This is a genomic window from Sporosarcina sp. FSL K6-6792, from assembly GCF_038004885.1.
GTDB classification, from domain to species: Bacteria; Bacillota; Bacilli; order Bacillales_A; family Planococcaceae; genus Sporosarcina; species Sporosarcina psychrophila.
The window spans coordinates 980,415-1,038,085 of sequence record NZ_JBBOSA010000001.1 but is presented as its reverse complement, the minus strand read 5'-3'; the positions used below and the strand labels follow the sequence as shown (position 1 = coordinate 1,038,085).

The window sequence follows — 57,671 nt, the reverse complement described above, 5'->3', positions numbered from 1 at the left end:
CTTATGGAACGAGGGGTAATCGAAATTGCGCCGCTCGCTTATATGAGGGGACGGACACTCGATGATGCATTCATTATTCTAGACGAAGCACAGAATACGACAAAAGCACAAATGAAAATGTTTTTAACACGTCTCGGTTTTGGGTCGAAAATGGTTATCAACGGCGACAAAACACAAATTGATTTACCACGAAACACTGAGTCCGGTTTAATCGTTGCAGAATCAATCCTTAAAAAAGTTGGAGATATTCACTTTCAGTACTTAGAGCAAGGTGATGTTGTTCGTCACCCACTTGTTGCGAAAATAATTGAAGCATACGAACAGGAGCAGTCATAGAAAGTGACTGCTTTTTCTTTAGAATCATCGCTACTCTGATTATATCTATAGAGAAGCAGGGGGAGAGATTCCAATGTTCCAACCAATTAGAAAGTTATTTAAATCACTTAAATTCAATTATTTATCCTTGTTTTTAATCGGCCTATCCACCGTACTCCTTTTTTCTTTCATGTATGGCAGTGTGAAAAAAGAAACGTATGAATTGAAAGCTTTTCAAATTGCACCAGATACTATCCGTTCCTTAAAAACGGTTGAGGACGCAGTAAAAACCGAACAGGACAGAGAACGTGCCGCTAATGAAGTAGGACCTTCCTATGTATTTTCAGAAGATGTTGTAAAAAATAGACAAGCAATCGCTACGTCTTTATTCGATTTTCTAATCGAAGTAAAAAACCAAGATGAGCCTGATCAAACTACATCAGAGATAGCTACTAAGCCCTCTAAAGAATTAGTAGCGGAAATGCGCACTAAACTTTCCAGTTTGGAAAAGGAAGAACCTAGTCTGCGACTTAGTGATGACGCCATAGTTAATCTTTTATCCCAGAGTACAGATGCTTTACTGAACGCGCAAAGCGTATTAGTAGGTGTACTAGGTGAGGAATTATCGAAGCCGGTACGAACTGCAGATCTGTCGACAGTCCGCTATGAGGTAGATCGGAAAATTAGGCTCACAGATTCAGTTTCATCTTCAATCTTACAGACTCTAATAACGCTTAGCCGCTCTCTGGTAGTAGAGACGGAATCGATTCATGAGGAAATGACAAAGGCTAGGGTTGAGCAGGCGCGGGAAAGCGTTGAACCTACCCGTATCTTGCAAGGACAAGTGATTGTCCGTGAAGGGCAGGTCATTGACAAAGAAATATACAGGCAATTAGAGCTTGCGGGCGTATTGTCAAATCAGTCGTCCATGAAACCGCTGGCAGGTCTCATTTTATTTGTCCTGTTTGTCGGTGCGATTATTTATATGCATTTCCTATCCTGGAGTGAAAATAGGGTTGTGAAGAAAAAGGCATTGCTCATTGTATTAGTTGTTTTTTTCCTGCTCGTCATCATAATGAAACTCATTTCCCTTATTGAAAAAGACTTTGATGTCCTATTAGCATTCTTGTTTCCGACAGCACTCGCTCCAATGCTTATTAAGCTTCTGACGAACGAGCGACTTGCACTAATGACGACAATTATCACAGCAGCTACAGCAGGAATTCTTCTTCAAGAAGGTTACGCGGCAATCATTCAGATGGAAGTCGCATTGTACATACTTTTCGGAGGTATTGTCAGTTTGTATTTACTCGGTGACAACGGCAGACGTTCGAATATTTTACGAACAAGCTTAGGGGTTTCTGTTTCAAATATGATGTTCATTGGATTTTACCTCTTAATGACACAGTCATCTTACGATTTGACGGAATTAGTGTATTATATGATAGCGGCAATTGTTTCAGGTATATTGTCAGGAGCTCTTACAATTGGGCTTATGCCATTTTTTGAATCTGCCTTTCGACTATTATCGGATATGCGACTTATCGAACTATCGAACCCGAATCACCCGCTACTGAAAAAAGTACTTACCGAAACGCCAGGCACTTATCATCATAGCGTTATGGTCGCAAATTTAGCCGATGCAGCATGTGAATCGATTGGTGCGAATGGACTTCTTGCCAGAGTGGGAAGTTATTATCATGATATTGGAAAGACGCTGAGACCGGGTTACTTCATCGAGAATCAGCATGCTGGTCAAAATCCACATGATTCATTGCCACCAGAAAAAAGTAGGGATATCATTATTGCCCACGGAGAAGACGGTGCGAAACTTCTGGAAAAGCATAAAATGCCAGTAGAAATCATTGATATCGCTCGTCAGCATCACGGAACAAGTACATTGAAGTATTTTTACTTTAAAGCTAAGGAATCTGAGGAAGATGTAAAAGAAGAGGATTTCCGTTATGCGGGACCCAAACCTCAAACAAAAGAAATTGCAATTATCTCAATAGCAGATAGTGTTGAGGCCGCTGTACGATCAATGAAAGAACCGACTTCAGAAAAAATTGCAGCTCTCGTACGATCTATCATTAATGATAAAATGAACGATGGACAATTCGATGAATGCGATCTTTCTATGAAAGAATTGAAGAAAGCGGAAAGAGTTATGTGTGAAACGTTAAATGGGATTTTCCATAACCGGATTGAATATCCGAAGTGAGTACGAAGGGAGCTAGTAGTAGATGTTGGAAATACATTTTGAGGATGAAACAGCTAGAGTCGATGACAAAATCGAGGATTTAATCCGAAAGCTGTTAAACCATACCGCTAAAGAAGAGGAACTAGCAGGCGAATTAGAGGTTTCGGTAACATTCATGACAGATGCAGATATTCAGGAAGTGAATGCAACTTATCGCGGTAAAAATGTACCGACGGATGTCATTTCATTTGCGCTCGAAGAATTAACGGAAGGTGAAGTAGCTATTATTCCCGAAGAAGGCATGCCAACCGCTTTAGGTGATATACTTATTTCAGTAGAAACAGCTGAGCGGCAAGCAGGGGAATACGGACATGATTTTAATCGTGAAATTGGATTTCTTGCGCTTCACGGCTTCCTTCACCTTCTCGGCTATGATCATTTAACTGAAGAAGAGGAAGCTGAGATGTTCGGCAGGCAAAAGGAGATCCTCGCATCATTCGGACTCGAGAGGTGATTGATCAATGCGGAAGTTCCTTCAATCTTTTGTCTACGCATGGAATGGGATTTGTTATGGCATAGGAGCGGAACGGAATACGAAAGTGCATGTGATGGCCGCAATCCTCGTCATTGTAGCGGGTTTTATGACGGGTCTTTCGCGTACAGAGTGGTTCATCGTCATTATTCTGATTTGCGGAATGCTGGCGCTTGAGCTGATGAATTCTGCAGTCGAACGTGTCGTCGATCTACTAACAACTGAACGTCATATACTCGCGAAACAAGCGAAAGACCTCGCAGCAGGCGCGGTCTTAGTGTATGCGATTGGAAGTGCAATAATCGGTTTAATGTTATTTATTCCGAAATGGTTTAACTAAATTAAAGAGGTGTCTTTATGGATGTAGAAAAATTAATTGCTGAATCGAAAAAAGCACGGGAGCAAGCGTATGTCCCGTATTCAAAATTCCCAGTTGGAGCGGCGTTGTTAGCCGAAGATGGGACTATCTATCACGGCTGTAATATTGAAAACTCCGCTTATAGCATGACCAATTGTGCAGAACGAACAGCATTTTTTAAAGCTGTTTCCGACGGCGTACGTAGCTTCAAAGCGCTTGCAGTAGTTGCAGATACAGAAGGACCTGTTTCCCCGTGTGGAGCATGCAGACAAGTAATTGCGGAGTTTTGCAATGGCTCGATGCCTGTCTACCTCACGAACCTAAAAGGGGACATTGAAGAAACAACTGTAGCAAAATTATTACCAGGCGCATTTTCAAAGGAGGATCTTTCATATGCAGCAGAACAATAAAAAGGGGTTCAAATCGGGATTCATCTCGATTATTGGACGTCCAAACGTAGGTAAATCGACATTTCTTAACCATGTAGTCGGACAAAAGATTGCGATTATGAGTGACAAACCACAGACAACTCGCAATAAAGTGCAAGGTGTTGTCACGACAGAAGAATCTCAAATCATATTCATCGATACACCGGGGATTCATAAGCCAAAACATAAACTTGGTGATTTCATGGTAAAAACGGCCCGTAACACATTGAAAGAAGTAGATGTGGTCATGTTCATGGTCAATGCAGATGAGCCGATTGGCCGTGGTGACCGTTTCATCATGGAACTTCTTGAGAATTCAAAGACACCGGTATTCCTTATCATTAATAAAATTGATCTTGTTCATCCGGATGAATTATTCAAAATCATTACTTCGTATACAGCAGAATATGACTTTGCTGAAATCGTGCCAATTTCCGCGATAAACGGAAATAATGTGGAACGCCTTCTCGAGACGATGATAAAATATTTACCAGAGGGACCAAAATACTATCCAGATGATCAAGTAACGGATCACCCGGAACGATTCATCATTTCTGAATTAGTTCGTGAAAAGGTATTGCATTTAACGAGAGAAGAGATTCCACACTCCATAGCGGTTGTAATTGAGAAGATTGAACGCGAAGAAGGACGGGAAATGGTAAATGTTATGGCGACAATTGTTGTCGACCGTGATTCCCAAAAAGGTATTGTCATCGGTAAAAGAGGTGCATTGCTAAAAGAAATTGGAACAAATGCTAGACATGACATCGAAATGCTACTTGGTTCGAAAGTATTTCTTGAGTTGTGGGTAAAAGTGCAGAAAGACTGGCGTAATAAACCCGGCCATCTGAAGGAATTCGGATTTAGGGAAGACGAGTATTAATGAATTGAACGCATCCTAAGTTCGCCGCGTCCTGCGGCAACGGATGGCATGACCCACTTCGTGTGAGCCCAAAGCGTAAGCGGACCGGCAAGATGCGACAGGCATAAGGCAGTTTGGCGGAGCGGCATACTTTGCCGCATAGCTGGAATGACTTATGACCCGTGCGACTGGGTCACTGAAGCTAGACAAAGAAAAGCGTAAGATGCCGCATAGCTCCGACAGGCACAAGGTAGTTTGAGAGGAGGCGTCTTTTAGCCTCCGCAGCAAAATGACTTGTGACCCCGAGGAGCTGGCACCTGAAGCTAGACAAAGAAAAGGCGTAAGCGGCCCGCTAAGATGCGACAGGCATAAGGCAGTCTGGCGGAGCGGCGTACTTTGCCGCATAGCTGGAATGACTTATGACCCGAGCGTCTGGGTCACTGAAGCTAGACAAAGAGGTGATTGCTTCGCTGAACAAATGGGAAGGAATCATTCTAAGAGGTATCCCGTACGGGGAGTCCAATAAAATTGTGACACTGTTTACTCGTGAAGGCGGTAAGATGACAGCAATGGCCCGTGGAGCGAAGAAACCGGCGAGCAGGCTAGCTGCTGTGACGCAGCCTTTCACACATGGTTCATTCTTGATCCGTACAGGTAGAGGGATGGGGACGCTTGAACAAGGCGAACCCATTGATTCGATGCGGCATATTCGTGAAGACTTGGAAGCAACAGCTTATGCAAGTTATGTTGTTGAATTGATTGATAAGTTAACGGAGGATAATGAGCGAATTTCTGGTATATACAGCTTGTTGTATGAAGCGCTTCACGCTATCAATGAACAATATGATCCAGAAGCAATTGCATTATTTGTTGAATGGAAAATGTTGCCGATCGCTGGTATCCATCCAATACTTCATCAGTGTGCAAATTGTGGAGCGACAGAAGGTGAATTTGCTTTTTCATTTATGCAAATCGGCTTCATTTGTCATCGATGCTTCCATGTAGATAAGCATGCGATTCGAATTTCACCCAGTCAATTAAAATTGATCCGAACCTTTTATACAGTTCCAATTAATCGGGTCGGTAATTTGACGTTAAAGAAGACGACAAAAATCTTCATGAAAAAACTCGTCCGAACAATTTACGATGAGCAAGTGGGGATTCGATTAAAATCGAGATCATTCCTTGATCAGCTCGACTCGACACCCGAACTGCTACCTAGAAAAGAGAAACCAAAAGAGAGTGGCGAATAGTCCTCTTTACAATAAACTCCGAACCTTGGATCCTATGCAAAAGGGTCTAGATTCGGGGTTTTTATATAGAAATAAATTGAAGTAAAGATTACATTCAAATATGCTTGGGCACTAGGGGAAGCCTTCTACCCTTGGCCAGACTAGTCTTACAGTTTTTTCTACCACTTATAAGGTGCCATCGCTTGGTTTATCCATCGTATTCAATACTTGAACTTATGTAAAAAATTATTTATCCATTATTTACCCGTTCAAATCCACTAAAACGAGTCCCCTGGAAAGTGAGCATTCCCACATCGCCATCAGCTAACATACCATATTGGGAACCGTTTACAGCTAATTCCATACGATCTCCGCTGTCTACTTGAAATGTAGCATAATACCAAGTACTTGCCGATGAATCGCCTGATCCGCCGGAAGTCTTGGTTCTTTTTGTCACAACTTCCGCTGGTACTGTCAGTTTAGGGGAGTTATTATTTGAATTCCACGTACCGATAGATTTCACAGCAATGAAAATTATTCCACCAAAAATGATAATTGCAACTCCGCCGATAAAGATGGGAACAAACGTAAACATAGCTTCTCCAAAAGGTGAAAACATGTACAAAACCTCCTTATGTATTTTGGATGGTAGTTATAGATAATATACGTTCTATTTTTGAAATAGTTTCATTACGTCTTTGATATTTTACTTGTATATCTTTATACTGATACGAAAGGAGGCGGGATTTATCTATGAAATACATAAAAATAGTTCTTCAAATCATAGTGTTGTACAGTTTTGTCTTGATGGGGAACTGGCTTCAAGTTTTTCTTCATTTGCCGCTTCCGGGAAGCATAATAGGACTATTAGTATTGTTAGCGGCCCTTTCATTGAAAGTATTTCGGCTTGAATGGATTGAATCAGGTTCTTTCTTTCTTTTATCTTATTTACCATTATATTTTATCCCAGCGACTGTCGGTGTGATGAATTACGGACATGTTTTTGCAGGAAAAGGATTTCTATTAATACCAATCACAATGATTAGCACGTTTTTGACGATGTGGATTTCTAGTTATATAAGTCAATTTCTTGCCAAGAAATCTGCTAACAAGGAGGGGATTTCATGCAAGTAATGATGTATTCAATCCTATTTGTTATTGTAACGATTGCAGTTTATCTTGTTATGAACTTGTTATACTTTAAATATCGTAAGGCATTTTTCATACCAATACTAACAACAACAGTTGGCATTATTTTGATCCTCATTCTTTTCAAAGTCCCATATGAAACTTATATGCTCGGTGGAAAGTGGGTTGACCTGTTGCTGGGACCCGCGATTGTATCATTGGCCATCCCTTTATATAAACAAAGGGAGTTAATCAAACAGAATATGCTTCCCATACTTGGTGGTGTATTGACGGGCGTTCTTTTTGGTATGGTAAGCGGTGTACTTTTTGCAAAAATGGCAGGATTCTCAAAAGAAATCGTTGTGTCATTATTACCTAAATCGATTACAACACCTATAGCTATACAGATTGCTTCGGCATTGGGGGGAGCAACTTCGCTAACAATCGCTTTTGTCATGATTGCAGGATTTACCGGTATCATTCTAGGACCAACATTTTTGAAATGGTTTCGTATCGATACTGCAATCGGTCGTGGCATCGGACTGGGAGCAGCAGCTCATGCTCTTGGGACATCGAAAGCAATTGAAATCGGGGAGCAGGAAGCATCCTATAGTTCCATTGCAATGACGCTCTCCGCTATTATTGGGTCTATCGTTGGTCCGCTGATAGCTTGGTTGTTTTATTGAATGGCAAAAAAATTTAAGTGGATGAACAAATAGAAATCGAGTTATTACAACAAAAAGACAAAGAGGAATTGTATATGTTAATTACACATTAGTTATGTAATCAGTAGCAGAGAATAGTACTATGCATCCTCCGCTACTGAGAAAATTCAAATTAGATGAATCGATTACTATTATGCTTGAAGTATATTCTTCAATTCTTTGACGGCATCAAGAGAAATGCCTGTACCTAATGGTCCCTGTAATAATGCTGCGACGGCAACAGCGACCGCAACAACATCAACGTTATTTGTAACAGTGATTGTTGGACTTCCTATATTTTCGAAGGTACTTGTATCAGTATCAGCTTGAGTTTGCTTTTGGTTTTGATCTTGATCTTGATACTGGAATTGTTTCTGGTATTGATTTTGATATTGGAATTGCCATTGATTTTGTTGTTGAAGTTGTATCAAAATATCATCTAATTTTGCTTCAATGTTTCTTAAATCCTTTTTCTTCTCACAACAATCGTACTTATCATAATGATTCTTTTCATTACAATGATAACAATCACACTTTTTTGAATGATTCCCCATTTTTTCTCCTCCTATTCTTTATTACAATATGAAATCAAATCCATCATGTAAGTTTTTTGTTCTTCTTTGACCCTGAAAAACTAATAATTAAAAATTAAAAGGAAACTGGGGTTTTAATAGCTAGAAGCGGAAAGAGAAGTCAGACCTTACAAAGCTATTCGTATTCACGGACGTTAGTTCAGTAATTTGTGGCAGAAAAATTTCATCATATATGATGAAATAAAGAATTCTATTAAATTCGCTAGGAGGCTACCCGTGTAAGACGCCTTCCCTCAGCTTATATAGCTATTCAATTATTCAATATATATAGGTGAAACAAATACTATTATGCTTGAAGCATATTCTTCAATTCTTTTACTGTATCAAAAGAAAGACCTGCTCCTAATGGACCTTGTAATAATGCTGCGACGGCAACAGCGACTGCAACAACATCTACGTTATTAGTAATTGTGATTGTTGGACTTCCGATATTTTCGAAGGTACTTGTATCAGTATCGACTTGAGCTTGCTTCTGGTCTTGATCTTGATACTGTAATTGATTTTGGTATTGATTTTGATTTTGATACTGTAATTGCCATTGCTTTTGTTGTTGAAGTTGTATCAAAATATCTTCTAATTTTGCTTCCATGCTTTTTGAATCCTTTTTCTTCTCACAATAGTTCTTCTCAAAATGATTATTTTCATGATATCCCATTTTTTTCACCTCCTATTCTTAATTACAGTATGAAACTAAATTCCTCGTGTAAGGGTTATTGTCTTCCCCTTGTCCTTAAAACAATTAGACAATAGGAATAAAAAGGGGAATACTTTTTGATCGTAAAAGCGGAAAGGGAAGTTAGATATTCCAAAGTTCATCGTACCAATTATTTGAGGACGCTATTTATCACTAAAAAAGTAGGATTGTTTAAGAAACATTATGTTAGGTATAAATATGTGGAATACTATCTGAATGGTTTTAAGGTGATTCAAATAAGGCTAAAGGAACGTATACGTATAATTAGCCAAATAAGTCAAGTTGACTCCGAATTTGCATTTAGGGAACAGGGATAGGCTAGTAAAAATACTTTAAACTTTGAATGTTTAGAAGTAAATTACGGAAAACAAATAGATAGTTACATAGACAAGGTTATTTTATATATTAAAGATTAAATACCTTTTCCAAAGTTGAGGAAATTTTAAAATGGAATAACTTTTTCGATAAAAGTAAGTAATGTTTAACAGGTAATTGTTAATGAGTGACTATTCATTCAAGCTTGAAAGTGATACTCTTTATTCAATGAAGTCAGATTAATTGTGGGAGCGATTGAATAATGAAGCTTAAAGTTGGGGCTATTTTCACGTGATTAAAAACGTTTAATGTGGAAGAAACACAACAGTTTTCAGAGGTAATAGGTGATAAGGGAAAATATCATATGGAATGAGATGAGATGAGAAAGGGAGCTTTATGTACAAGGTCTTTTACTGCGAGTATCGGGGATTTAGTTAATATTGCAAGAGAGATGTTAAGTGGTTACCTTCGCCCTGTCAGGGGACACGATTACTTGTGAATTCACGATAACAGAAGTTGAATTTAAGACAATAGCCATGATTACCTTTTATCATAATCAAAGCGGAAAAGAAGTTCTGATTGGAATGAGTCATGGAATTATTAGGGGTTAATTAGCCTGTAAAAAAATATTAAAGCTATACTGCTTTAATTTGAATTGCTTTTTTATTTCCATTGTATTGTTATTAAATTATTCTTAATAATGAACCTTCTTGCTCAAGAGGCGTCAAATAAATAAAAGGAAGGTGCCTTTATGAAAAGATTAGTGTATCGACTTTTCGTAATGACTGTCTTTTTATCAATGATGATAGTAAGCGTAAGTGTTTCTGCTACAAGTTGGATCGAGATGGACCCGCAAGAAGTTAGCGACGAGGCTGAAGTAGTTATAAGTGGAACTTACGACTTTTCAAGTAAGCCGATAGACAGTGAATTTATTTTTCAAGGATATACGTTTGCCGTTGAAAATGTTTATAAAGGAGAGGCTACTAAACAAATAATCGCTGGAATTGACATGTATGATGTCGGTTGGGCTGAGGGATTTCAGAACGAAGGCGGTGAGTTTCTTCTGTTTTTAGAAAAGAGTGATTCTGCGACATTTCTTACACCTGTAGGAGGGCCAAATGGTATGGTTCAAGTCCTTCACGGCATAATAAATAATGAAAATGAAGAAATCGCAACTTATTATGCTGATTTTCTAAAAACAAGTTACAAGAATCCTAGCAGTGGAAACAATGTAGCGCTTATTGACAAGGAGAACTTAGATATATTTAATCCATTATATATCAGCGTAATTGCTTTGTTTGCAATCGCAGTTCTTATTTTACTATATCGTTTCGCAAGGAAGGGGAGGCGTTGAAAAAAGTTTTATTCATTCTCATAGTTTCAATGAGTATATTTTTTAGTGCATGGCAAACAAAAGAATTGACATTCGTTGGTGAAGGCGAAAATTGGTGGGCAGAAGTGACCGTGGCCCAAACTGACGGAGATGAACAATATGAAATTCAAATTATTTATAAAGGTAATGAGTTAGAAAGTGTTAAAACCTTTGATTATTTCGTTGAAACAAGCACCGATGGAGTGCTGAATTTTGGTACAAACAATGTTTCATTGAACGAAAAAGGTAAGTTTCAACACAAAAGTTTAAGTTCTAATAGCCCTTCAACGAAACAAGAAGAGAAGCTGGTTTTGAAGGTAGTATGGAACGGGATTACCGAAAAAATCTTTTTAGAAAATTAGTAAATTAAGAACTAAATATGTCGAAACAAAGAATTCAATTAAATTCGCTAGGGGCTGTAATTGAGGCATCTCACTTTCTAAACGGAACTTCTTCTTATCGTACTTTGGTAGATTATGTAGAAGAAATGATTAAACGAAATGCCTGATCGAATTGCTTATCAGATAGGGTGGGAAGATTGAGCGTTAAAGAAGTTATTAGCAGAGCGTTGCCGAGAAAATTAATAACTGCGGCGATTACAGTTCCTATTTATGCAATATTATTAGCGTTAGTAACACCATACTTCTACGAAAGTAACGTGTATTCACTATGGCGATATTTGGGAAAGATTTTAGTTACAACGCAAGGGTATATTCTATACAGTTTTCCGGCCATTCTTCTATATGGGGTGTTTACTTCTCTAGTAAGCGACTTACTTTCATCCAAATTCACGAAAAATGAGTCAGTAAAGTTAGAGTGTTTTCTATCGTTACTTTTTCATTTGATTTTCGGATTATTATTACTTTGGATTAGTCTGCCCGCGGCTCTAATTTACTTTATGATAGATAGGTATTTAAGCAAGCGAAAAACTCTGTATAAATGGAGCGAAACTTATATAAGCTTAATGATTCCAGTTGGATTATTTCTATTGATAATATTGATTTTAGTAGTAGGAGATTTCACTGTGAACTGGAAGGACTATATTGTCTTTTGATTCACTATAACAATGATTTTATTAGTAGAAATGGGGTACCAGTTATGGAAGTTACGTTAGAAAAAGCAAACGAATTTGATGCGCAATCTCTTTTTGATATACAAGTAAATGCATTTTTACCATTACTTGAAGTTTATAAGGATTACAATACTAATCCTGCGAATGAAACGATCGAGCGAATGATAACAAGGATAAACAACACGTCAGGAGGAGTTTATAAAATAAAATCGGATACTATTCTTGTTGGCGCTATTAGTGTCTCGTGGAAGGAGAAAACTGAATTTTGGATCAGCCCAATGTTTATACAACCGACATATCAGGGGCTAGGAATTGCCCAAAAAGCAATAACACAAATAGAGGAACTTTTTCCTCAAGCCGTTAGTTGGGAGTTGGCTACTATAGCGGAAGAAAAACGTAATTGTTATTTATATGAAAAGATGGGCTTTATAAAAACAGGAGAAACCAAGAAGATAAATGACAGCACGACACTTATTTATTATAAAAAAGGTTTATGACTCTTATAAATTATTCTTGACCAACAGAAAGTGATTGAAGGGATGGAACACAGATTGCTAGAAAACTAGCACGTTTCGTGTGGAAGTCTTAGAGGAGGATAATTGTGGGATATAAGTTTGAAATTATGACACAAGAACAAGCGGAAGAGATTGCATATAATTGGCACTATAATGCGGAATATTCTTTTTACGATATGGTAGCAGATAAAGAAGATTTAGTTGAGTTCTTAGAAGCTCAAAAACGGGGTGACTCAAACTTCTTTGTTACTAAAGACAAGGAAGCTATAGGCTTCTATACTTTTAATGAAGTAGCTAACAACACCATTGATATAGGGTTAGGCATGAGACCAGATTTAACTGGTAATGGCAACGGTTTGGGATTTGTCCAAGCAGGTTTGGATTTTGCTAAATCAAAATACAGACCAGAAAAAATAACATTATCAGTAGCAACTTTCAATCAAAGAGCTATAAAAATATATAGTGAAATCGGGTTTGATGAAGTTGATACATTTATACAGGAAACAAATGGAAGTAGATTTGAATTTATGAGAATGCTTTATCGATGCTAATACAGCTTCATTATCTTTAATAGCTGGGATAACTTTTTATGTATGGCACTACCTTTATGACGGAAACAGAAGAAAGAATCTTTTATTACTTAATGTTACTTAGTGGTTTTATAATGCGGAGGTATTTACATTGAAAAATGGTCGTAATAGCGGTTTAATTTATTGGAGATTGAATTATAGAAAAAAGTTTATTAGGACTTTATGGATGATTCCACCTAGTATTATTCTGATTATAATGCTACTTATTTCTGAGATCTCTGATTCACTAAAAATAGTATTAACTTTGGCATTAATAGTTACTTTGCCTATTCAATTATTTTACACGCATTATAAGTGGAAAAGTGACATAGAATTTAAAAAATGAACTATTAAATTTTCTTGATGAGGAGAATATTGTTTATGGAAATAAAAATACTGACATTACAAACAGGTAAATTAGAAAAAATGAAAGAATTTTATACGCAATATTTAGGTTTTCCTCTTTGTGGTGAAAGTTCAAAAAGTTTTCAAATTCAAGTAGGAACAAGCATTTTAGAATTCACGAATGAAAATGTAGTAGGGGAACCATATTATCATTTTGCATTTAATATTCCACCCAATCAATTTCAAGAAGCGAAGAAATGGTTAAAAGGAAAAACAACGCTTTTATTAGAAGACGGAGAAGACGAGGCTGATTTTTCATTTTGGCCTGCACATGCTTGCTATTTTGAAGATCCAGCAGGAAATATAGTAGAACTCATAGCTCGATACTATGTAAATCCAAATAGTGAATCGACATTTGCAGTAAATAACATTTTGAATATCAGTGAAATTGGTTTAATTGTAAAAGATTCACCAAGGGTTGGCGAGCAATTCAAAGAAATAAATATTTTTGATAGTGATAATGATCCAATTACTACTTCTTCTTTAAACTTTATGCAAGAAAATAAAAATGGTGTTTTTATTATTTTAGCTAGCATAGGTAGAAGATGGCTCTTCTCGGAAAAGAAATCTGAAATTTTTCCAATGAAAATAACACTTGATAAACAATATTGCGTAGGTGTAGATGAAGAACATGAATTTTTCATTAAAACTATTTTGGAATGTAGTCATATAGGGACTTAGAATTTGTTGATGATAGTGAATCAAAAGAATACCCTATTCAATTTTGAGGAGATGGATGGCAATTACTTTTTGGTAAACTTGAAAAGGTCGATTTCTCGTATGGGAAATCGACCTTTTCAAGTTTGTATGCTATTTGCACCGATTGAAAATATAACTCCCGATTTATTTTTTCATTCGACGAGAATATCAGCTTTTCTAAGTGCTTCTTCCGCTTTTCTGATATATTCTTCGTCGTCCGCCAATACCGTATGAAGGTGAATACCACCCTCAGTTAGCTTTGATAAATAAATAGCATCTGCCTCTTTGATTCGCTTGATGAATTCTTTTACTTCATTCCGATTGGAAACCATGATTGACGCACTAAGATCACCATAGACAGGATGCTCAATTTTGACGTCCTTTACTGTAACGCCGTTATCGACAAAAATGTTCAACTCCTCCATCGTTTGGTCCGGAGTATGTTTGCAAACAATCGTCTTTTCGATTCTCCTGGGTGCCGCTTGCACATGCATATAAATATAGCCCTGACTTGTTGCGACAATAGGTTCGTTTTTTGCTTTCAGCAATGTAATATCTCCAACAATCACCTGACGGCTGACATTTGTCATTTCTCCGAGTATTCTTCCTGTAATAGGTTTATCGGACGTCTGTAACGTATCGACGATTAATTGGCGACGTTCATCCCCAAGAATTTTTTCGTTTTCATTCATTATATAACCACCTCGCATAGCTATTTTACCATATTTAACGTATAACCCTAAATGAAAGCTATATATGTTGACCAAATGAATACGGCGTCTGCGCTTTACAAAGGCTTTTGGGAGGCCACTGAAAAAGTCCCAATACTTAGAACTAATTAGAATTCCCGCCAATACCGCTTCGACGCTTTGTGGATGCCTCCCGAGATAAGCCAGAAAGCAGACCGCTTGGGAGGGATTGAACTGCATCCCTCCTTAGTCTTATCGCTCCTTCGCTGAGCGTACTACAACCCCACATCCGGAATTACAACTCTCTCCTTATTGAGCGTCACAGCAGGTTCAATGGGATTCTTTAATTCAACATATATAGCAAGTAATTTTCGAGTAGTAATTGAAGAAGAGGCTAAAGGTTCGCAGGAAAGCATAAGTATCAGAAAATACATTGTATTCCGCGAACAAGTATGTTAAGGTAATGAAATAATTGATATGAAGTCAAAACTTCATTTAGGAAAATAATGACGGAAGAACTTCAAAAAGGAAGAGTGAAGATGAAATTAAAGGACCTGATTCACGAGTATTACGACCAATTGTCAAAAAGTCAGAAAAAAGTCGCGACTTATATAATCGATAACCCAAGAAATATTGCGATGTCTACGGCACAAGAAATTGGGAAGACAATCGGTGTCAGCGAAACGACAGTCATTCGCTTTTGCTATAGCCTGCATCTCTCTGGTTATGGCGAACTACAAAAGGTCATCCGTGAACAATTGCTATTTCAAGAGAGTAGCTTCACAACATATCAGAAATCTAAACTGGAACTTGAACAGGCACCGCATTTTTTCACAAAAGTGATGGAGCGGGATCGAATAGCGATTGGAGAGACGATGAAACAAATTAAAGAAGAAGACTACGAAAAGGCAATCGAGCAGCTCTCTCAAGCAGAAACCATTTATATTCTTGGACTGCGCTCTTCGTATACTGCAGCCAATTGGCTCTCATACACGCTTGGTTTAGTGAAAGGAAATGTCAGACTGTTACGACCAGAAACGGAGGATGTAATCCAAACGCTCAGTCAAATGAACGATAAGTCCGTTGTCATCGCCATTTCGTTTCATCGGTACTTGAAAGAAACAATTCAAATTGCGGAATTGGCACATAGACAACAAGCTTTCATTATCGGAATTACTGATTCAATGATAGCCCCGATTCATACATTCAGTGATTTGTTATTTCCAATTTATTCGCCTAACAAGTCGACGCTCGATGCAACGGCTTCTCTATTTTCATTCATGAATGCGATTATTGCAGGATTGTCCGTGAAGGAGAAGGACAGTTTCGAAAAAAGACGTGAAACGTATCAATCGATACCAAGCGATTTCTTATTTGTTGAAGGAGTTGATTGAAAATGAAAGCAGTGTTACAAGAAATGAAGCCGATTGTTGATAAGGTTTTTAACCATTTACACTCACATCCTGAAATTAGTTGGCAGGAATTTGAGACGACAAATTATTTACAACAATTGTTAGAGAGTGAAGGATTTCAAGTTACGACATTCGAAGATTCAACGGGACTTGTAGTAACACTTGGGTCTGGTGATCCTTGTATTGGACTTCGAACAGATATCGATGCACTCTGGCAGGAAGTGGATGGGGTCTTTCAAGCGAACCACTCATGCGGACATGATGCGCATATGACGATTGCAATTGGCGCTTTACTCGTTTTGAAAAAGCTTAGGTATCCGAAAACTGGACGACTAAAAGTGATTTTTCAACCAGCTGAGGAAAAAGGGACGGGCGCATTATCATTTGTGGAAAAAGGGATCGTTGACGATATCGACTATTTGTATGGTGTCCATCTCCGTCCGATTCAAGAAATCGGTCATGGCTACGCATCCCCAGCCATTATGCATGGTGCTGCAAAAATGATTAAAGGAACAATCGTGGGGACGGATGCGCATGGAGCAAGACCGCATCTTGGACAAAATGCCATAGAAGTGATGGCACTTCTCGTACAGGCAATCCACTCCATCCACGTTGACCCAATGGTCCCGCATTCTGCAAAAATGACGATGTTCCAAGCGGGTGGAGGGTCAGCCAACATCATTCCCGGAAGTGCAGTATTTAGTTTGGATTTACGCGCCCAAACAAACGTGGTTATGGACAAACTGATGAATTTAGTTGATAAAGCGATTAGTTCGGTTGCAGAACTGTCTGATGTTATCATTAATTATGAAATAATCGCGGAAATTGCAGCTGCCCAAGTCGATGACACTGCTGTCGAAATGATGGCACAAGCGATAAGGGAAACAGTTGGGGAACAATTTTTGGTGCCGCCTATTGTCACACCAGGCGGAGAAGACTTCCATTACTACACATTAAAAAGACCTTCTGTTAAAGCGACAATGCTCGGTCTTGGCTGCGACTTATCGCCTGGCCTTCATCATCCCAACATGACATTCAATCATGATAGTATACTGACCGGAATTGAAATACTCGTTCGAACGGTCATCCATTCATTCGAGCAGTTAGAGAGAAGGAAGTGAACCAAATGGACGTCAACCTATCCATTCGCAAACTAGAAACCAATGAAGACATGCGCCTGGTCCAATCGCTTGAACGAGCAATCTGGGGCCTTGAACCGTTACCGACTCATCAAACCTATACAGCAGCGAAAAATGGCGGGTTATTGTTAGGCGCTTTCTTAGGTGATGAAATCGTTGGCTTTTCATATGGTTTTCCGGGTTTCACCAATGGTAAGCCGTATTTATGTTCACATATGCTTGGCATTCTTCCGAACTATCAACTGATGGGAATCGGAAAGTTGCTAAAGGATGAACAGCGTAAAATTGCCAAGGAAATGGGATACAATTTGATTACTTGGACATTCGATCCATTGGAAAGTCGCAATGCATATTTAAATGTGTCGAAACTGTACGCAATTTGCGATACTTATTTAGTGAATTGTTACGGTGAAATGGAAGATGGTTTGAACAAAGGATTACCATCAGACCGTCTTCAAGTCGAATGGTGGGTTTCGAGCGAAAGGGTCGAGGACAAGTGGACACCGCAAGTTTCCGACTATGATCGACCATTTAAAGTTGAGAAATCCCATAAAGGAAATCCAACGCTAGTTGTGGATTCGGAAAATGTCCTGTTAAACAGTGTTGGTGTTGAAGTTCCTGTACCAGAACAATTTCAGTCGATCAAAAAGAATGAACCTGAACTAGCGCTCGACTGGCGAATGAAAATCAGGACCGTTTTTCAAACGTTATTTGGTTCTGGCTATGCGCTAGTAGGAGTGAATAGGTCTGAAGAAGGCGTTCATTATTATCAATTTGTAAAAAGAAACACAATTCCACTGACAATAAAAAATGGAGGAGAATCCGAATGATTATAAAAGAAATCAACATCCGAAAAATGAAAATGAGAATGAAGCACCCGTTCACAACTAGTTTTGGTACGTTCCAAGATAAAGATTTTCTGTTACTTGAAGTGAAAGATGAGCTGGGTAATACGGGATGGGGGGAGTCAGTGGCATTTCACTCGCCTTGGTACAGCGAAGAAACACTTGAAACGAATTTACATATGATCCGTGATTTTCTGATACCTATCGTATTAGGAAGGGAAATCGGACATCCTGACGAAGTAAGTGAATTGTTCGCTGCAATCCGTAAAAATAATATGGCGAAATCCACTTTGGAAGGCGCAATTTGGGATCTTTATGCTAAGCGTAACAAATTGACATTGGCGAAGGCTCTTGGTGGCGAACGCGATAAAATTGAAGTAGGTATCAGTATCGGGATCCATGAAAATATTGCTAATCTAGTCGAAACGGTACGTGGTTTTGTGGAAGAAGGTTACAAGCGTATTAAAGTCAAAATCAAACCGGGCTATGACATTGATGTAATCCGCGAGTTGCGCAAGAATTTCCCAGATGTGCCACTTATGGCAGATGCCAACTCGGCTTATACATTGGACGACATTGAACTTCTCAAACAGCTGGATGAATTTAACTTGACGATGATTGAACAGCCGCTCGCTTCAGACGATATTATCGACCATGCGAAATTACAAAAACAATTGAAAACACCAATCTGTTTGGATGAAAGCATTCACTCCCTTGAAGATACACGAAAAGCGATTGAACTTGGTAGTACGCAAATCATTAACATTAAAATCGGTCGTGTTGGAGGTCTTACTGAAGCGAAGAAAATTCATGATTATTGCATGGAACGTCAAATACCTGTTTGGTGCGGCGGAATGTTGGAGTCAGGAATCGGTCGTGCGCATAATGTAGCGCTCACAACACTTCCAAACTTCATATTACCAGGGGACACTGCTGGATCCTCACGTTACTGGGAGGAAGACGTTATTACTCCAGAAGTTGTAGTGGAGGACGGCTATATTACTGTTCCAACCGCATATGGAATAGGTTACGAACCAAACTTGAAAGCTATGAATAAATTCACGGTAGAAGAGTTACACTTCAAAGCTGAATGATGTGTGATGAGAGAGGCTGAATAGGTGTAGGGAAGGATGACTTAAATCGTCCTTTCTGACTAGAAAAATCAGAAAATAAAATCTATTATAGTAGTTTGACTATAAAGAGACACTGCGGCTAAAACGGGGGATGAGTTATGAGAAAAAGTTTTCAAATCGCTGGAGCTTTTATCGGAGTGATTGTTGGAGCAGGATTTGCATCAGGTCAGGAAATTTTACAGTTTTTCACTAGTTTTGGACCAATTAGTATCGTTGGAACACTTGTAGCAACTGTCTTATTTGCATTTTTAGGGATGAACTTGACACAATTGGGAAGTCGTTTGCAAACTAAGTCTCATCAACGTGTAATCTATCATATATGTGGTCGTTATTTAGGGGTACTTGTTGATATTATTATTACATTTTTCCTTTTCGGCGTAACTGTAGTCATGTTCTCAGGGGCTGGAGCAATTTTTGAACAGCAATTTGGCATTCCTAGTTTCATTGGAAGTATTTTGATGGCGATTGTAACCATATTGACGGTAACGTTAAGTGTTCAAAAAGTGATTTCACTCATCGGAGCATTTACTCCATTTTTACTATTGATAGTGATCGTAATTACAGTTTACTCATTAATAAACTTTGACTTTGCTACTGCTGATCTGTCAGCCGCTGTTGTCACTCAAAATAGAGGTGCATCCCATTGGCTACTGGGCGCAATTTTATATGTCTCTTATAATTTGGCAGCTGGAGCCGCGATGCTCACGGTTATGGGCGGCACTGTAAAGGATGAGAAAGTTGCGGCGTGGGGTGGAATCATCGGTGGTCTTGGATTGGGCCTACTCATCCTGCTTATCAATGTCTCAATGCTGACTCAGTTAAAAGCGATTGCAAGTGTACCGATGCCAATGCTGTTTTTGGCAAATAATATTAGCCCTATAATGGGGGCAATTATGTCCATTATCTTATTGGGGATGATTTACAATACAGCGGTTGGAATGTTATACGCATTTTCAGCTCGTATCGTTAAAATTGAAACAGTGCGTTTTAAAGGTGCCGTTACAATTTTTGGTGTAGCTGCGTTCGGCGCGAGTTTTATTGGATTCATCACACTTGTTGGTACTGTCTATCCAGTGATGGGTTACCTAGGTTTCACATTAATTGCTGCAATTATCTTCACATGGGCAAGGAAAAAAGGAACAGTTGGTAAAATAGATTCTTCGAATTAATCAATGCTTGACAAATCAAATCAGTATTATTTGGTTATTTGAAACTATCGGTAATTGATTGGTGAAGAAGGAGTAATATGTGGCAATAAGGTGTGAAAGAGAATGGGATTTATCAGCTAGCGAATCCCAACATCACAAACTCCTGCATTTGCCTTCGTAATCTTATGCAAAAACAAAGAGGGAATTATCGCCGCGAAAGCTAAGCCTTTTCGTCCTTAATACCAGGACGATTGGGCTTTTACTGGGTATAGGAAGAAGAGAAGGTGGGTTTGCTACTTTTTACAACAATAACAAAATAGTAATATCATAAGATTGCAGAATGGTTATTGTTAACGGATTGAACATGTGTTGATTAACCAACGTTAACCTGAAGATAGGAACTTTTTTCGAAATGCTGTGAAATAATCTTGAAGGTAGAATGGAACAGGTTGACACATGATTATATAGAACTATAATTAGTAGAGATTTATATTATAATAGTTGTAAAGGAGAACCGATTTTGTTTACTCATCCTTCCATGGAATCATATAGTGTAGTTGTTGGTGAATACTCTTTTTCAATCATTCTTTTGTCCGTTATCATTGCGAGCTTTGCTTCCTATACCGCGATATCCATGAATGAGCGAATGCAAGAGAATAGCTTTTTTCATCGAAATTTGTGGCTCATATTAGCATCGGTTGCTTTGGGGTTCGGGATATGGTCCATGCATTTTATTGGAATGGGTGCCTATTTATTACCCATTTCGATGACTTACAAACCTGAGCTTACATTTTTGTCGATTATTCCAGCAATTGCAAGTTCATTTTTAGTCTTTACTTTAGTCAACCGCACGCGAAAAACGATTGGATTAAGTTTGATTTCGGGTGTCGCGATGGGAATTGGTATCTCTGTCATGCATTATATTGGGATGGCTTCTATGGAATCAGATGCTATCTATACATATGATCGCACAATTTTTACTGCATCTGTGGCGATTGCAATTAGTATTTCTTTTATCGCAATCTACATTTTTTCTTCTCTTCAGCATCTTTTGAAAAATAAACTCCTGAAAACAGTTACTTCGCTCGTTATGGGGTTAGCAATTTCTAGCATGCATTATACCGGACTCATGGGGACTACTTACTATATTCATCGTGACAAGATTGATAGTCTGCATGAGATTCATCAAATGGATATGAACTATCTTACCATTTCAGTTTCAATTGGTTTGGGTCTGTTGCTGCTATTATTACTATTATCGAGTTTTATTGATCGGTATATTGATTACCGCGTAAACTATTTCGAGTCCTTAACGAGAATCCCAAACAGGCGGAGCTTTGAGAAAATGTTGAACAGTCCCTCTTATGATGGAAGTCTTGCAATGTGGTATATCCCCGACATTGAAAAAATCAATGTTGAACAAGGGTATATTTTCGGAGATAAAGTTATTCAGTATTTGGGATGTTTTTTCTCTCAGTGGTCATCATCCTCTATGAAACTTTACCAGCTTCAGGGCAAGCGTTTTGTCTTTCTTCTTCAGGGGGTGGACGGAATCGTTGAGTTTGAACGCACCATGAATAAGGTAGCAGAGCAACTTAAAGCACTGACTGAGATCGATGGCAAATTAATTAAGATTGAAGCGGTCTGCGCGATGTCAACTACGGAAGAACATCGGGATCCGAAGCGTTTGTATACAGAAGCGCTTACTGTGTTAGAGCATCCATCGACACGCTATGATTACCAGGTGATTCGTTTTGATAATGCAATCCATTCTCATTCATTCGAAGAAGAAATCCTAGAGAGTATAGAAGGTGCGATGCATGAAGGACAATTATTCATGGTTTATCAGCCGAAAGTAAGGGCTAGTACTAATGAATTGTCGGGGTTTGAAGCTTTGATTCGTTGGAAGCATCCGAAATACGGTATGCTATCTCCAGTAACTTTCATACCAATACTTGAACAAAGCACACGAATAGGAGACGTCACGAACTGGATAATCGAGCAAGTTTGCAAACAGATTGCAGAGTGGGGAAAAACGACTTTCCAAGTACACCCCGTTTCAATTAATATTCCTGGGGATTATGTTACATCACCAATCCTACTTAATGTATTAACGGAAATGGTGAAAAAGTATAAATTGGAACCGAATAATTTAGAATTAGAAATTACGGAAACGAGTGTAGTGAATTCGATTGAAGATGCGGTGAAAGCCCTCAATACGTTTCGAGAAAAAGGTTTTTCTGTAGCATTGGATGATTTCGGAACAGGAGTTTCATCTTTGTCTTATTTGAAACGATTGCCGATTTCGACATTGAAAATAGATAAGTCATTTATTGACGATGTACCACAATCTGAGAAAGATTCATCTATTCTGAAGGCAATTCTCGCAATCGGTCGCACGTTAAATTTAGATATTGTACTAGAAGGTGTAGAAACTGAAGAGCAAGTACAATTTCTTAGCCAAGAGTCGGAGTCGTTAATCTTCCAAGGCTATTATTTTGCTAAGCCTATGACTTCGACAGAACTTTTGAATTGGTTAGCGCAGCGCAAGCCGGTTTAATTTTAAGAAACTATGCTGAATGGTTTAAAAGATTAAATGTTATGGATAATTTATAGGGTGCTCTAAATAGTTGAAAAGCGTCCTAAGCTTGAACTAACGAAAAAATGTATAAGAAATTCGATCTATTTGCAATTCTACATGTTGTTCTCGTCACCGTCTTGCTCATAATAAAATGAACTTCAATGCCTGAAAAGGCACCGACATATGGGGAGTATTACTATTTGTTATTACTTTAGTGGGGCAGTGGCGATATTCATTGTCCGTTCATAATGACTGAAGTAAAAGTAGTTCACTCATACACGCTTGACAATTCAGTTAAGTGTTGTATGATTGTTTAAAATCTTCTAAAACTTGAACGGTGATGAAGGATTACTATGCGAAACCATGTTGTGAAAGAGAGCGGAATTTATCAGCTGGAAGATTCCGTCACGACAATCGCAGAACCTACCTTCGTAGTCTTATGTAAAACATAGGCGCCCCCCTCGGCGTTATGGGGATAAGTGGGATGTGTTCGCATGCATCCAATTATGGTGGTACCGCGGAAGCTAAGCCCTTTCGTCCTTAATATCAGGACGAATGGGCTTTTTTTGTTTTCCAACATAAGAAGGAATGGGGTATTGGAATGAAAAAACAACGGATTGTCGTGAAAATAGGAAGCAGTTCTTTAACAAATGTTAAAGGTGAAATCGATCAAACGAAATTCAACGATCATATCGATGCGCTTGCCGTACTACGTAAAGCAGGGCATGAAGTGATCCTTGTTTCTTCTGGTGCAGTCGCGGCTGGGTTTGCAAAGTTAGGCTATTCATCTCGGCCAATAACAATCAAAGGGAAACAGGCGGCTTCGGCGGTGGGCCAGGGTTTGTTAATGCAATCTTATATTGAAAAGTTTAGTGTTCATGGAATCATGCCAGCTCAGATTTTATTGACACGAATCGATTTTTCGAATCGTGAACGCTATAGGAATGCATTTGCGACTATGACGGAACTGTTGGAACGGGGAATCGTGCCCATTATTAATGAAAACGACACAGTCTCTGTTGAAGAACTGACTTTCGGTGACAATGATATGCTGTCAGCACTTGTCAGTGGCTTTCTCCATGCGGACCAGCTTATTATTTTAACGGATATTAATGGGCTTTATGAATTAAATCCACACAAATATCCATTAGCGAAACGACTTGATTATCTTGAACAGATAACAGATGACTTACTAAAAGGAGCTACCGATACGGGATCAAAAGTGGGAACAGGTGGCATGAAATCAAAACTACTAGCTGCAAAAACAGCAACATCACTAGGTGTTTCCGTTTTCATCGGAACGGGAGAAGGTTCGAATAAACTACTAACGATTTTACAAGGGGGAGGCGACGGCACCTATATTTCCAATCCAGTTATCGCTAAGATTAATACGAGCAGACAATGGATCGTGTTGCATTCCGAATCGACAGGTGAACTTCACGTTGACCAAGGGGCAGAAGTGGCTATTTTATATAACGGAAAAAGTTTATTACCTGCAGGTGTTGTTAAAGTAAGCGGGGATTTTCACAAAGGTGACGTTGTTGAAGTATTTGGCGTGAATGGGATTTTAGGTAAAGGAGAAGTAAGTTATTCTTCTGGTGAATTAAGAAACGCGATTGAAGACAGAAACAAGGAAAAAGAAGGTGAACTAGTTTCATCGGCTGTTGAAGTCATTCACCGGGACCGCTGGGCACAAATTTGAAATGGGGGGATTTAGCATGAGCGAAGTACGCTTAAAAGGGAAGGCTGCAAAAGAAGTAAGTTATTCGTTGGTGAACATCACAACCGACCAAAAGAACAAAGCACTGGCATTAATTGCCGAACAATTAGTGGCCGATCAAACGTCCATACTTGCTGAAAATCAGAAAGACTTGGACGATGGAAAAGCGAAAGGTTTTACTGACGCAATTCTTGACCGCATACTACTCACTGGAAAACGAATAGAAGACATGGCGAATGCCATCCATCTGTTAATCGAATTACAGGATCCGATTGGAGAGACAGTGGAAACCATTGAAAAAGACAATGGATTGCTTATTGAAGTGAAGCGGGTACCAATTGGCGTTATCGGCATGATTTACGAAGCGAGACCGAATGTCACTGTTGACGCGGCGACGCTTGCCCTTAAAACGGGGAACGCCGTCATTTTACGCGGAAGTTCTTCTGCGAAATATTCGAACTTGGCTCTTATAAAGTCAATTCATGCTGCTCTTGATAAAAGTGATATTCCCAAAATATCTATCCAATTAATTGAAGATACAAGCAGGGAGACGGCAAAAGAACTGTTCCGGCTCAATGAATACTTGGACGTTCTAATTCCAAGGGGGGGCAAAACACTTATTGAAACAGTAATTCGTGAAGCGACAGTTCCGGTCATTCAAACTGGGGCGGGTAATTGCCACATCTATATTGACGAATCAGCAGAGCTAGAAATGGCTACTAATATTGCATTGAATGCAAAGATTCAGCGCCCATCCGTTTGCAATGCCATTGAGACAATCTTAATCCATGACAAGTGGTTTACATTGTATGGAAAAGGACTTATCGAAAAATTGCAGGAGAACGATGTGGAGATATACGGAGATGAAACTGTTGTTCGAGAATGTGAAAAGGTGCGAGCTGCATCCGAATCAGATTGGTCAACGGAATATCTCGGGTTAACAGTTAGTGTCAAAATTATAACGAGTCTGGAGGAAGCAATTACTCATATTACCAAATACGGGACAAAGCATTCCGAAGCGATTATCACCAATGATGAAAAGCATGCTGCGATTTTCTTGAATTATGTCGATGCCGCCGCAGTCTATCATAATGCTTCGACTCGATTTACGGATGGTTTTGAATTTGGTTATGGCGCGGAGATTGGAATTAGCACACAGAAATTGCATGCACGGGGTCCGATGGGATTAAAGGCGTTGACAACGACAAAGTATGTCATCCGTGGAAATGGGCAAGTGCGGGTATAGAGAGAATTATTGGTGGATCCGAGGGTATGTTCGGAAATCACGGGTAAATCCGTGAAACAGTAGGTACACTCAAAAGCAGCAAGTGGAAACCCATAGCAAACAACATCAAAAAATCCGCGGAGTTTAACATTCCGCGGATTACTTTAATTCAATTCCAAATGTTGCTTCATGGTACCTGTAACTTCCTGTAATTCTGTTTCATCCATAATGTAATACCATATACCGCCGTTCATTCGCTTGCCTTCACCTTTTTCAAAATGAAGTTGCTCCACTTTACCAGCCGCGTCACGGTAATTCTTTTGGACGTCTACCATTTCATCGAACGTCATATTTGTTTTTACATTATCACCCAGGGCGTTGAAGACACTGCGGTATTTTAACAGACTCTTTATGGAGGTTCCTTCATGCAGTACTCCTTCAATTACCTGTTTCTGTCGATCTTGACGCCCGAAGTCGCCGTTAGGATCGCCTTTCCGCATCCGCACATAGGATAGTGCTTCTTTGCCGTCCAAGGTGATGTCACCAGTAGCGTAATGAATTGAATCCTGTGTAAATTCAAAAGGATTGTTAACACTGATACCGCCGACGGTATTTACAATTGTCTGGAAACCTTCCATATTGACTTCCATAACATAGTCAATGGGAATATCCAGTAGATTCTCGACCGAATCCAGTGACATCTGAATGCCACCGAATGCATACGCATGATTTAATTTATCTGTGGTCCCGTGGCCAATGATCTCTGTGTACGTATCCCTTGGAATACTAACCATTTTCGTCGTTTTTAACTTAGGATTAACGGCCATTACAATCATCGTATCCGAGCGGCCTTTATCACCTTCGCGTTCATCAACACCCAAGACAAGCACTGAAAACGGATCTTGGTTACCCAAAGTAATTCCTTCTGCTCGCTTCTCAGATAATTCGCGGTCAATCGGTTTATACATAGCTTTCAACGTTGACGTCAAGTCAAAATAGACATTCAATGCAAAACCGCCGATTATTAGGCTGATTACTGCAATGACCCATGGCCATTTTCTACGTTTCTTAATTTTCTTCATATCTGCTCGATTCATTATAGTTCCTCCAGTAGGTGTCATTCGAAAAAGTGTACCAGGATATAGACGCTCAACCATACGTCTAAGTTTCCATTAGATTAAAAAAGATCCAGCTAGATTAGTAAGGCTTCTAGTTTTTTACAGTTTAGAGCCTGGAATTTAATCGAATACAATTCGCATCAGTACTTAAATAAGTGTTGAAACAGCATTGTAATGTAGAAACTCTACTGCTATAATTCGTATACTTAGTTATGAAATGTTTGGTTATTTTTACAAGCAAAGCATTATAAAATTCACAACGGTGTTTAATGAAGGAGAGACTGCATTGGAAGATAAGACACGATTACGCCTCGTTTTGACGGGGATTTTATTGGGAATATTAATGGCTGCAATGGATAACACAATTGTAGCGACAGCGCTCGGTTCAATATTGGGAGATTTGGGCGGTGTGGACAGCTACATTTGGATTACGTCTGCTTATGCAGTAGCTGTACTTGCGGGTATGCCGATTTTCGGAAAGTTATCCGATATGTATGGACGAAAAAGGTTCTTTTTATTTGGTATCATTGTTTTCTTAGTTGGGTCTGCTCTTTGTGGGCTTGCACAAACGGTTCCGCAGCTTGCGGTATTCCGAGCGATCCAAGGAATTGGGGGAGGGGCATTATTACCAATTGCATTCACTATTGTCTTTGATGTATTTCCTCCTGAACAGCGTGGTAAAATGACAGGCCTTCTTGGTGCTGTATTTGGCGCATCAAGTGTTCTAGGTCCTTTGCTAGGAGCATGGATTACGGAATCAATAAGCTGGCACTGGGTATTTTACGTCAATATTCCAATCGGCGCGATTTCTTTATTCTTGATCATTCGCTATTATAAAGAAGCTGCACAACCGATCGAGCAGACAATCGACTGGCTAGGCGCAATTACACTTGTTACAGCTGTCGTCAGTCTGATGTTTGGGCTTGAGTTGGGTGGGAATAAGTTTGAGTGGTTTTCGTGGCAAAGTATTTCCCTTTTTAGTATATTTGTTGTCTTTTTTATTGTCTTCATATGGGCTGAAACGAGAGCAAAAGAACCAATCATTTCATTTTGGATGTTCAAGAACAGACTTTTTGCTTCATCCCAGGCGCTGGCATTCTTATATGGCGCTACATTTATTGGCCTGACAATTTTTATCCCTCTTTTTGTGCAGGCCGTATACGGTGGATCTGCCACAAATGCGGGCATTATTCTTATGCCGATGCTTCTTGGTTCGGTCGCTGGAAGTGCACTTGGAGGAATATTGCAGACGAAAACATCGTATCGCAACATCATGGTGATCTCGGTTATCGCTTATTCAATCGGTATGGTATTAATGAGTACGATAACACCTGATACATCACGAATCGCATTATCCCTATTTATGGTACTTGTTGGATTTGGCGTAGGGTTTTCATTTTCATTACTGCCCTCTGCATCGATGCATGAAATGGACTACCGCTATAGGGGATCGGCTAACTCAACGAACTCGTTTTTCCGTTCGTTAGGCCTTGCCCTCGGGATTACCATCTTCGGTGCGATTCAAACAAAATTGCTAACAAGTGAAATGAGCACTGGTTTTGCGAAACTTGGTGGAAGCGGGCAGGGCGGTCCGGAATCACTTGGAAATATCCAAACGGTATTTCAGCCAGAAGCTCGCGCCAACATCCCCCCAGATATATTGGACGTGATTGTAAATGCAATGTCTACATCAATTTCAGCCACATATCTCTGGTCACTTATACCAGTTGGAATTGCAGTTATTGCCGTTTTCTATATGGGTAATGAAAGACTAGATGTAACTAAAAAACAGTAAAACAGAAAAGCTGTCACATCCATTTTTTACAATGGGCGCGACAGCATTTCTTTGATTTATGACAGTTGCTACTACACTTAGTTTCGTTTGAAGCGACTGGATTTCTTGGATTTTAACCGTTGCATTCTGTCGTCTACTTCTTGTTCCATTTCAGCTGTTTTTCCTTCGTCCACTTGGAATGAAGTGATTTCATCTCCTTGGATTTCAACTAAAAACCATGTGCCAGCCTTGCTGTCAATTGGGAGCGTGTTTATGTCGACATGGAATTCTTTCTGCAATTTTTCAACTAAAAGAAGTGCTTTGTCATTGTCTGTGAATCGATCAAGATATGCTGAATACATAATTATCCTCCTGTGCACGCAATGCCTTGCGTGAGAATGTCGGTAATCCGGGCAGGTCCGATGCCTTTTATTTTACTAAGATCGTCAACTGATTGGTAAGGGCGGAGTTGGATTAAATCTTGTGAACGGGTGGGACCGATGTGGATAATTCGCTGTACCTCCACTTCACTTGCCGAGTTGATGTTAACACATGAGTCACTTGAAACTGGCTGTGTCTCATTTTTTGGTTCAGGTGTAGGTACAACTTCAGTTTCTACTTCAGGTGGTGTGTGCTTTATAGTCCCTTGGTTATTTGTATGGACGCTAAAAGTCTTACCATCTGTTTCAACAATAACTGTTCCGTGAATATCCGTTCCATAAACGAGAACACCGCTTTTTTCAAGCCGATTAATCGTTTCGATATGCGGATGTCCGTATTGATTGTCAACACTTGCCGAATAAATCGCTATATCTGGCTGAACGGCCTTTAGAAAACTATCGGTTGTTGATGTTTTCGAGCCATGGTGACCCACTTGTAAAATATCTGCCTTTAGGTTTGCACCACTACTAAGCATTTCACTTTCTGCTTCCTCTTCACCGTCACCAGTAAAGAGGAAGGAAATTTCTCCGTATTGCAAACGAATCGCAATCGAATTGTTATTTGTATCGCCTGACAGCGATTCCGGATGAAGTACTGCAACCTCTAGCGGCCCAATGTCGAATACATCGCCAACCTCCGGCTCATAGTAATCTACGTTATTGTCTTCAATTGCAGCAAGTGCACTCGTGAAAACTTGCGAATTCGTAGTTTCACCATTCATCCACACTTCTGATACATCAAATGTACGGATGATTTTATCCAGTTGCCCAATGTGATCTGCATGGGGATGCGTAATCGCGACAATATCGATGTTCGTTATGTTGTGGGCTTGAAGATAGGATACAACATCTGTGGAGCTCCAATCTCCGGTATCGATGAGTACTGCAAATGCTTCATCACCCTGGTTGTATTCAATCAATGTGGCGTCTGCCTGTCCGACATCTATGTAATGAACTTTCATCTTTGAGAGCGGTGGATTTTGCTGTTCAATGGAATCTGCATCTTCCACTTCAACAACTTTGTTCTGTTCTTCGTTTGCTTGTTCTTCTACTAATTCGGTATCCCCATTTACATTATCAGGTATAGGTGACTGTGTTGTACTTTGACCGCAACCTGCAAAAATAAGTAGGCCCGCGATTAAATAAAGACTGGTAAATATATTCTTAATCATTTTTTCTCCTCTATCATTCGGGTATTTTCTTACTAGTATAGTGTAGCAGACATAGTCGAAGTGGATAATACTCTTTATGTGTTAAAAATGATTGAAACTTCATACTTTGTACAAGCGTATCCAATAATTCCACCTGTTATAATAGATCATCAGCCCTTATAATAGAAGTATATTCTAAAAGGAGTTGTCGTAGGCTTGAAGCATGTTTCGAAGTTTGCAACAAAGATTGTGGTTCTCGTCCTCTTAGTCACTGGATCAGTAGCAAGTGTGGGGTGGTACTTCTTTGATGCAAATAAAGGAATCGCAGTATCGTTTTCCGAATTGGAAAAAACAATTCAATCTCAAAATGATCAAGTTGTATCGCTTAAAGAAACGTCTAACGGAACATTATTCTTACAGACGAAAGATGAGCAATACGTAACTCAAGTTCGTCCTGAAAGCCAGTTAGTCGAACAATTAGTCGAAAAATATAATATATCATATAACTATTCCGATCAAAGCAAATTAAGTAGTTTATTATTTGGAGGAGTGTTCATTACGCTGCTCATTACATTAATTGTGCTTCATAAAAAAGGGAAGATCGGCGTAGGTGCCTCTTCTATGAAAAATAGCGCATCTAAATCGACGCCTTTACCCGATATAACATTACAAGATATTGGTGGGCTTCCTGAAGAAATGAAGGAAGAGATTTTACAGACGTTATCTATTGTGAAAGATCCGAAACGGTCGGCCCAAGTAGGTATTCAGCCACCCAACGGAATTCTTTTATATGGTCCACCGGGTACTGGGAAGACTTTACTTGCACAAGCAATTGCACGCGAAATAGGAGCAACCTTTTTTTCGTCCAGCGGGTCAGCGTTCACAGAACTATTTGTTGGTGTAGGTGCTTCCCGTGTACGATCTCTGTTTGAAAATGCAAGAAAGCAACGACCAGCAGTCATATTTATTGATGAAGTCGATGCACTTGCAGGTAAACGGAAAACACATGGTGGGGAAGAAGCGGAAAAAACATTAACGGAACTTCTTGTTCAGTTAGATGGTGGCAATAATAACGACGGTGTGCTATTCATTGCAGCAACGAACCGAAAAGATATGTTAGATGAAGCTTTTCTTCGTCCAGGTCGAATCGACTATTCGTTCCAAGTACCCTTACCTGATACGACTGGAAGAAGAGAAATTATTGATATTCACACGAGAGGTAAGCTGTTGGCTGATGAAGTCTTTGCTTCATTAGATACTCTAGCCGAAAGTACATCAGGATTTTCAGGAGCTGAACTGAGTTCTCTCTTTAAAACAGCGAGCAGAAGAGCAATTCGAGATGGACGTGAACAAATTGCTAAGAGTGATCTTGACTTTGCAATTGACCGCACCATTCTAGGAAGCGCCTCCCGTTCGATGAATGATCCGGAGACAAAGAGAAGAGTAGCCATTCATGAATCCGGTCACGCGCTAGTCGCTGCAGTAACAAAGCCTGGTTCAGTAAGGAAAGCAACAATTATTCCACGCGGCCAAGCACTTGGGTATGTAGCACCGATTCAGAAAGAGCTTCACTTGTCTACGTATAGTGAATTATTAGACCAAGTCTGCATGATCCTTGCTGGTGGCGTTGCCGAACGAATATATCTTGGTGAACACAGTATTGGCGTAAGTGGCGATGTTCAACAAGCGAAAGAAATCATCGAGCGCATGGTTGATACAGGTTTATTACAAAACGGCTTCACGCTAACTTTCAATAAAAGCGAGAAAGAAGCGAAGATGCAAATTCTTTTTGATAATGCGCTTCGCAAAACAGAAAGCCTCATTCAAGAACACGCGTCAGAATTCAAACAGTTGGTGGATCTATTAATGCAAAAGGAAACACTGGACGGCTCAGAAATACAACAGATTGTTAGCAGGAAAGTAGTAGAAATATAAATGTGTTGAAAAAAGTAATCTACGGGAGGGGCATTTGCCTCTTCTTTTTTTATGCTGTAGAAAACGATAGAAGGTCGTTTGGTTGAGCTTTCATCAGTAGAATTTGTTAGCCGACTATATCTGTAAGGTGAACGATCATATATGCTACTCAACCAATCATAAGTCAGCCCTGACCGATCATATATGCAGCTCATCCAATCATAAGTTAGCTCCGACCGATCATATATGCTACTCAACCAATCATAAGTTAGCCCCGACCGATTATATATGCTGCTCAACCAATCATAAGTTAGCCCCGACCGATCATATATGCTACTCAACCAATCATAAATTAGCCCCGACCGATCATATATGCTGCTCAACCAATCATAAGTCAGCCATGACCGATCATATATGCTGCTCAACCAATCATAAGTTAGCCCCGACCGATCATATATGCTGCTCAACCAATCATAAGTTAGCCCGACCAATCCTATCTGCTACTTAACCAATCATAAGTCAGACTAAACCAAGCATATTTATAAAAATCATCCCATTCCCTAGCGTTTGAATCCAAAAGTTCGTTCTAATTTCCTCCCGTTCCTCCTACAGTGTAACAAGGCATAGAAATGGGGGAGATTATCTATGTTAATAGATGGAGTTTTTTCAGGAGGAGGATTAAAAGGATTCGCGTTAGTTGGGGCTTATCAAGTCCTCGAAGAAAAGGGGTATCGATTTCATCGTGTAGCTGGAACGAGTGCGGGCGCAATTCTTGCCAGTTTCATTGCGGCTGGTTATTCGGCTAAGGAAATTGAAAAGATGCTGGATGAACAAGATTTCCAGGTACTTCTTGATCCACGGAAAACAATAATTCCTTTACCGTTAATGAAATGGTTTCAACTGTACTGGCGACTTGGTTTATACCAAGGTAATGCGTTGGAGAATTGGTTTTCAGAAAAATTAGCAGCAAAAGATGTCTATACATTTTCAGATTTACCGCCGGGAAAACTAAAGCTTGTTGCTTCGGATTTAACGAATGGAAAAATGATTGTGCTTCCCGACGATTTGGAGGGCTATGGAATATCAGCAGAATCGTTTCCAATTGCTCGTGCATTACGCATGAGTTGCGGAATTCCATTTTTCTTTGAACCGGTACGATTAAAAGTAGGGAAGGGAGAGACGATTGTTGTGGATGGCGGGGTGTTGAGCAACTTTCCTATGTGGATATTTAACGACGAAGGTGGAAATACAGAACGTCCAGTCCTTGGTTTGAAGTTAAGTCGTAGCCAAGAAGAAATGCCGGGACATAAAATTGACAATGCCTTAGATTTATTTGAAGCCCTTTTTTCGACGATGAAAAATTCGCATGATGAAAGGTATATTTCGAGAAAGCATGAAAGAAATATCATTTTCATCCCAGTTGACGATTATAGTGCAACCCAGTTTGATATGGATCAAGAAACAAAAGAGGGACTTATAGAAGCGGGACGCAACAGCACGATTCAATTTTTGAAAACATGGTGAAAAATACCGGGTACCAAAACGATTATGAGTCGTTTCGGTACCCGGTACTTTTTTTTAGAGCTTAGGAAAGTATAAAATCTCGTACTATGAATAACCTGCGAAATAGCCTATTTCACGTCTAGACTGCAGCGCCTAGGGGCTCGGAGGCCCACAGGATGTGGGTCACGCAGACTTTGCCGCAGGACGCGGCGTACTTTGGCTGTGTTCCTTAATTTGTCGGTCCGGCTGTGCGGCAAAGAACGCCGCTTGGGCCTGCAGGATGCAGGTCATGCAGTCGTTGCGACACGAAGTCGCGAACTTAGGCTGCCTTTCCTTTACCCGTCTTATGCCTGTCGCCCCTGACCAGGCGCTTGCGCTTTTGTTTTTGCCCATTCAGTATGGAAATGGCCTTCTTTATCAAGGCGTTCATAGGTATGTGCGCCAAAATAATCGCGTTGAGCTTGGATCAGATTGGCCGGTAATGTCTCCGTACGGTAACTATCATAGTAAGCCAATGCACTTGAGAGAGCAGGAATTGGAATTCCATGTTGAATGGCTACGGCTACTACTTCGCGAAGCGAATTCTGATAGTCTCCTACTATTTCTTGGAAATAGGGATCAACTAATAGGTTTGGCAAGTCACTGTTAATATCAAATGCCTCTTTGATATTCTGTAAGAACTGGGCACGAATGATACATCCTCCACGGAAAATCATGGCTACTTCTCCGTAAGGGATTTTCCAATCATACTCCTCAGATGCTGCACGCATTTGCGCAAAACCTTGGGCATATGAACAAATTTTACTCATATATAAAGCTTTACGAATCGCTTCAATCAACTCTTTTGGATCACCTACATACTTTTTCAGTTCAGGGCCTTTTAGTAGTTTACTTGCTGCAACGCGCTCTCCCTTAACAGAAGAAATGAATCGTGCAAATACGGACTCTGTGACGATTGGAAGGGACACGCCTAAGTCTAACGCATTTTGGCTAGTCCATTTTCCTGTGCCTTTTTGTCCGGCTACATCTAGAATTTGATCAATGAGCGGTTTCCCAGTTTCTTCATCCATCTTTGTGAAAATATCTGCTGTGATTTCAATGAGATAGCTGTCGAGTTCTCCCTTGTTCCATTCTGAAAATATTTCATGCAGCTCCTGCGCTTCAAGACCAAGTGCATGTTTCATGATGAAATAGGCTTCGGAAATCAGTTGCATATCACCATATTCAATGCCATTATGAACCATTTTCACATAATGTCCAGCTCCATCAAGACCCATATATGCACTGCAGGGAATACCGTCAACTTTTGCCGAAATAGCATCAAGAATGGGCTTCACTTGTTCGTAAGCTTCTTTTGAGCCTCCAGGCATAATCGATGGGCCGTTACGAGCTCCTTCTTCTCCACCAGAAACACCTGCACCAATGAAATGTATGCCTGATTCTTTTAAGGTTGCTGTACGTCTATTCGTATCTTTAAAGAATGTATTTCCTCCATCGATAAGAATATCCCCTTGTTGAAGATGAGGGACAAGGGACTGGATCACTGTATCTGTTGTTTCCCCGGCTTTAACCATTAATAAGATCTTACGTGGGACTTCTAGCGAAGCGACTAGATCTTCAATGCTATAGCTACCATGAATAGCTTTATCTTTCGCTTCTTTGTTGGAAAATTCATCTGTTCGATCTGTCCAATAATCATAGACAGCTACCGAATAGCCTTTACTTTCGATGTTTAGCGCAAGGTTCATCCCCATTACGCCCAAACCAATAACACCCATTTGTTGTTTGATCATATTTTACTCTCATTCCTTTGTATACGTTATTTGATTTTATCTAAGCGACTTTCTAAACTTTGTTTTTCTACTTCAAAACCAGACTTGCCAAGTAGCGCAAACATATTCTGTTTATAAGCTTCTACCCCTGGTTGGTCAAATGGATTTACCCCGAGCAATGTTCCACTTATTGCACAAGCCTTTTCGAAGAAATATATCATTTCCCCAAAGGTAAATTCATTGAGTTCATCCAACTCAATAAGCAAGTTTGGAACACCTCCATCTATGTGAGCGAGGGCAGTACCCAGTGCAGCTTTCTTATTTACCTCATCCATTGTTTTTCCTGATAGGAAATTCAAACCGTCAATATTGTCGATATCATCTTGAATCGTTCGTTCAATTTGGGGCTTTTTTATCTGTAGGACTGTTTCAATGAAAAGACGCCGCCCTTCTTGTATATACTGACCCATCGAATGTAAATCCGTTGTAAAATTAACTGATGCAGGGAAGAGTCCTTTTTCATCTTTACTTTCACTTTCTCCAAAGAGCTGCTTCCACCATTCAGCTACATAATGTAGACCAGGTTCATAATTCACAAGTAATTCAATTGATTTCCCTTTATTATAGAAAATATTTCTTACCGCTGCATACTGGTAACTTTCATTCGTTGCGAGAACGGGATCATCGTATTTGATATAGGCGGCTTTTGCTCCTGCTATCATTTTGTCAATATCGAGACCGGCTACTGCGATTGGAAGTAAGCCAACAGGCGTCAGAACTGAGTACCGTCCACCTATGTTATCCGGAATAACAAATGATTCATAACCTTCTTCGTAAACAAGGTTTCGAAGTGCACCTTTATTTTGATCAGTAGTCACATAAATTCTACTTCTTGCCTCTTCTTTTCCATACTTTTGTTCCATATATTCACGGAGAATACGGAATGCTAAAGCGGGTTCTGTTGTTGTACCTGATTTGGAAATAACATTTATAGAAACGTCTTTCCCTTCTAACAATTGTAGTAAATGTTCGATGTAGGTAGAACTGATATTTTGACCAGCAAAGTATACTTCCGTATTACCTTTGATTTGGTTATGAAACGTATGTGATAATGCTTCAATTGCTGCTTTAGACCCCAGATAAGAACCTCCAATACCAATAACAACTAGCACGTCTGACTGTTGTTGAATTCGTTTAGCAGCTATCTTCACTCTGGTAAACTCCTCTGTATCATAGGTAACTGGCCAGTCAACCCATCCTAAGAAATCAGAACCTGGTCCTGTTTGTTGATGGATTTGGTTATGAGCTTGTTTTACAAATCCGCTTAAATTTTCAAGTTCACTATTTTTCATGAACGATAAAACATTGGTGTAATCAAATGAAACTGTCATTTTTTTATCTCCTTTGGACTTTATCTTTTATTTACCACCAATTAAATTGATTGGATTGCACTAGTTGATTGGCTGCTTCTGGACCTGTAGAGCCAGCAGGGTAAGGATATAAAGGCAACATATCTTCCTGAAATGCCTCCAAAATCGGTTGGATCCACTTCCAAGATAATTCGACTTCTTTCCAATGGGCAAAGAATGCTTTATTACCGAGCATTGCATCAACTAGAAGTAGTTCATATGCTTCTGGTTGGTCTTTAGAATTGGTCGAGTAGTTCATATAAACAGGATAAAAACGGTTACTAGAAGGATTTTTCATATTCACCCTTAAAGATATACTTTCGTTTGGACTAATCTCGAATGTCAATAAATTAGGAGTTATCTCTTCAGTTTGAAGGACATTTGATTCTTCTACCTTATTCTTTAACTCAAAGACAATTCGTGTAGACTTCTTATCCATCCGCTTCCCCGTGCGTATATAAATTGGGATTCCATTCCAAGACGGATTATCAATATATAAACGCGCTGCGAAATAAGTATCATTCATTGAAGAGTCATTCACCCCGGGCTCCTCTTTATAGCCAGCAACTGGTGTATCAAGAATCACTCCAGATTCGTACTGTCCGCGAACAACATTCAGGTAAACTTTATCTTTAAGAATTGGTCGAAGAGATTCTATGATTTCCATTTTCTGAATTTCGTTTTCTTTGGTCGTTACTTCCCCGGGGAGGTGCAGTGCTATCATCATCACTAACTGAAAAAGGTGGTTCTGAACCATATCACGTATGGCTCCAGCCTGATCATAATAATCAGCTCGTGTTTCTACTCCAACCGTTTCACTTGCTGTGATTTGAACATTGGCAATTTGTTTATGATCTAATAAAGCTTCTAATGCTGGGTTGGCTAGTACTAAGGTTTCAAAACTTTGGACCATTGGTTTTCCAAGATAGTGGTCGATTCTATAGATTTCTTTTTCGCTGAAGGCTTTGCTCAAAGTATCATTCAATTGCTGTGCCGATTTCAGGTCACTTCCAAACGGTTTTTCAACAATGATTCGCTTCCAGCCTAAAGTTTGACTTATACCATTTGCGTAAAGATTTGACGTAATAACATCAACCAACTTCGGTGCGACAGACAAATAGAAAAGTCGGTTTTCTGGTATATCTAACTCGTTTTCTCTGTTTTTGATGAGTTCGAACAAATTCAGATAGGATCCACGGTCTGTTGCATCAAATGCTAAGTAGCGAAACTTAGTTAGGAAATCTTGCAAACCAGAAGTTTGAACAGCTCTTCTGGAATATAACCGGAGTGCTTTTTCCACTTTAGATTGAAAAAATTCGTTAGAACAATAATATCTACCTAAACCGACTATTGAGATAGAATCCGGCATTTTTCCATCGAGAAATAAATTATATAAAGCAGGAAATAGCTTTCGTTGGGCTAAATCTCCCGTTGCTCCAAATAAAATAAAAGTCATGTCTGGCATGATCCATTCCTCTTGGGATTCCGTTAAACAATGTTTAACATCAAATCTTTCAGAGGAATTTTCGGTATCCATATTCGATTCCCCCTACTTTTACAATTAATATTCCGTTTAAGCTTTGAATGATAATCGCAACAGTTCTCACTATACTAACTGCGGTCAATTAATGTAAGTACGCACTTTACCATCATATAGTGACTAAAAGTATACTGTAGCTTGTAATTATAAAAAGAAATGATAAGGAGTGTGAAAATGAAACAGTTGGCTTATGTATATGTTGAATTAAAGAATCACACTGAATCTGCTGTGGCGCTCATTAATGAGAGAGTTGTAATTCGGGGTGTGGATTGTAGATCGCTTGGCGCTTTGGGGTTGCCTCCCGCCCTAAGCCAGATGAGGTATTCTTTAACCTATCTGGAATAACCTCTTGGCATTAACTGTATAATTTCTGCGAAGAACGCAGAAATTATACAAACCGAACTCTTCGTTGTTCGGTTGGCTACCCCTGTTAAGGCGCCTTCGCTCAGTATGTATACCGGATTCAACATATATAATTATAGTCAAGAAAGACGCAATCCAGGTTGAGGACTTCATCACAGCTAATGAAATGCGCTTTCTCACATAGACCATCCAGCGAAGGCGCGTCTTCGTGGTAGCCGAAGCGATAAGACTGAAAGGGGTCTTCTTTCAGGCTTATCGCGGGAGGCATCCACAAAGCATCGAAGCGGTATTGGTAGAAGTTTAATTAATTCCAAGTACTAGGACTTTTACAGTGACCTCCCAAAAGCCCTTGTAAAGCACATACGCCGTATTCTTTTGTTCAACATATATAGAAAATAGTATTTTTAACAGACACTGAACTCGATTTTTAAAAGAAAACTTAACTTTTTTATAATCAATATATTGACTTAGAGGCAGTAATGAAATGATGAAATCAATTTGTTATCTTGTAACTCCATTACTTAAAAGGATTTTCACAGTATACTATTTGTCTGTATGTGATTTAAAAGTGCGTACTTCACAATTTTGACTTTAGGATATACACTAAGTTTGCATCAAAAAACGACTAAAAGGAGAATGAAAAAATGAAATTACAATTAGCATTAGATCTTGTTAACATTCCAGAGGCCATCGAACTTATTAAAGAAGTAGAGGAATATATCGATATCGTTGAAATCGGTACGCCAGTTATAAACAAAGAAGGACTAAAAGCAGTTGCAGAAGTAAAAGCTGCATATCCTAACTTAGAAGTTCTTGCAGACCTTAAAATCATGGATGCTGCAGGTTATGAAGTAGGTAATGCTTCTGCTGCAGGCGCTGACATTATTACTATTCTTGCGCAAGCAGAAGATTCATCCATTAAAGGTGCTGTTGAAGCAGCAAAAAAACTCGATAAAAAAATATTGGTCGATATGATTGCAGTAAAAGACATTAAAACACGTGCTGCAGAGCTTGATTTGATGGGCGTAGATTATATCTGTGTACACACAGGCTATGATTTGCAAGCAGAAGGTAAAGATTCATTCGCAGACCTACGCACAATTAAAAGCATTGTGAAAAATGCTAAAACTGCTATTGCTGGCGGTATTAAGCTTGAGACATTACCAGAAGTGATTAAAGCACAACCAGATCTAATCATTGTTGGTGGTGGAATCACAAGTAAAGACGACAAAAAAGCTGAAGCTGCACAAATTCAAAAGCTAATTAAAGAAGGCGTGATGGTGTAAAATGAACACCACAAGTTACGCAGATGAAATTTTGGCCGAGCTAAAGCGAACCATTAATCTAATTAATAGTGAAGAAGCCGAAAAATTAGTAGAAGGAATTTTATGTGCGAAAAAGGTGTTTGTTGCAGGTGGGGGACGCTCTGGATTCATGGCTAAGGCATTCGTAATGCGAATGATGCACGTAGGTCTTGATTCGTATATTGTAGGCGAAACGGTAACTCCGAATCTAGAACCAGATGATATTTTCATTGTCGGTTCTGGATCCGGTGAGACCCAAAGTTTGGCTGCAATGACTAAAAAAGCGAAGAGCATTGGTGCAACAGTGGTAGCTGTTACCATTAATCCTGATTCTACAATTGGGAAGTTGGCAGATATTAAAATTGAAATACCTGCCCAAGCAAAAGGGGAAGGCAATAGTGGGAAGTCAATCCAACCGATGGGATCACTGTTCGAGCAATCGCTTCTCTTATTTTATGATGCAGTTATTTTGAGATTTATGGAGAAAAAAGGATTGAATTCTGAAGAGATGTATGGACGACATGCTAATTTGGAATGATATCTCTTACCTATGTATCGAGCCTGTAGGGGTTATTTTCGGACTATAAAGGCACTTATTTGTTTCTAGTCCAAAGTGTGCAAACTGTATGTGAGCTAATCGTACAACCAAATCTGCGGTGGTTAAAAGAATAAACAAAAGAACTGATTTCGCTTTTTCGAAAAGGAAATCAGTTCTTTTGTTCATTCATACTATCGGTGTACTTTTATTAGTATATCTATCCTGTAACCAAAGTTGCTTTACTAGACAGCTAACTGAATAACATGCGAGGATAGTTAGGTATTGCAATGTGCAAAGCAGGAAAGGAATTAAAAGAGAGCGCGGATTTTCGAATAGGTAATAGTTAATGATTTAGTTTTTAATAAAGCCTGTATATGATTGAATTCAAAGTACGTACTTTTTTCATACATAGTGGTGAAAAGTATACTATGATAGAGAATGGAGGTGGAGTAAATGCCGAACTTAGGTGAGAAAGCGTTTAATTGTGAAAAAGAATTGACGCTTGCAATTATTGGCGGCAAGTGGAAAATGCTTGTGTTATGGCATCTTGGCAAGGAAGGAACTAAACGCTTCGGTGAATTAAAGACCCTCATACCTGGTATCACCCAACGGATGCTTGTAAATCAATTACGTGAACTTGAAGACCATTTGATTGTCCATCGCGAAGTATATGCTGTTGTTCCTCCAAAAGTTGAGTATTCACTTACTGAACATGGTAGAAGTCTTATGCCAATTCTAGAAACAATGTATGAATGGGGTAAAGATTATATGGAGAATGTCTTGGAAGTGAAAACTGACGACCTATAAATGGGTACGTCAGTTTTTTGATTTAAGAAGGCTTACCCAAATCACTGATACAATACGACGCCTTTCTACATATGGTATATAAGTACTTATGATTTTAGAAAGGGTGGTAATAACAATGGATTCCTACAAAGGAAAATATCCCTACAAGAAGAAACAACCCAACATTTTGTTCTTAATGGTTGATCAGGAACGCTTTCCATCGGTTTATGAAACAAAGGAATTGAAGGAATGGCGAAAAGAAAATTTAGTTGCGCAAGAATTACTTCGGAAGAATGGTATGGAGTTTTATAATCATTATGCTGGGAGTACAGCCTGCTCACCAAGCCGGGCAACATTATATACTGGACAATATCCTTCGCTTCACGGTGTTACTCAAACGCCGGGTGCTGCTAAGGGATCATTTGACCCAGATGTATTTTGGCTTGATCCAAACACTGTTCCAACGATGGGAGATTACTTTCGAACTGCAGGATATGATACATTTTGGAAAGGGAAATGGCATGCATCAGACGAAGATATCTTAATCCCGGGCACTCATAATGCATTACCTAGCTATAATCCAGCAACTGGCGTTCCAAATAAAGAGCAAGAAAAAATATATGAAAAAGCGAACCGTCTCGAAAACTTTGGATACTCCGATTGGATTGGACCGGAACCCCATGGCGCGGATCCTCGAAATTCCGGTTCGTCTGCGGGAATAGGCACAAGTGGGAGGGATGAAGTGTACGCTGCTGAAACAGTAAAGCTTATCGAATCCCTACATGAAATTTCAAAGTGTACGAATAACATGACACCTTGGTTTATAAAGTGCTCCTTCATAAACCCTCATGATATTGCGTTATATGGAGTGCTATCCGCAGTTTCCCCGAATTTCAATTTTGAAGTCGATCCAACTCTCCCATACATCCCACCGGCACCAACAGTAGGGGAATCATTGTTTACTAAACCATCTGCTCAGGAAAGCTATCGTGTTACGTATCCAAAAGCATTGCAACCGATAATTGACAATAATTTTTATCGTCAATTGTATTACAGCTTACAAAAAAAGGCCGACAATGAAATGCTTAAGGTCCTAACAGCACTTCAAAACTCAAGTTTCTATGACAACACAATCATTGTATTCACGTCTGATCATGGAGAACAACTGGGAGCGCATGGCGGCCTCTATCAAAAATGGTACAATATGTATGAAGAATCGATTCATGTCCCATTAATCATTCATAATCCAACCCTATTCAGAGGAGCTAAATGTACAAATATGCTAACAAGCCATGTCGACATACTTCCAACATTGCTGGGACTAACGGGAATAAACGTAGACTTAATCCGTGAAAATCTTTCAAAAGATCACACCGAAGCACTTCCGTTAGTTGGTAGAAATTTGACTCCATTATTTTATGGGCATGAAAGGTTTTTTGGTGCAAATGAACCACTCTATTTCATGACAGATGATGATGTATTCAAAGGTATACATCAAACAAATGCAATCACGGGCAAACCCTATAAATCGGTTGTTGAACCGAATGACATCGAGGCGGTGATTACTAAGCTAGAAACTGGAATAGATAAGAGTGATGAGATATGGAAATTCGCCCGATATTTTGACAACCCAAAATTTTGGACGAATCCAGGATCTAGTGATACAGTCATAACTGAACAAAATGGTTGTTATGTGCCGATAATAAAAACAGAACCAGTTCCGGAGCAATATGAGCTCTACAATCTTACTAAGGATCCACTAGAAAAAACAAACCTTGCCGATCCAGCATTTGCAACAATCGAATCGGCCATTATTCAACGAGTGTTAACAAAGGTGCTTGAAGAGCAGTGCAGAAAAAAAAGACTGACGCCAGCGAGTGGGAAAGTTCCTGGCATGCCGAATTGCAGTAAGGGTGAATAATTAGTAGGTGAGAAGCACAACTATGGGTAAGAAAATAAATCTTATTTGTTTCTATATCTGGTACTTTTTCTGATAGTTATTCACACAAATAGTAATTAATAAGCCAGCGATTCAGTCGATTAATCCGACTGAATCGCTGGCTTGTTTATAATTAATTCGTTCACAAAGTACTACTGAAAAGTCCCATCTGCGTTTACTTTTTGGGAAGGGGAGCACCATTTATGGGGCCAATGTAAAAATCTGGGGAAAAAGCGTTAAGTTGGTGCTCCTATCTTCTTCTCTATTCGAGCAAATGATTTGAAACTTATTAGTGTAGCTATATATGCAAATACGCTACCAGTAAATAGTGGGATAATCCCAGGGAAAAGTGTAGAGACAAAGTAGATACCAACAGCTAAAGCGCCAATAGTGATGACTTCAATCGGAGATGTAATTGCGATTAAGAAAGACTGTTTGATGTATTGAAAAAACTTTAAGTTGAAATGTACATAGACTGGGAAGAAAAATAGTAATGTGATGATACTTGAAATAAGAATGAAAATTAGTACGGGGAATAAAAACTGTAATTCACCACTATTTAACTGTAAGAAATAAAAATTGAAATAAAAGCAGTAGCTAATGACTAGAAAAATAAGTCCAAAACCATTTGTCTTTAAAAAGTCAGTCCGAAATAAAGTCCAAAACATAGGAAGTATTTTGAATTTCTCTTCACCTCGAATTAATTTACGGACAACTGCAAACATGGCAGCTGTAGCTGGAAAGATACCGAAAGCGATTAAGCCAACTAATGTAAAAAAGATCCAAAGTAAATTAATATAAGCTAACTCGATCATTCTATAAGAAATTCTATTAAATTTTTCCCAACCAACCATGTCTATCACCTCTCAATAGTTAACTATATATTAAAAACATTGAAATTAGCAACCATTAATATGCACAAATATGGAAGGATTTTTAAAAATTAATAATCGCATGTCCACAATTAAAGACGCTTTAGAGACTTGTCTCTTGATGAGAAATAATGTAATCTGATAAAAATGGACGCGCAATTCAATTACTTCAGTCTATTTAATTGTTTTGAAAAGGTGATCACAAGTATTTTTGTTAACTGTAGTAGAGAAAGTTTGAAGGAGTACTCAAAAGATTCTTACCCAATCGGTTTAGAGCCGAGAAAAGTATATTGTGCAGTGAGAGTCGCTACCGAATTGCAAAGGGGGGGTAATTCGTATTGTAGTTTAATAGACCAATTATAACTAAATCAAATCAATATAATTTGAGAGGGGTTATTTAGATGAGAAGAATTGGATTTTTTCTATTATTACTATTACTTGGAGCTTTAATTGTAGGATGTAGTTCTACTGATACTGACACTGGCGCTGAAAAAGAAGAAACTGGTGAAGAAAAACCAGAAGTGGTGGGAGAAGAAACAGAAAAGGAAACGGGGCTCTCTGGTGAAATAACAGTTTGGGCACATCCATTTACTGGTGATCAAGAAACTGAGGGCGCGATGTGGGATGAAGTCATCGCTTCTTATGAAGAGCAAACAGGTGTGAAAGTAAATTTTGAACAGATTCCATGGGCCAATCGTGATCAAAAAGTACTTACAGCTTTAGCAGCAAACAATGGTCCTGATGTGTTTTACGTAATACCTGATCAGATGCCACAGTACGCTGATGCGGGTATGTTACTAGCGTTAGATCCCTATTTAGAAGGCTTTGATATTGATGATTTTGTAGATACAGCGTTAGTTTCTACAACTTGGAAAGATGAGTTATATGGACTGCCAATCTTACAAGAAGCCTACACATATTTATATAATGTCGATGTAATCAAAGCGATTGGTGAAGATCCTGCAAATTTACCTGCAACTTGGGAAGATTTTGAAAAGTGGGCTGAAAAAGCAAAAGACAAGGGCTTTTATGCAACAAGTTTTCAAGGTGGAGGATCAATGAATGGAACGTTATATCCATTCCTATGGCAAGCTGGCGGAGATGTTATTACGGCAGATAATGAAGTATTAATTAACAATGAAGCAGGAGTGGAAGCATTTGAGTTCATCAATAAAATGTATAACGAGGGCTGGATTCCGAAAGATTCAATTACTGCATTAGAACATGATGCATTATGGGAAGGCGGAAAAATGTTAGCAGTTCAAGGTTCAGGTATTTCAGTAAGTCGTATGTTAAGTCAAAACCTTTTTGAATTCGTTATTGCTCCACCAATGAAAAATAAGGAACAATTAACATATGGAACAACAGGGATGTTTGTAGCGCCAATTAATACGGATAATCCAGCAGCTGCAGCAGAGTTTATCAAAGTCGTGACGGATTCAGATAATCAGAAGAAATTTAACACAGTCACACAGTATATCCCTACTAGAGAATCAGCTAAAGATATCTTTGGAGAGCAAAAATATCTTGCACAGCTAGCGGATTATACACAATTTGCATTACCGGGAGTTATCCATCCAGAAGGACGTACAATCATGCCGTTAATACAAGCTGAACTTCAAACAATGATGGAAGGGAAGAAAACACCAAAAGAAGCAGCAGATGCCGCCGCAAAAGCGATTGAAGGTAAGATCGGCAAATAAAATGTTAGTAAAGCAGAGAGTTTGATCAATAAATGATCAAGCTCTCTGTTACTAACTTACATATGAAAGGGTGATTACACTGAGTAATGCAGTAGCTTCTAAAAAGAGTAAATTGCCACTGGGAGAAAGAGTGAAACGTGAGTGGAACCGTAATGCTATCGTATATATCTTTCTCATCCCTGTTTTAATCCATTTCATAATCTTTCAGATATATCCTTTTGCATTGAGCTTTTATTTAACATTTATGGATTGGAAAGTAATTGGTGACCCAGAATTTGTAGGACTTAAACATTGGAAGTACTTCTTGACCGATTCATTGGCGTGGAAAGCTATTTGGAATACAGTGAAATTTTCAGCATATTATATTGTGCCAACGATGGGCTTAGGGTTAATTTTAGCGTTAATTATCAATTCGGGTGTTAAATCAGCAGGATTTTTTAAAGGAATCTTTTTCTTGCCAGTGGTCACTTCATTCGTAATTATTGCCGGGATCTGGGGTTGGTTATTTAGAGGTACAGAGGCGGGAATGATCAACTACTTGCTTAGTTTTATTGGTATCGAACCACAATTGTTTTTATCTAATTCTAGCCAAGCCCTAGCAGTTTTAGCGGGTTTGAGTATATTTAAAGTTGCCGGAAGTACGATGATTTATTACTTTGCTGGACTTCAGTCGATTGATCGACAATTGTATGAGGCGGCACGAATTGATGGGGCATCATCATTTAAAATATTTTGGACGATAACATTTCCATTATTAAAGCCCATTCACTTTTTTGTCGCAATAACAACAACAATCGGTTCGTTCCAAATTTTTGATTCAGCTTATTTATTAACAGGTGGAGGTCCGAATTATGCTACGACAACCATTGTATATTATTTGTATGAACAAGGATTTACAAGTCTTAACTTAAGTTATGCAGCTGTACTTTCTTATGTATTATTTTTTATTATCCTAGTTATCTCACTTATACAGAGAAAATATCTAGGACAAGAATCGAATAATTACTAATGTGTAGATGACCGCAGAAAGGAGATTGAAAAAATGCTTAAAAAAATGATCTCGTATATAGCGTTAATTGTTTTGGGATTTTGTTTTCTATTGCCGTTTCTTATTATGATTTTAGGATCTTTTAAGGATGTTCAATATGCACAATTAGATCCATTATTCTGGATACCGGACCATCCTACAATGAAAAACTATTTATATATAATGAGAGACGGAATATTTATCAGATGGATTTTCAACTCTGTTATTATTACCGTCATTCCAGTAGCGAGTCAAATGATATTTTGTGCGGTTTTAGGCTATATTTTTGCGAAGAAGAAATTCCCAGGACGAGAAATCGTATTTTGGGTTTTCATGGCAGTTATCATGATTCCGCAGCAACTATTAATTATACCTAAATTCATTATGTTCTCTGATTTCGGTTGGATAAATACTTATTGGGCATTGATTGTTCCAGAGTTATGGGGAATTATGGGTGTATTTTTAGTTAGACAATTTCTACAAAATATACCGAATGATTTGGAAGAAGCTGCATATATTGACGGGGCGAATGATATACAAATATTTTTCAAAGTCATTTTGCCACTTTCGATACCTGTTGTAGCTACAGTGGGAACATTTTCATTTATTTCAAACTGGAATGATTTATTCCAACCACTGATTTACTTAACGCAAGAGAAAATGTTCCCAGTGACGCTTGGTTTAGCTTCAATGCTTGGGAAAGAAGGGAACTTTGGTATTGAAATGGCTGGTTCGACAGTTTCTTTTATACCGACTTTCCTCATATTCTTATTCTTCCAGCGTTACTTTACGGAAGGAATTCAAATGTCAGGATTGAAATAAAGTGTCCCACTGAATAAGCTTCGGCACTAGAGGATGCCTTCTGTCATAAGCCAAGCAGTTTCGCTGCTAGTCTTAGAGATTTAGCTACCTCTTGTAAAGCGTCTTCGCTCAGTGTATATAAGGTATTCATTTGTTCAACTTTTATAGGTGAAAATGATTAGAAAGGAGTGGAGAATACCGTTTGTACTTTAAAAATCGGCATTATTGGGCTAGATACATCGCATGTGTTGGCATTTACTAAGCTATTAAATGATCCGAGCAAAAGATACCATGTGCAAGGTGGAAAAGTAGTGATTGCTTTTCCAGGAGGATCACTTAATTTCGAGCTTAGCATGTCCCGGATTGACGGCTTTACTAGAGAACTCAGGGATAGCTTTGATGTTGAAATCGTGGATTCTATTGAGGAAGTTGCGAATGAAAGTGATGCGATTTTGTTGGAATCAGTCGATGGGGCAGTGCATCATGAGCAATTACAAAATCTTGTTGCGTTTAAAAAACCTATTTTTATCGATAAACCTTTTAGTCTAAGTTCAAAAGTTGCTATCGCCATGATTCAATTAGCTGAGGGCAATCAGACACCCATTATGAGTACATCTGCGCTACGTTATGCAGAAAATTTAACAAACGTTCTTAGAAATTCGGATAGAGGAAGAGTTATAGGTGCTGATTGTTTTGGACCAATGGAACTACTGGATAAACAACAAGGCTTCTTTTGGTATGGGATTCATATGATAGAGATGCTGTTTACTATTCTAGGTCAAGGCGCAAAGTCGGTAACGACCATAACAGACAAAGAACATGACGTTATTACAGGCATTTGGAAGGATGGTCGTATAGGAACGGTTAGAGGTAATCGAAAAGGAAACGCTCAGTTTGGCGCATTGATTCACTTTGAGAATGGTACCGAATATGTCGATATTAATTTATACCAAAAACCTTATTACGCTAGTTTATTGGAGCAAATTATGGATTTTTTTCACGATGGAATTTCGAGGGTTCCTTTAAGTGAAACAAAAGAGGTTATCCGTTTCGTTGAGGCGGCTAACGAAAGTAGTCATTATAGAAAAACAATAATTATTTAACAAACAGTGAAAATACTATATCTTTCAGAGCTGAGGTTTTAGTAGTCAAATGAAAGCCGATGAAAAATACAGTGATTTTCCCATCGACTTATAAAGGTGTTTGTTATCTTTGCTCTTCCTCAATAAAGCTTAGTCGATAAATACGACGGGGCCTTCCTTTGTGCGATAATTTTTCTTCGCCAACAATATCAACCAGTTCAGCATCCATCCATTTTAATAGAATTCGGTTGGCGCTCCTAATGGTTACATTTAATGTCGAAGCTAATTCTTGGGCAGTATAATCAATTTTTTTATGCCTAGAAACGCGTGCCATTAATTTTGTCATATAGGAAGCTGACATCCCGGCCTTTTCAGCTTTATCTAACAAATGTGGGTCTGTAATGGCTAAATTATATCTTTCATATTGTTTATGGCTTGTTATATCGACAGGCCCCAAGACACTGCGATCTTCACGAACAATATAGCAAACGTTTCCACCTAAATCTTTTGATTGACGGAGCGCTAATCGTGCGTGATTGCCTGCTTCGGCAGCGGTACGGCCAAAGCCGACACCAAGACTTATCGTAATGCCAAGTTCATTTTTAATATCTTGGAGTAAGGGAATGAATTTATAGCCCCTTGTTTCACGTTCGAAAATACCGCGGGTGGTAATGAATGAATATTCTTCTCCACCTAAATTGATTAGATGCCCATCAAGCAGTTTAATATAATCAAGTAGCATTTGTTGGATAGTTAATTTTAATAATTGAACATCATGCTCAGAAGAATATTTTTCCGTTACACCTTTGAAATTGTCTATATTAATTAAACCGAAAACAATTTGCGATTCTTTATTTCTTCGTGTATTCGTTGCTAAGAGGGCTCGTTCCAAAGAAACGATCATATCCTGTTGAGTAGGTGTTACCCATTCATGGGGAATATGTCGAGCAGATAATTGAATCGCTACGTCCTGAATCCCTGTAAGTGCAATTGCATTATAGTTCTGATAATTGTCAATATGGAATTGTACTATTTCCTCAATGATTGTACTTTGTAAAGGGTTTTTATAGATAAGAAGTTCATAATTGAATTCTTCAAGTTCTGATAAAATTTGTTCAACATACTTTTCTTCAACTGTATCAATGGACAGGCATTTTAAACTGTACCTACTTTTAATGATAAATAATGACCTGTAAAGTCCAGTGCCCATTAATGGCATATGATGCACAGGGATTATAAAATCGACAACTTGTTTGACGATGTTATATGAGTGATATTCAGTAAACATTAATACTTCGACATCGTTCATTAATTCCCTAGTTATTTCTGTGATAAGACTCGTAGGTTCGATGATTCGGAAAACAGGCTTAAAGTTTGGAAACGTTTTCAGTGTTTCCCGTGTTTGATCGACAAGTGCTTTTGGCCCGATGATACCGATATTAATATCTGAATTATCTTGTACATTATTCTTTCTATGCATAAATAGTTCCCTCCTTATCGTTGTAGAAAAGTGAAATAACGGGATAGTGTCTCTTAACCTAATGTTTTGTTTATAATACTTTCTTCTAGTAATTCTGTCAAAAATGAGAAATGAAAGCGCTAATGCATGATAAAAGAAATTCGACATAAAAGGACTCAAATAAGACTTGTCTTTTAATGAAAGTCTACATACAATACTATTGAATAGCAATTTAGAAGTGTCAGATAACTTGTTTTTATAAATGAAAATAGGGAGTGTTGAAATGAAGACAATTGCAGAGCTTGAAGATCTTATGACGAAACCATCAGCAGAACTAATCAATGATCTTAGATTAGTAGATGGTGATATCTTAATTTTAGGTATTGGTGGAAAAATGGGACCAACATTAGCGAAGATGACGAAACGAGCGATTGATGAAGCAGGTTTGGATAAGAAGGTGATTGGCGTTTCTCGGTTTTCAACGGGCAGTTTAAAAGAAGAGTTAGAGGACTTTGGAATTGAAACAATCGCTGTTGATTTATTAAATGATGAGCAACTACAATCACTCCCGGATGTAAAAAATATTATTTTAATGGCAGGGAATAAATTTGGAACTGCTGGCAATGAACATTTCACATGGGCAATGAATGCTTATTTACCGGGTAGGATTGCAAATAAGTTTAAAAATTCCCGTATCGTTGCATTTTCATCTGGTAATATTTATCCACTGACGAGTGTGGTGAGTGGTAATTGTTCTGAAGAGACAGCTGTTAGTCCGATTGGTGAGTATGCACAATCTTGTTTAGGGAGAGAGCGTATCCTAACAAATTTTTCTCGTAAAAATGAAACGCCACTGCTTCTATTTCGACTAAATTATGCAATTGATATGAGGTATGGAGTGTTAGTAGAAATCGCTCAACAAGTTTTAGAAGGTAAAACTATTGATTTAACAATGGGGAGTGTAAACGTAATCTGGCAAGGAGATGCAAACGAATACGCAGTAAGGTCATTGTTACATTGCGATACTCCACCAAAGATAGTGAATGTGACTGGACCGGAGACCATTTCAGTCCGTTGGTTGGCAGAGGAATTTGGAACGCGATTTGATAAGAAACCGCTATTTGTCAATGAAGAACAGCCGACAGCATTGTTAAATAATGCTTCCAAAGCACATCAGTTATTTGGATATCCAAAAGTAACACTTCAACAAATGATTGATATGACGGCAGAGTGGTTGGTCAATAATGGAGTAACGTATAATAAACCAACCCATTTTCAAGAAAGAAAAGGAGCATTTTAAATGTTGAATCCTGCTGTGAAAAAACAATTACTTGAGGGAACTGTTATTCCGGCGCATCCATTAGCCCTGACAGAAGAACGGCAACTTGATGAAGCGGGTCAGCGCGCACTTACTCGCTATTATATAGATGCAGGTGTGGGTGGGGTAGCTGTTGGTGTCCATACAACTCAGTTTGAAATTCGTGATCCGCAATTTAGTTTATTTGAAAAAGTATTAACCCTTGCGATTGTAGAGATGAGGAAGGCACAAGTTCCCGATTCATTCATAAAAATTGGCGGAATTAGTGGCCCCATAGAACAGGCGATTAATGAGGCGGAATTTATAAAAGCGATTGGCTATGACCTTGGATTGCTAAGTATGGGAGGATTACACAACGCTTCTGAGGAAGAGCTACTTGATCGGACTGAAAAAATTGCTGAGATTATCCCGGTTATTGGATTTTACTTGCAGCCGGCGGTAGGGGGACGGATTCTTTCCTATGATTTTTGGAGGAAGCTTGCTGATATACCGAATGTTCATGGCATAAAGATCGCACCTTTTAATCGATATCAATCTCACGATGTTATTCGAGCGGTTTGCCATTCCAAAAGAAATGAAGAAATAGCTATTTACACTGGAAATGATGACAATATCGTTAATGACTTGTTAACGACCTACCGTATTGATGTAGACGGTAAAAAGATAGAGAAACAGATTGTCGGGGGGCTACTTGGGCATTGGTCAGTCTGGACTAAAACAACAGTAGATATGTTTAATAAGATAAAAAACATTCGATCTAAAGGGAACATTCCAAGCGAATTATTAACATTAGGGCAAGAAATAACCGATGCAAACGCTGCTTTTTTTGACCCGAATAATCAATTTAAAGGGAGCATTGCAGGTATTAATGAAGTGTTGGCAAGACAAGGAATTTTGAAAGGCCGTTGGTGCTTACTTGATAAAGAAAAATTAAGCCCAAATCAATCGGAGGAAATAGATCGTGTGTATGTCGATTATCCGCATTTACATGATGATGCTTTTGTGAAAGAGAACTTAGACAAATGGTTTAAAGAGTAAGGAGCGAATGAAATGAAATCAATTATCGCAAGAAATCAAAATGTTCATATTGTTAAGTGTGTGAAACCGGCGATTAAACCTTCCTATCTATTAATTAAAACACTGCACTCGGTCATTTCACCTGGGACTGAACTAAGCTTGATTGGAATTAGTGAGGATAGAGATATCACATTAGGCTATAGTGCGGTTGGTGTTGTTATGGAGTGTGGTGAAGGTGTGGAAGATTATCAAAAAGGGGATATTGTTGCCTGTTATGGTGCTCCATATGTAGGGCATTCTGACTGTCTATTAGTTCCAACGACATTATGTGCAAAGGTTCCGTCTGGCGTGGAGGCAAAGGAAGCAGCTTTAGCAGGAATTGGTGCGATTGCAATACATGCACTAAGGATTGCAAAACTAGTATTCGGGGAAACAATTGTTATTATTGGCCTAGGATTACTTGGTCAAATGATTGCTAAAATAGCCAATGCTGCTGCATATAATGTGATTGCCTTCGATATTCAAGCAGAAAGAGCCGCAATGCTTAATGAAGAAACGAGTATTCGTTCTTTTTCTACTATCCCAGAGATGGAAAGCGAAATCGAGAAATGCACGAAAAAATATGGGGCAGATGCGGTTCTATTATGTGCAGGTGGTAAACGTTCATCGCTGACAAATCAAAGTTTAGAGTGGATTCGACATCAAGGGAAAGTCGTAATTGTCGGTGACATTGAACCGGACTTTCCTAGAAATTTACTGTTTGCGAAGGAAGCGCAAATACTTATTTCACGCGCTGGTGGGCCAGGACGATATGACCAAGTTTATGAGAAACAGGCAATCGATTATCCATACGGTTACGTACGCTGGACAGAGGGAAGAAATGTGGCAGAGTACTTACGTTTAGTAAATGACAAGCGGATTAATGTCCAATCATTTTTAACGGATGAAGTTGATTTTCAGGATGCGCCAGCTGCTTATGATGAGTTGTTCAATAAAAAGTCAACGACATTGACGAAGATTATTAACTATTAATAAGTCGAAGTAAAGATTCCCATCAAATCCGCTTCGGCTATCCCTTGTAAGGCGCCTTTACTCAGTTTATATAATTAGTATTTTGAATAATTTAACTATTTAATCGAGTACTATTCCTATTATATAGAAGGGAGTTATGTCTATGTTGAAAGTTGGTGTGATTGGAGGAGGTTCTATTTCCGAGTTTCATATTATTCCATATATGAAAAACGATGGAGTAGAGTTAGTGGCGTTATGTGATAGCAATGAACAGCGTCTAGCCAAAGTTGGTGAGCGCTATAGTGTCACTGAACTATATAGTAGCTATGAAGAGTTATTGCAAAATCCGAAAATTGATGCGGTTAGTATTTGTACGTGGAATAACACACATGCAGTGATTGCAATTGCGGCATTGGAAGCAGGTAAGCATGTTTTGGTTGAGAAGCCATTATCTATGACTGTTGCACAAGCATTAGCTGTCGAAGTGGCGGTTAAGAAATCCGGTAAAGTACTACAAGTTGGATTTGTCAGACGTCATGGAGACAATACAAAGCTACTCAAGCAATTTATTGACCAAGATGAACTTGGTGAAATTTATTACGCCAAGGCTTCCTGTTTAAGAAGGCTGGGTAATCCTGGTGGCTGGTTTAGCGATCAGTCGAAATCTGGTGGTGGGCCGCTTATTGATTTAGGTGTCCATATGATTGACATCTGTTGGTATTTGATGGGGAAACCACGACCTGTCTCAGTTAGTGGGAATACATATTCAAAGTTAGGCAATCGTAGCCATATACAAAATCTATCGTTCTACCAAGCAGCTGATTACGACCCTGCATTAAATGATGTGGAAGATTTAGCAAATGCACTCATTCGGTTTGACAATGGAGCCTCTTTGTTTGTAGATGTTAGCTTTACACTTCATGCCAAAGAGGAGGAGTTATACGTAAAATTGTTTGGTGAAAAAGGTGGCGCAGAAATTGAACCGAAATTAGTGATGGTAACGGAGAAAAACAACACGATTTTAAATGTTACACCACAAGTTGATAATTTGAGCTTCGATTTTGAAAAAGCCTTTAAAAACGAAATCAATCATTTCGTTGACTGTTGTAAAGAAGGAAAAGAAACCATTGCACCTGTTGCTGATGGTGTGCAAATCATGAGAATGTTGAATGCCGTCTATGAGTCAGCAAAAACAGGCAAAGAAGTATATTTATAAATGAAAACGGTGGATAAAGATGTTGTCATCATAGGTGGTGGACTTGGTGGTTGTGCAGCAGCGTTATCGGCATGTGCCAATGGATTACACGTCTTGTTAACAGAAGAAACTGACTGGATCGGTGGTCAAGTCACTTCGCAAGGGGTGCCGCCTGATGAACATCAGTGGATCGAAGAATTTGGTTCAACACGGAGATATCAAGCGTATCGTAGAAAGGTAAGAGAAACTTATTTACGAACAATGGATGTGAAAATTTCTAAAACACCTCTTAATCCGGGGAATGGTTTGGTCAGTAGCATTTGCCATGACCCGAGAGTTAGTCTGCACGTATTGAATGAAATGCTCCTGCCATATGTCTTAACTAGCCAGCTTACGATTGTATTGAACACGATAGTTACCTCGGTTGAAAGAAATGGCAGAACATTAACTAGTGTAACCTATAAAAATACTGTAACTGGAAAAGAAGAAGTGGTTACTGCACCCTATTTCATCGATGCTACAGAAGCTGGAGATCTATTGCCGTTAGCAGCTGTCGATTACGTAACAGGTGCGGAAGCGAAAGCAGATACACATGAACCGCATGCAATGACAGTAGCCGATTCTGACGATATTCAAGCATTCACATATGTACTCGGTATGGAATACCGGCAAGGAGAAAATCATACGATCCCGAAGCCGGAGATGTACGAGTTTTGGAAAGAATTCCATCCAGCTATTTGGCCCGATAGCTATTTAAGCTTTTTTGCGCCACATCCGATTACGAAAGAAAAAAGAGAATACACGCTTTTTCGTGAAGAGACAGGTTTTCCACTTTGGGAATACCGACGCAGCTTTGATAAGCAACAGTTTAATACGCCAGTCGATGCAGGTGATGTCAGTTTAATGAATTGGCCGCAAAGCGATTATTTCTTAGGTAACATTTACGATGTGTCCGATGTAGAAAAAGAGAAACATATCTATCAAGCAAAACAGTTAAGCTTGTCCCTTTTGTATTGGTTACAAACCGAAGCGCCGCGGCCTGATGGCAGTAAAGGATATCCAGGGTTGAAACTTCGTAAAGATCTATTCGCAACTGAAGATGGCTTAGCAAAAGCAGCCTATATTAGGGAATCGAGACGGATCAAAGCGGAATACACAATCGTAGAGCAGGATGTTTCACCTGATTTTAATGAAGGGAAGACAGGAAAGTTATATGTTGATCGTATAGGGATTGGCTCATATAGCATCGATTTACATCCAAGTATGACCGGGAGAACCTATCTAGATATAAAAGCGTTACCCTTCCATATCCCTTTAGGTGCGCTGATTCCGACAGATACAGATAACCTGTTAGCAGGTAGTAAAAATATAGGAACAACACATATAACAAACGGTTGCTATCGCCTTCATCCAACAGAGTGGAATATAGGGGAGGCATGCGGTGCATTAGTTGTATTTTGTATGAAGAACAACACAGATCCCAAAACAGTTCGTGAAAATAAACTGTTGTTAACAGAGTTTCAAGATCAGCTAAGAGCAGATGGCTTTGAATTAGAGTGGCCAGCAGAATTTTATCGTTAGTGAAAGTCAATCGACGTGGAGGGATCGCATGAATATTAGTGTAAGTATGTATAGCTTGGCATCCACTATCCGGAAGGAAAACTGGTCGATTGTCGATTTCATTGACTATGCCAGCAGTATTTCAACGGATGGGGTGGAATTGCTCGATATTTATTGGACGAATAATGACGATAAAGACGAAGAAATCGAAGAAGTACTTACCGCATTGAAAAGCTATAATTTACAAGTGTCTGCATATGATATCACAAATAATTTTGTGAAAGAATCAGTTGAAGAACGTGCTGAAGAAGTGGCAAAGGTTTTACACGGTATTCAAGTTGCGAAAAAACTTGGAACGACAATTGTTCGCGTATTTTGTGGCGATATCCAAGGTGACTTAACATATGAAAATGGATCGGCCTGGATTATAGAAGGTTTGAAGAAATGTGCAGAAATAGCTGAAAAAGAGGGAATCTATTTAGCTATTGAAAATCATGGCTTATTAGCCGGTAAGAGTAAGCAAGTAAGCGAGATTATAAAGGCGGTGAATAGTCCTTTTGTAAAATCGACGTTTGATACCGGGAATTTTTTGCTTGTCCATGAAAAGCCGACAGAAGCATTTAAGCGGTTGAAAGATGAAATTGTTCATGTTCATTTTAAAGATTTTCGTGAAAAAGTAGAAAATGAGTCACTCCGTGGCTTTCGTTCATCAGAAGGGGTGGAACTAATTGGGGTTATTCCAGGTGATGGTGAAGTGGATCTCGCTTATATTGTAAATGGATTAAAAAATTCGAATTATGATGGTTGGTTATCTATTGAATATGAAGGACATGACGACGCGAAAACGGCTAATGAAGAAGCAGTTAATCGTTTAAGAAACCTATTGAGATAGGGAGGTGGAAATAATCATGAAAATTATATTTGCTAACTTAGAGAAACTCGACTTTCGAAATACATTTAAAAATGTAAGTGTTATAGACTCGGTTGACCAACTAAAAAATGCTGCTAATGAAGATGTTACATATGTTTCAGCCATTTCTGAAGAGCATTTGAAAGTTGTATGGAATAGCAAATATGAAGTTTATATTCCATTCACTGAATTAACAGCTGACCATCAAATGCTAGGCTGGCATGTGTATTTTGATTTAGAAAACTATCCATTTTATCAAAAAGTAAAAGGGATGATCGAT

52 protein-coding genes (2 of these 52 cut by a window edge) are annotated in these 57,671 nt (G+C 38.9%); 40 read left to right on the top strand and 12 right to left on the bottom strand.

All coding sequences use genetic code 11. From position 1 onward, the window contains the following. The 7 genes from MKZ26_RS04985 to recO all read left to right on the top strand — a co-directional run. Positions 1-336, top strand: the end of a protein-coding gene (locus tag MKZ26_RS04985) for a PhoH family protein (protein WP_370569999.1). The gene continues 609 nt to the left of window position 1, outside the view; the window shows 336 of its 945 coding nt (coding positions 610-945); its start codon lies off the left edge, out of view; its stop codon occupies positions 334-336. Between the two features lie 73 nt (positions 337-409). Next, the gene (locus MKZ26_RS04980) at positions 410-2,536 is read left to right on the top strand and encodes an HD family phosphohydrolase (RefSeq protein ID WP_340764827.1); all 2,127 of its coding nucleotides are present in this window, start codon (positions 410-412) and stop codon (positions 2,534-2,536) included. Positions 2,537-2,558: 22 nt separating this feature from the next. Next, positions 2,559-3,029 carry an rRNA maturation RNase YbeY gene (gene ybeY, locus MKZ26_RS04975; protein WP_067208386.1) on the top strand — a complete coding sequence of 157 codons (471 nt, stop codon included), beginning with the start codon at positions 2,559-2,561 and terminating at the stop codon, positions 3,027-3,029. 7 nt (positions 3,030-3,036) lie between these two features. Continuing rightward, on the top strand, positions 3,037-3,387 hold the full coding sequence (locus MKZ26_RS04970; RefSeq protein WP_067208388.1) for a diacylglycerol kinase family protein: 351 nt from the start codon (positions 3,037-3,039) through the stop codon (positions 3,385-3,387). 17 nt (positions 3,388-3,404) lie between these two features. Further along, complete coding sequence (locus MKZ26_RS04965; RefSeq protein WP_067208391.1) at positions 3,405-3,815, top strand: cytidine deaminase; 411 nt, start codon at positions 3,405-3,407, stop codon at positions 3,813-3,815. Continuing rightward, entirely contained in the window at positions 3,799-4,716 is a 918-nt protein-coding gene (era, locus tag MKZ26_RS04960) for a GTPase Era (protein WP_340764825.1), read from the top strand. Before MKZ26_RS04965 ends, era begins: the two co-directional genes overlap by 17 nt. Before the next feature lie 398 nt (positions 4,717-5,114). Next, positions 5,115-5,948, top strand: coding sequence for a DNA repair protein RecO (recO, locus tag MKZ26_RS04955; RefSeq protein WP_340764823.1), 834 nt, complete (start codon positions 5,115-5,117; stop codon positions 5,946-5,948). 229 nt (positions 5,949-6,177) lie between these two features. On the opposite strand, the gene MKZ26_RS04950 is transcribed toward recO, so the two are convergent. Next, complete coding sequence (locus tag MKZ26_RS04950) at positions 6,178-6,546, bottom strand: DUF2500 domain-containing protein (RefSeq protein WP_340764821.1); 369 nt, start codon at positions 6,544-6,546, stop codon at positions 6,178-6,180. 134 nt (positions 6,547-6,680) lie between these two features. Between MKZ26_RS04950 and MKZ26_RS04945 the strand changes: the two genes are divergently transcribed. Together MKZ26_RS04945 and MKZ26_RS04940 are read left to right on the top strand one after the other, a co-directional pair. After that, positions 6,681-7,061, top strand: a complete 381-nt coding sequence (locus MKZ26_RS04945; RefSeq protein ID WP_340764819.1) for a CidA/LrgA family holin-like protein — start codon at positions 6,681-6,683, stop codon at positions 7,059-7,061. Continuing rightward, positions 7,052-7,741: an LrgB family protein gene (locus tag MKZ26_RS04940; RefSeq protein WP_340764817.1), complete on the top strand. Its 690-nt coding sequence runs from the start codon at positions 7,052-7,054 to the stop codon at positions 7,739-7,741. Before MKZ26_RS04945 ends, MKZ26_RS04940 begins: the two co-directional genes overlap by 10 nt. 170 nt (positions 7,742-7,911) lie before the next feature. On the opposite strand, the gene MKZ26_RS04935 is transcribed toward MKZ26_RS04940, so the two are convergent. Together MKZ26_RS04935 and MKZ26_RS04930 are read right to left on the bottom strand one after the other, a co-directional pair. Continuing rightward, positions 7,912-8,313, bottom strand: coding sequence for a hypothetical protein (locus MKZ26_RS04935; protein ID WP_340764815.1), 402 nt, complete (start codon positions 8,311-8,313; stop codon positions 7,912-7,914). A 325-nt stretch (positions 8,314-8,638) separates the two neighbouring features. Then, on the bottom strand, positions 8,639-9,007 hold the full coding sequence (locus MKZ26_RS04930; protein WP_340764813.1) for a hypothetical protein: 369 nt from the start codon (positions 9,005-9,007) through the stop codon (positions 8,639-8,641). A gap of 1,105 nt (positions 9,008-10,112) precedes the next feature. On the opposite strand from MKZ26_RS04930, the gene MKZ26_RS04920 reads away from it, so the two are divergent. The 5 genes from MKZ26_RS04920 to MKZ26_RS04900 all read left to right on the top strand — a co-directional run bounded on the left by MKZ26_RS04920 (position 10,113) and on the right by MKZ26_RS04900 (position 13,975). Continuing rightward, positions 10,113-10,715 carry a hypothetical protein gene (locus MKZ26_RS04920; RefSeq protein WP_340764812.1) on the top strand — a complete coding sequence of 201 codons (603 nt, stop codon included), beginning with the start codon at positions 10,113-10,115 and terminating at the stop codon, positions 10,713-10,715. Further along, on the top strand, positions 10,712-11,095 hold the full coding sequence (locus MKZ26_RS04915; RefSeq protein ID WP_340764809.1) for a hypothetical protein: 384 nt from the start codon (positions 10,712-10,714) through the stop codon (positions 11,093-11,095). The genes MKZ26_RS04920 and MKZ26_RS04915 overlap by 4 nt, the downstream gene beginning before the upstream one ends. Positions 11,096-11,831: 736 nt before the next feature. Continuing rightward, positions 11,832-12,302, top strand: coding sequence for a GNAT family N-acetyltransferase (locus MKZ26_RS04910; RefSeq protein ID WP_340764807.1), 471 nt, complete (start codon positions 11,832-11,834; stop codon positions 12,300-12,302). Positions 12,303-12,406: 104 nt separating this feature from the next. Continuing rightward, positions 12,407-12,871 carry a GNAT family N-acetyltransferase gene (locus tag MKZ26_RS04905; protein WP_340764806.1) on the top strand — a complete coding sequence of 155 codons (465 nt, stop codon included), beginning with the start codon at positions 12,407-12,409 and terminating at the stop codon, positions 12,869-12,871. Between the two features lie 399 nt (positions 12,872-13,270). Then, entirely contained in the window at positions 13,271-13,975 is a 705-nt protein-coding gene (locus MKZ26_RS04900; RefSeq protein WP_340764803.1) for a VOC family protein, read from the top strand. A gap of 170 nt (positions 13,976-14,145) precedes the next feature. Here the strand turns inward: MKZ26_RS04900 and MKZ26_RS04895 are convergent, their stop codons facing one another. Beyond that, entirely contained in the window at positions 14,146-14,685 is a 540-nt protein-coding gene (locus tag MKZ26_RS04895) for a transcription repressor NadR (protein WP_340764801.1), read from the bottom strand. A 536-nt stretch (positions 14,686-15,221) separates the two neighbouring features. Between MKZ26_RS04895 and MKZ26_RS04890 the strand changes: the two genes are divergently transcribed. The 8 genes from MKZ26_RS04890 to MKZ26_RS04855 all read left to right on the top strand — a co-directional run bounded on the left by MKZ26_RS04890 (position 15,222) and on the right by MKZ26_RS04855 (position 25,906). Then, positions 15,222-16,076 (top strand): MurR/RpiR family transcriptional regulator, encoded by an 855-nt coding sequence (locus tag MKZ26_RS04890; protein ID WP_340764799.1) that lies wholly within the window; start codon positions 15,222-15,224, stop codon positions 16,074-16,076. Positions 16,077-16,078: 2 nt separating this feature from the next. Beyond that, positions 16,079-17,215, top strand: coding sequence for a M20 peptidase aminoacylase family protein (locus MKZ26_RS04885; RefSeq protein ID WP_340764797.1), 1,137 nt, complete (start codon positions 16,079-16,081; stop codon positions 17,213-17,215). 5 nt (positions 17,216-17,220) lie between these two features. After that, positions 17,221-18,063 carry a GNAT family N-acetyltransferase gene (locus tag MKZ26_RS04880; protein ID WP_340764795.1) on the top strand — a complete coding sequence of 281 codons (843 nt, stop codon included), beginning with the start codon at positions 17,221-17,223 and terminating at the stop codon, positions 18,061-18,063. Then, positions 18,060-19,172, top strand: coding sequence for an o-succinylbenzoate synthase (menC, locus tag MKZ26_RS04875; RefSeq protein ID WP_340764792.1), 1,113 nt, complete (start codon positions 18,060-18,062; stop codon positions 19,170-19,172). The genes MKZ26_RS04880 and menC overlap by 4 nt, the downstream gene beginning before the upstream one ends. Before the next feature lie 137 nt (positions 19,173-19,309). After that, entirely contained in the window at positions 19,310-20,380 is a 1,071-nt protein-coding gene (locus MKZ26_RS04870; protein ID WP_340764790.1) for a YkvI family membrane protein, read from the top strand. A gap of 499 nt (positions 20,381-20,879) precedes the next feature. Then, the gene (locus tag MKZ26_RS04865; protein WP_340764788.1) at positions 20,880-22,919 is read left to right on the top strand and encodes a bifunctional diguanylate cyclase/phosphodiesterase; all 2,040 of its coding nucleotides are present in this window, start codon (positions 20,880-20,882) and stop codon (positions 22,917-22,919) included. Positions 22,920-23,541: 622 nt separating this feature from the next. After that, entirely contained in the window at positions 23,542-24,642 is a 1,101-nt protein-coding gene (gene proB, locus MKZ26_RS04860; protein ID WP_340764786.1) for a glutamate 5-kinase, read from the top strand. Between the two features lie 16 nt (positions 24,643-24,658). Beyond that, positions 24,659-25,906 carry a glutamate-5-semialdehyde dehydrogenase gene (locus MKZ26_RS04855; RefSeq protein ID WP_340764783.1) on the top strand — a complete coding sequence of 416 codons (1,248 nt, stop codon included), beginning with the start codon at positions 24,659-24,661 and terminating at the stop codon, positions 25,904-25,906. A gap of 143 nt (positions 25,907-26,049) precedes the next feature. Here MKZ26_RS04855 and MKZ26_RS04850 read toward each other — a convergent pair whose 3' ends face one another. Beyond that, on the bottom strand, positions 26,050-26,982 hold the full coding sequence (locus MKZ26_RS04850) for an LCP family glycopolymer transferase (protein WP_340764781.1): 933 nt from the start codon (positions 26,980-26,982) through the stop codon (positions 26,050-26,052). Between the two features lie 307 nt (positions 26,983-27,289). Here MKZ26_RS04850 and MKZ26_RS04845 point away from each other — a divergent pair, with 307 nt between their 5' ends. Further along, on the top strand, positions 27,290-28,798 hold the full coding sequence (locus MKZ26_RS04845) for an MDR family MFS transporter (protein ID WP_340764779.1): 1,509 nt from the start codon (positions 27,290-27,292) through the stop codon (positions 28,796-28,798). 77 nt (positions 28,799-28,875) lie between these two features. On the opposite strand, the gene MKZ26_RS04840 is transcribed toward MKZ26_RS04845, so the two are convergent. Together MKZ26_RS04840 and MKZ26_RS04835 are read right to left on the bottom strand one after the other, a co-directional pair. Further along, positions 28,876-29,139, bottom strand: a complete 264-nt coding sequence (locus tag MKZ26_RS04840) for a DUF3006 domain-containing protein (RefSeq protein WP_340764777.1) — start codon at positions 29,137-29,139, stop codon at positions 28,876-28,878. Positions 29,140-29,141: 2 nt separating this feature from the next. After that, positions 29,142-30,389: an MBL fold metallo-hydrolase gene (locus tag MKZ26_RS04835; protein ID WP_340764775.1), complete on the bottom strand. Its 1,248-nt coding sequence runs from the start codon at positions 30,387-30,389 to the stop codon at positions 29,142-29,144. A 195-nt stretch (positions 30,390-30,584) separates the two neighbouring features. Between MKZ26_RS04835 and MKZ26_RS04830 the strand changes: the two genes are divergently transcribed. After that, entirely contained in the window at positions 30,585-32,303 is a 1,719-nt protein-coding gene (locus tag MKZ26_RS04830; RefSeq protein WP_340764773.1) for an AAA family ATPase, read from the top strand. Positions 32,304-32,927: 624 nt separating this feature from the next. Further along, positions 32,928-33,806: a patatin-like phospholipase family protein gene (locus tag MKZ26_RS04825; RefSeq protein ID WP_340764771.1), complete on the top strand. Its 879-nt coding sequence runs from the start codon at positions 32,928-32,930 to the stop codon at positions 33,804-33,806. Between the two features lie 323 nt (positions 33,807-34,129). On the opposite strand, the gene gndA is transcribed toward MKZ26_RS04825, so the two are convergent. The 3 genes from gndA to zwf are packed head-to-tail and all read right to left on the bottom strand — an operon-like array spanning position 34,130 to position 38,503. Continuing rightward, positions 34,130-35,578, bottom strand: coding sequence for an NADP-dependent phosphogluconate dehydrogenase (gndA, locus tag MKZ26_RS04820; protein ID WP_340764770.1), 1,449 nt, complete (start codon positions 35,576-35,578; stop codon positions 34,130-34,132). A gap of 26 nt (positions 35,579-35,604) precedes the next feature. Continuing rightward, on the bottom strand, positions 35,605-36,948 hold the full coding sequence (locus tag MKZ26_RS04815) for a glucose-6-phosphate isomerase (protein WP_340764768.1): 1,344 nt from the start codon (positions 36,946-36,948) through the stop codon (positions 35,605-35,607). A gap of 31 nt (positions 36,949-36,979) precedes the next feature. Then, positions 36,980-38,503, bottom strand: a complete 1,524-nt coding sequence (gene zwf / locus MKZ26_RS04810; RefSeq protein ID WP_340764765.1) for a glucose-6-phosphate dehydrogenase — start codon at positions 38,501-38,503, stop codon at positions 36,980-36,982. A 1,010-nt stretch (positions 38,504-39,513) separates the two neighbouring features. Between zwf and hxlA the strand changes: the two genes are divergently transcribed. The 4 genes from hxlA (at position 39,514) to MKZ26_RS04790 (ending at position 43,418) form a co-directional block, all read left to right on the top strand. Continuing rightward, positions 39,514-40,155 carry a 3-hexulose-6-phosphate synthase gene (hxlA, locus tag MKZ26_RS04805; protein ID WP_340764763.1) on the top strand — a complete coding sequence of 214 codons (642 nt, stop codon included), beginning with the start codon at positions 39,514-39,516 and terminating at the stop codon, positions 40,153-40,155. A gap of 1 nt (position 40,156) precedes the next feature. Beyond that, positions 40,157-40,711, top strand: coding sequence for a 6-phospho-3-hexuloisomerase (hxlB, locus tag MKZ26_RS04800; RefSeq protein WP_340764761.1), 555 nt, complete (start codon positions 40,157-40,159; stop codon positions 40,709-40,711). A 453-nt stretch (positions 40,712-41,164) separates the two neighbouring features. Beyond that, a complete protein-coding gene (locus MKZ26_RS04795; RefSeq protein ID WP_067208470.1) occupies positions 41,165-41,518 on the top strand; it encodes a winged helix-turn-helix transcriptional regulator in 354 nt (117 codons plus the stop codon). Between the two features lie 115 nt (positions 41,519-41,633). Further along, positions 41,634-43,418 (top strand): sulfatase-like hydrolase/transferase, encoded by a 1,785-nt coding sequence (locus MKZ26_RS04790; RefSeq protein ID WP_340764760.1) that lies wholly within the window; start codon positions 41,634-41,636, stop codon positions 43,416-43,418. Positions 43,419-43,672: 254 nt separating this feature from the next. On the opposite strand, the gene MKZ26_RS04785 is transcribed toward MKZ26_RS04790, so the two are convergent. After that, a complete protein-coding gene (locus MKZ26_RS04785) occupies positions 43,673-44,290 on the bottom strand; it encodes a YesL family protein (RefSeq protein ID WP_340764758.1) in 618 nt (205 codons plus the stop codon). A 419-nt stretch (positions 44,291-44,709) separates the two neighbouring features. Here MKZ26_RS04785 and MKZ26_RS04780 point away from each other — a divergent pair, with 419 nt between their 5' ends. The 4 genes from MKZ26_RS04780 to MKZ26_RS04765 all read left to right on the top strand — a co-directional run bounded on the left by MKZ26_RS04780 (position 44,710) and on the right by MKZ26_RS04765 (position 48,942). Beyond that, on the top strand, positions 44,710-46,011 hold the full coding sequence (locus MKZ26_RS04780; protein WP_067208477.1) for a sugar ABC transporter substrate-binding protein: 1,302 nt from the start codon (positions 44,710-44,712) through the stop codon (positions 46,009-46,011). 130 nt (positions 46,012-46,141) lie between these two features. Continuing rightward, positions 46,142-47,020: a carbohydrate ABC transporter permease gene (locus MKZ26_RS04775; RefSeq protein WP_255428645.1), complete on the top strand. Its 879-nt coding sequence runs from the start codon at positions 46,142-46,144 to the stop codon at positions 47,018-47,020. 33 nt (positions 47,021-47,053) lie between these two features. After that, positions 47,054-47,860, top strand: coding sequence for a carbohydrate ABC transporter permease (locus MKZ26_RS04770; protein ID WP_067208479.1), 807 nt, complete (start codon positions 47,054-47,056; stop codon positions 47,858-47,860). Positions 47,861-48,027: 167 nt separating this feature from the next. Next, positions 48,028-48,942, top strand: coding sequence for a Gfo/Idh/MocA family oxidoreductase (locus MKZ26_RS04765; RefSeq protein ID WP_340764755.1), 915 nt, complete (start codon positions 48,028-48,030; stop codon positions 48,940-48,942). Positions 48,943-49,045: 103 nt separating this feature from the next. Here MKZ26_RS04765 and MKZ26_RS04760 read toward each other — a convergent pair whose 3' ends face one another. Next, positions 49,046-50,401: a hypothetical protein gene (locus MKZ26_RS04760; protein WP_340764753.1), complete on the bottom strand. Its 1,356-nt coding sequence runs from the start codon at positions 50,399-50,401 to the stop codon at positions 49,046-49,048. A gap of 262 nt (positions 50,402-50,663) precedes the next feature. On the opposite strand from MKZ26_RS04760, the gene MKZ26_RS04755 reads away from it, so the two are divergent. The 7 genes from MKZ26_RS04755 to MKZ26_RS04725 form a co-directional block, all read left to right on the top strand. Further along, entirely contained in the window at positions 50,664-51,680 is a 1,017-nt protein-coding gene (locus MKZ26_RS04755) for an NAD-dependent epimerase/dehydratase family protein (RefSeq protein WP_340764751.1), read from the top strand. Further along, entirely contained in the window at positions 51,681-52,736 is a 1,056-nt protein-coding gene (locus tag MKZ26_RS04750) for a dihydrodipicolinate synthase family protein (protein WP_340764749.1), read from the top strand. Between the two features lie 12 nt (positions 52,737-52,748). Next, on the top strand, positions 52,749-53,747 hold the full coding sequence (locus MKZ26_RS04745; RefSeq protein ID WP_340764747.1) for a zinc-dependent alcohol dehydrogenase: 999 nt from the start codon (positions 52,749-52,751) through the stop codon (positions 53,745-53,747). 142 nt (positions 53,748-53,889) lie between these two features. After that, entirely contained in the window at positions 53,890-54,942 is a 1,053-nt protein-coding gene (locus MKZ26_RS04740; RefSeq protein ID WP_340764745.1) for a Gfo/Idh/MocA family protein, read from the top strand. Continuing rightward, positions 54,943-56,502, top strand: a complete 1,560-nt coding sequence (locus MKZ26_RS04735; protein ID WP_340764743.1) for an FAD-dependent oxidoreductase — start codon at positions 54,943-54,945, stop codon at positions 56,500-56,502. It begins immediately after the preceding gene. Between the two features lie 28 nt (positions 56,503-56,530). Beyond that, on the top strand, positions 56,531-57,373 hold the full coding sequence (locus MKZ26_RS04730; protein ID WP_340764741.1) for a sugar phosphate isomerase/epimerase family protein: 843 nt from the start codon (positions 56,531-56,533) through the stop codon (positions 57,371-57,373). Positions 57,374-57,389: 16 nt separating this feature from the next. Continuing rightward, positions 57,390-57,671: the 5' end (the start) of a hypothetical protein gene (locus MKZ26_RS04725; protein WP_340764738.1), read on the top strand. Its footprint extends 438 nt past the window's final position; the window shows 282 of its 720 coding nt (coding positions 1-282); its start codon is at positions 57,390-57,392; its stop codon lies off the right edge, out of view.

Excerpts from the sequence above, each read along its gene's own strand:
- MKZ26_RS04825 (WP_340764771.1), top strand. The coding sequence starts at position 32,928 with ATGTTAATAGATGGAGTTTTTTCAGGAGGAGGATTAAAAGGATTCGCG.
- MKZ26_RS04900 (WP_340764803.1), top strand. The coding sequence starts at position 13,271 with ATGGAAATAAAAATACTGACATTACAAACAGGTAAATTAGAAAAAATG.
- MKZ26_RS04945 (WP_340764819.1), top strand. The coding sequence starts at position 6,681 with ATGAAATACATAAAAATAGTTCTTCAAATCATAGTGTTGTACAGTTTT.
- MKZ26_RS04730 (WP_340764741.1), top strand. The coding sequence starts at position 56,531 with ATGAATATTAGTGTAAGTATGTATAGCTTGGCATCCACTATCCGGAAG.
- MKZ26_RS04750 (WP_340764749.1), top strand. The coding sequence starts at position 51,681 with ATGTTGAATCCTGCTGTGAAAAAACAATTACTTGAGGGAACTGTTATT.
- MKZ26_RS04890 (WP_340764799.1), top strand. The coding sequence starts at position 15,222 with ATGAAATTAAAGGACCTGATTCACGAGTATTACGACCAATTGTCAAAA.
- MKZ26_RS04965 (WP_067208391.1), top strand. The coding sequence starts at position 3,405 with ATGGATGTAGAAAAATTAATTGCTGAATCGAAAAAAGCACGGGAGCAA.
- MKZ26_RS04740 (WP_340764745.1), top strand. The coding sequence starts at position 53,890 with ATGTTGAAAGTTGGTGTGATTGGAGGAGGTTCTATTTCCGAGTTTCAT.
- hxlA (WP_340764763.1), top strand. The coding sequence starts at position 39,514 with ATGAAATTACAATTAGCATTAGATCTTGTTAACATTCCAGAGGCCATC.
- MKZ26_RS04940 (WP_340764817.1), top strand. The coding sequence starts at position 7,052 with ATGCAAGTAATGATGTATTCAATCCTATTTGTTATTGTAACGATTGCA.
- MKZ26_RS04885 (WP_340764797.1), top strand. The coding sequence starts at position 16,079 with ATGAAAGCAGTGTTACAAGAAATGAAGCCGATTGTTGATAAGGTTTTT.
- MKZ26_RS04755 (WP_340764751.1), top strand. The coding sequence starts at position 50,664 with ATGAAGACAATTGCAGAGCTTGAAGATCTTATGACGAAACCATCAGCA.
- MKZ26_RS04790 (WP_340764760.1), top strand. The coding sequence starts at position 41,634 with ATGGATTCCTACAAAGGAAAATATCCCTACAAGAAGAAACAACCCAAC.
- zwf (WP_340764765.1), bottom strand. The coding sequence starts at position 38,503 with ATGGATACCGAAAATTCCTCTGAAAGATTTGATGTTAAACATTGTTTA.
- MKZ26_RS04855 (WP_340764783.1), top strand. The coding sequence starts at position 24,659 with ATGAGCGAAGTACGCTTAAAAGGGAAGGCTGCAAAAGAAGTAAGTTAT.
- MKZ26_RS04840 (WP_340764777.1), bottom strand. The coding sequence starts at position 29,139 with ATGTATTCAGCATATCTTGATCGATTCACAGACAATGACAAAGCACTT.
- ybeY (WP_067208386.1), top strand. The coding sequence starts at position 2,559 with ATGTTGGAAATACATTTTGAGGATGAAACAGCTAGAGTCGATGACAAA.
- MKZ26_RS04835 (WP_340764775.1), bottom strand. The coding sequence starts at position 30,389 with ATGATTAAGAATATATTTACCAGTCTTTATTTAATCGCGGGCCTACTT.
- MKZ26_RS04930 (WP_340764813.1), bottom strand. The coding sequence starts at position 9,007 with ATGGGATATCATGAAAATAATCATTTTGAGAAGAACTATTGTGAGAAG.
- MKZ26_RS04785 (WP_340764758.1), bottom strand. The coding sequence starts at position 44,290 with ATGGTTGGTTGGGAAAAATTTAATAGAATTTCTTATAGAATGATCGAG.
- MKZ26_RS04735 (WP_340764743.1), top strand. The coding sequence starts at position 54,943 with ATGAAAACGGTGGATAAAGATGTTGTCATCATAGGTGGTGGACTTGGT.
- recO (WP_340764823.1), top strand. The coding sequence starts at position 5,115 with ATGACCCGAGCGTCTGGGTCACTGAAGCTAGACAAAGAGGTGATTGCT.
- MKZ26_RS04880 (WP_340764795.1), top strand. The coding sequence starts at position 17,221 with ATGGACGTCAACCTATCCATTCGCAAACTAGAAACCAATGAAGACATG.
- MKZ26_RS04770 (WP_067208479.1), top strand. The coding sequence starts at position 47,054 with ATGCTTAAAAAAATGATCTCGTATATAGCGTTAATTGTTTTGGGATTT.
- MKZ26_RS04795 (WP_067208470.1), top strand. The coding sequence starts at position 41,165 with ATGCCGAACTTAGGTGAGAAAGCGTTTAATTGTGAAAAAGAATTGACG.
- MKZ26_RS04780 (WP_067208477.1), top strand. The coding sequence starts at position 44,710 with ATGAGAAGAATTGGATTTTTTCTATTATTACTATTACTTGGAGCTTTA.
- MKZ26_RS04980 (WP_340764827.1), top strand. The coding sequence starts at position 410 with ATGTTCCAACCAATTAGAAAGTTATTTAAATCACTTAAATTCAATTAT.
- MKZ26_RS04815 (WP_340764768.1), bottom strand. The coding sequence starts at position 36,948 with ATGACAGTTTCATTTGATTACACCAATGTTTTATCGTTCATGAAAAAT.
- MKZ26_RS04920 (WP_340764812.1), top strand. The coding sequence starts at position 10,113 with ATGAAAAGATTAGTGTATCGACTTTTCGTAATGACTGTCTTTTTATCA.
- era (WP_340764825.1), top strand. The coding sequence starts at position 3,799 with ATGCAGCAGAACAATAAAAAGGGGTTCAAATCGGGATTCATCTCGATT.
- MKZ26_RS04745 (WP_340764747.1), top strand. The coding sequence starts at position 52,749 with ATGAAATCAATTATCGCAAGAAATCAAAATGTTCATATTGTTAAGTGT.
- hxlB (WP_340764761.1), top strand. The coding sequence starts at position 40,157 with ATGAACACCACAAGTTACGCAGATGAAATTTTGGCCGAGCTAAAGCGA.
- MKZ26_RS04970 (WP_067208388.1), top strand. The coding sequence starts at position 3,037 with ATGCGGAAGTTCCTTCAATCTTTTGTCTACGCATGGAATGGGATTTGT.
- MKZ26_RS04760 (WP_340764753.1), bottom strand. The coding sequence starts at position 50,401 with ATGCATAGAAAGAATAATGTACAAGATAATTCAGATATTAATATCGGT.
- MKZ26_RS04950 (WP_340764821.1), bottom strand. The coding sequence starts at position 6,546 with ATGTTTTCACCTTTTGGAGAAGCTATGTTTACGTTTGTTCCCATCTTT.
- MKZ26_RS04895 (WP_340764801.1), bottom strand. The coding sequence starts at position 14,685 with ATGAATGAAAACGAAAAAATTCTTGGGGATGAACGTCGCCAATTAATC.
- MKZ26_RS04870 (WP_340764790.1), top strand. The coding sequence starts at position 19,310 with ATGAGAAAAAGTTTTCAAATCGCTGGAGCTTTTATCGGAGTGATTGTT.
- MKZ26_RS04850 (WP_340764781.1), bottom strand. The coding sequence starts at position 26,982 with ATGAATCGAGCAGATATGAAGAAAATTAAGAAACGTAGAAAATGGCCA.
- proB (WP_340764786.1), top strand. The coding sequence starts at position 23,542 with ATGAAAAAACAACGGATTGTCGTGAAAATAGGAAGCAGTTCTTTAACA.
- gndA (WP_340764770.1), bottom strand. The coding sequence starts at position 35,578 with ATGATCAAACAACAAATGGGTGTTATTGGTTTGGGCGTAATGGGGATG.
- menC (WP_340764792.1), top strand. The coding sequence starts at position 18,060 with ATGATTATAAAAGAAATCAACATCCGAAAAATGAAAATGAGAATGAAG.
- MKZ26_RS04910 (WP_340764807.1), top strand. The coding sequence starts at position 11,832 with ATGGAAGTTACGTTAGAAAAAGCAAACGAATTTGATGCGCAATCTCTT.
- MKZ26_RS04935 (WP_340764815.1), bottom strand. The coding sequence starts at position 8,313 with ATGGGGAATCATTCAAAAAAGTGTGATTGTTATCATTGTAATGAAAAG.